At 44.1% G+C, this 57,671-nt stretch carries 53 protein-coding genes, 1 tRNA gene, 1 pseudogene and 1 other annotated feature (1 of these 56 running past the window's edge); of the genes and pseudogenes, 23 read left to right on the top strand and 32 right to left on the bottom strand.

Annotated features, from left to right (window positions below; translation table 11 throughout):
• Positions 1–178: 178 nt before the first annotated feature.
• From K2Q13_RS03180 to K2Q13_RS03195, 4 genes are read right to left on the bottom strand one after another with little or no spacing between them, the layout of a single operon-like run.
• Positions 179–1,228: an HlyD family efflux transporter periplasmic adaptor subunit gene (locus K2Q13_RS03180; protein ID WP_292919215.1), complete on the bottom strand. Its 1,050-nt coding sequence runs from the start codon at positions 1,226–1,228 to the stop codon at positions 179–181.
• Positions 1,212–3,407, bottom strand: a complete 2,196-nt coding sequence (locus tag K2Q13_RS03185; protein ID WP_292919216.1) for a TolC family protein — start codon at positions 3,405–3,407, stop codon at positions 1,212–1,214. The genes K2Q13_RS03180 and K2Q13_RS03185 overlap by 17 nt, the downstream gene beginning before the upstream one ends.
• Entirely contained in the window at positions 3,380–4,705 is a 1,326-nt protein-coding gene (locus tag K2Q13_RS03190) for a glycosyltransferase (RefSeq protein WP_292919217.1), read from the bottom strand. The genes K2Q13_RS03185 and K2Q13_RS03190 overlap by 28 nt, the downstream gene beginning before the upstream one ends.
• A gap of 3 nt (positions 4,706–4,708) precedes the next feature.
• The gene (locus K2Q13_RS03195; protein ID WP_292919218.1) at positions 4,709–6,097 is read right to left on the bottom strand and encodes a GGDEF domain-containing protein; all 1,389 of its coding nucleotides are present in this window, start codon (positions 6,095–6,097) and stop codon (positions 4,709–4,711) included.
• A 531-nt stretch (positions 6,098–6,628) separates the two neighbouring features.
• Here K2Q13_RS03195 and K2Q13_RS03200 point away from each other — a divergent pair.
• From K2Q13_RS03200 to K2Q13_RS03210, 3 genes are all read left to right on the top strand, one after another.
• Positions 6,629–6,997 carry a hypothetical protein gene (locus K2Q13_RS03200; RefSeq protein WP_292919219.1) on the top strand — a complete coding sequence of 123 codons (369 nt, stop codon included), beginning with the start codon at positions 6,629–6,631 and terminating at the stop codon, positions 6,995–6,997.
• Positions 6,998–7,141: 144 nt separating this feature from the next.
• On the top strand, positions 7,142–7,915 hold the full coding sequence (locus K2Q13_RS03205; protein ID WP_292919220.1) for a complement resistance protein TraT: 774 nt from the start codon (positions 7,142–7,144) through the stop codon (positions 7,913–7,915).
• A 129-nt stretch (positions 7,916–8,044) separates the two neighbouring features.
• Positions 8,045–8,392 carry a hypothetical protein gene (locus K2Q13_RS03210; protein ID WP_292919221.1) on the top strand — a complete coding sequence of 116 codons (348 nt, stop codon included), beginning with the start codon at positions 8,045–8,047 and terminating at the stop codon, positions 8,390–8,392.
• 3 nt (positions 8,393–8,395) lie between these two features.
• Here K2Q13_RS03210 and queC read toward each other — a convergent pair whose 3' ends face one another.
• From queC to K2Q13_RS03275, 13 genes are all read right to left on the bottom strand, one after another.
• Positions 8,396–9,070, bottom strand: coding sequence for a 7-cyano-7-deazaguanine synthase QueC (gene queC / locus K2Q13_RS03215; protein WP_292919222.1), 675 nt, complete (start codon positions 9,068–9,070; stop codon positions 8,396–8,398).
• Positions 9,071–9,089: 19 nt separating this feature from the next.
• Positions 9,090–9,749, bottom strand: coding sequence for a 7-carboxy-7-deazaguanine synthase QueE (gene queE, locus K2Q13_RS03220; protein ID WP_292919223.1), 660 nt, complete (start codon positions 9,747–9,749; stop codon positions 9,090–9,092).
• 90 nt (positions 9,750–9,839) lie between these two features.
• The gene (gene ybgF, locus K2Q13_RS03225) at positions 9,840–10,739 is read right to left on the bottom strand and encodes a tol-pal system protein YbgF (RefSeq protein ID WP_292919224.1); all 900 of its coding nucleotides are present in this window, start codon (positions 10,737–10,739) and stop codon (positions 9,840–9,842) included.
• 2 nt (positions 10,740–10,741) lie between these two features.
• Positions 10,742–11,260: a peptidoglycan-associated lipoprotein Pal gene (gene pal / locus K2Q13_RS03230; RefSeq protein WP_292919225.1), complete on the bottom strand. Its 519-nt coding sequence runs from the start codon at positions 11,258–11,260 to the stop codon at positions 10,742–10,744.
• 33 nt (positions 11,261–11,293) lie between these two features.
• A complete protein-coding gene (tolB, locus tag K2Q13_RS03235) occupies positions 11,294–12,568 on the bottom strand; it encodes a Tol-Pal system beta propeller repeat protein TolB (RefSeq protein WP_292919226.1) in 1,275 nt (424 codons plus the stop codon).
• Positions 12,569–12,640: 72 nt separating this feature from the next.
• The gene (locus tag K2Q13_RS03240; RefSeq protein ID WP_292919227.1) at positions 12,641–13,552 is read right to left on the bottom strand and encodes an energy transducer TonB; all 912 of its coding nucleotides are present in this window, start codon (positions 13,550–13,552) and stop codon (positions 12,641–12,643) included.
• 10 nt (positions 13,553–13,562) lie between these two features.
• Positions 13,563–13,976 (bottom strand): protein TolR, encoded by a 414-nt coding sequence (gene tolR / locus K2Q13_RS03245; protein WP_292919228.1) that lies wholly within the window; start codon positions 13,974–13,976, stop codon positions 13,563–13,565.
• Between the two features lie 19 nt (positions 13,977–13,995).
• Positions 13,996–14,676, bottom strand: a complete 681-nt coding sequence (gene tolQ, locus K2Q13_RS03250; protein ID WP_292919229.1) for a protein TolQ — start codon at positions 14,674–14,676, stop codon at positions 13,996–13,998.
• Positions 14,673–15,083: a tol-pal system-associated acyl-CoA thioesterase gene (gene ybgC / locus K2Q13_RS03255; RefSeq protein WP_292919230.1), complete on the bottom strand. Its 411-nt coding sequence runs from the start codon at positions 15,081–15,083 to the stop codon at positions 14,673–14,675. Before ybgC ends, tolQ begins: the two co-directional genes overlap by 4 nt.
• 21 nt (positions 15,084–15,104) lie before the next feature.
• The gene (cysM, locus tag K2Q13_RS03260) at positions 15,105–16,010 is read right to left on the bottom strand and encodes a cysteine synthase CysM (RefSeq protein ID WP_292919231.1); all 906 of its coding nucleotides are present in this window, start codon (positions 16,008–16,010) and stop codon (positions 15,105–15,107) included.
• Between the two features lie 126 nt (positions 16,011–16,136).
• A complete protein-coding gene (locus tag K2Q13_RS03265) occupies positions 16,137–16,424 on the bottom strand; it encodes a ComEA family DNA-binding protein (protein ID WP_292919232.1) in 288 nt (95 codons plus the stop codon).
• 196 nt (positions 16,425–16,620) lie between these two features.
• Positions 16,621–18,273 (bottom strand): hypothetical protein, encoded by a 1,653-nt coding sequence (locus K2Q13_RS03270; RefSeq protein WP_292919233.1) that lies wholly within the window; start codon positions 18,271–18,273, stop codon positions 16,621–16,623.
• Positions 18,274–18,305: 32 nt separating this feature from the next.
• Positions 18,306–19,445, bottom strand: a complete 1,140-nt coding sequence (locus tag K2Q13_RS03275) for a Do family serine endopeptidase (RefSeq protein ID WP_292919234.1) — start codon at positions 19,443–19,445, stop codon at positions 18,306–18,308.
• An 80-nt stretch (positions 19,446–19,525) separates the two neighbouring features.
• Between K2Q13_RS03275 and K2Q13_RS03280 the strand changes: the two genes are divergently transcribed.
• Positions 19,526–20,272: a Nif3-like dinuclear metal center hexameric protein gene (locus K2Q13_RS03280; protein ID WP_292919235.1), complete on the top strand. Its 747-nt coding sequence runs from the start codon at positions 19,526–19,528 to the stop codon at positions 20,270–20,272.
• Between the two features lie 219 nt (positions 20,273–20,491).
• Positions 20,492–21,694, top strand: a complete 1,203-nt coding sequence (locus tag K2Q13_RS03285; RefSeq protein WP_292919236.1) for a murein transglycosylase A — start codon at positions 20,492–20,494, stop codon at positions 21,692–21,694.
• A 47-nt stretch (positions 21,695–21,741) separates the two neighbouring features.
• Here K2Q13_RS03285 and K2Q13_RS03290 read toward each other — a convergent pair whose 3' ends face one another.
• Together K2Q13_RS03290 and K2Q13_RS03295 are read right to left on the bottom strand one after the other, a co-directional pair.
• Positions 21,742–22,464, bottom strand: a complete 723-nt coding sequence (locus tag K2Q13_RS03290; RefSeq protein WP_292919237.1) for a DsbC family protein — start codon at positions 22,462–22,464, stop codon at positions 21,742–21,744.
• A gap of 24 nt (positions 22,465–22,488) precedes the next feature.
• Positions 22,489–23,658, bottom strand: a complete 1,170-nt coding sequence (locus K2Q13_RS03295; RefSeq protein WP_292919238.1) for a UbiH/UbiF family hydroxylase — start codon at positions 23,656–23,658, stop codon at positions 22,489–22,491.
• Between the two features lie 260 nt (positions 23,659–23,918).
• Between K2Q13_RS03295 and K2Q13_RS03300 the strand changes: the two genes are divergently transcribed.
• The 4 genes from K2Q13_RS03300 to K2Q13_RS03315 all read left to right on the top strand — a co-directional run bounded on the left by K2Q13_RS03300 (position 23,919) and on the right by K2Q13_RS03315 (position 26,747).
• Positions 23,919–23,994: transfer RNA gene (locus K2Q13_RS03300), tRNA-Met, on the top strand.
• A gap of 390 nt (positions 23,995–24,384) precedes the next feature.
• Positions 24,385–25,362 (top strand): cysteine synthase A, encoded by a 978-nt coding sequence (gene cysK, locus K2Q13_RS03305; protein WP_292919239.1) that lies wholly within the window; start codon positions 24,385–24,387, stop codon positions 25,360–25,362.
• A gap of 89 nt (positions 25,363–25,451) precedes the next feature.
• On the top strand, positions 25,452–26,312 hold the full coding sequence (gene epsC / locus K2Q13_RS03310; protein WP_292919328.1) for a serine O-acetyltransferase EpsC: 861 nt from the start codon (positions 25,452–25,454) through the stop codon (positions 26,310–26,312).
• A gap of 27 nt (positions 26,313–26,339) precedes the next feature.
• Positions 26,340–26,747: a heme-binding protein gene (locus K2Q13_RS03315; protein ID WP_292919240.1), complete on the top strand. Its 408-nt coding sequence runs from the start codon at positions 26,340–26,342 to the stop codon at positions 26,745–26,747.
• Positions 26,748–26,846: 99 nt separating this feature from the next.
• On the opposite strand, the gene K2Q13_RS03320 is transcribed toward K2Q13_RS03315, so the two are convergent.
• Both K2Q13_RS03320 and K2Q13_RS03325 read right to left on the bottom strand, forming a co-directional pair.
• The gene (locus tag K2Q13_RS03320; RefSeq protein WP_292919241.1) at positions 26,847–27,347 is read right to left on the bottom strand and encodes a DUF2165 domain-containing protein; all 501 of its coding nucleotides are present in this window, start codon (positions 27,345–27,347) and stop codon (positions 26,847–26,849) included.
• Between the two features lie 87 nt (positions 27,348–27,434).
• Positions 27,435–28,295, bottom strand: coding sequence for a Tim44-like domain-containing protein (locus K2Q13_RS03325; RefSeq protein ID WP_292919242.1), 861 nt, complete (start codon positions 28,293–28,295; stop codon positions 27,435–27,437).
• A 129-nt stretch (positions 28,296–28,424) separates the two neighbouring features.
• Here K2Q13_RS03325 and K2Q13_RS03330 point away from each other — a divergent pair.
• Positions 28,425–29,644, top strand: a pseudogene (locus K2Q13_RS03330) (IS3 family transposase).
• Positions 28,703–28,819: a sequence feature (AL1L pseudoknot), on the top strand. It overlaps the preceding pseudogene by 117 nt.
• Positions 29,645–29,736: 92 nt before the next feature.
• Here K2Q13_RS03330 and K2Q13_RS03335 read toward each other — a convergent pair.
• The 3 genes from K2Q13_RS03335 to cysB all read right to left on the bottom strand — a co-directional run bounded on the left by K2Q13_RS03335 (position 29,737) and on the right by cysB (position 31,855).
• Positions 29,737–30,165: a DUF3293 domain-containing protein gene (locus K2Q13_RS03335; protein ID WP_292919243.1), complete on the bottom strand. Its 429-nt coding sequence runs from the start codon at positions 30,163–30,165 to the stop codon at positions 29,737–29,739.
• 53 nt (positions 30,166–30,218) lie between these two features.
• Positions 30,219–30,788, bottom strand: a complete 570-nt coding sequence (locus K2Q13_RS03340) for a c-type cytochrome (protein WP_292919244.1) — start codon at positions 30,786–30,788, stop codon at positions 30,219–30,221.
• Between the two features lie 83 nt (positions 30,789–30,871).
• Positions 30,872–31,855 carry an HTH-type transcriptional regulator CysB gene (cysB, locus tag K2Q13_RS03345; protein ID WP_292919245.1) on the bottom strand — a complete coding sequence of 328 codons (984 nt, stop codon included), beginning with the start codon at positions 31,853–31,855 and terminating at the stop codon, positions 30,872–30,874.
• Positions 31,856–32,237: 382 nt separating this feature from the next.
• Here cysB and K2Q13_RS03350 point away from each other — a divergent pair, with 382 nt between their 5' ends.
• From K2Q13_RS03350 to K2Q13_RS03395, 10 genes are all read left to right on the top strand, one after another.
• Complete coding sequence (locus tag K2Q13_RS03350; protein WP_292919246.1) at positions 32,238–32,465, top strand: hypothetical protein; 228 nt, start codon at positions 32,238–32,240, stop codon at positions 32,463–32,465.
• Positions 32,466–32,509: 44 nt separating this feature from the next.
• A complete protein-coding gene (locus K2Q13_RS03355) occupies positions 32,510–34,252 on the top strand; it encodes a nitrite/sulfite reductase (protein ID WP_292919247.1) in 1,743 nt (580 codons plus the stop codon).
• Between the two features lie 5 nt (positions 34,253–34,257).
• Complete coding sequence (locus K2Q13_RS03360) at positions 34,258–34,791, top strand: DUF934 domain-containing protein (protein WP_292919248.1); 534 nt, start codon at positions 34,258–34,260, stop codon at positions 34,789–34,791.
• Positions 34,784–35,482 (top strand): phosphoadenylyl-sulfate reductase, encoded by a 699-nt coding sequence (locus K2Q13_RS03365; RefSeq protein ID WP_292919249.1) that lies wholly within the window; start codon positions 34,784–34,786, stop codon positions 35,480–35,482. Before K2Q13_RS03360 ends, K2Q13_RS03365 begins: the two co-directional genes overlap by 8 nt.
• A gap of 258 nt (positions 35,483–35,740) precedes the next feature.
• A complete protein-coding gene (locus K2Q13_RS03370; RefSeq protein WP_292919250.1) occupies positions 35,741–36,181 on the top strand; it encodes a response regulator in 441 nt (146 codons plus the stop codon).
• Between the two features lie 89 nt (positions 36,182–36,270).
• The gene (locus tag K2Q13_RS03375; protein ID WP_292919251.1) at positions 36,271–39,810 is read left to right on the top strand and encodes an FAD-dependent oxidoreductase; all 3,540 of its coding nucleotides are present in this window, start codon (positions 36,271–36,273) and stop codon (positions 39,808–39,810) included.
• 6 nt (positions 39,811–39,816) lie between these two features.
• Positions 39,817–40,203: an Hpt domain-containing protein gene (locus K2Q13_RS03380; RefSeq protein ID WP_292919252.1), complete on the top strand. Its 387-nt coding sequence runs from the start codon at positions 39,817–39,819 to the stop codon at positions 40,201–40,203.
• Positions 40,204–40,502: 299 nt separating this feature from the next.
• A complete protein-coding gene (locus K2Q13_RS03385) occupies positions 40,503–41,630 on the top strand; it encodes a Re/Si-specific NAD(P)(+) transhydrogenase subunit alpha (protein WP_292919253.1) in 1,128 nt (375 codons plus the stop codon).
• Between the two features lie 79 nt (positions 41,631–41,709).
• Complete coding sequence (locus K2Q13_RS03390) at positions 41,710–42,018, top strand: NAD(P) transhydrogenase subunit alpha (RefSeq protein ID WP_292919254.1); 309 nt, start codon at positions 41,710–41,712, stop codon at positions 42,016–42,018.
• Complete coding sequence (locus K2Q13_RS03395; protein ID WP_292919255.1) at positions 42,019–43,398, top strand: NAD(P)(+) transhydrogenase (Re/Si-specific) subunit beta; 1,380 nt, start codon at positions 42,019–42,021, stop codon at positions 43,396–43,398. It begins immediately after the preceding gene.
• Between the two features lie 101 nt (positions 43,399–43,499).
• Here the strand turns inward: K2Q13_RS03395 and K2Q13_RS03400 are convergent, their stop codons facing one another.
• Together K2Q13_RS03400 and K2Q13_RS03405 are read right to left on the bottom strand one after the other, a co-directional pair.
• Positions 43,500–45,011: an EAL domain-containing protein gene (locus tag K2Q13_RS03400; protein WP_292919256.1), complete on the bottom strand. Its 1,512-nt coding sequence runs from the start codon at positions 45,009–45,011 to the stop codon at positions 43,500–43,502.
• Positions 45,012–45,073: 62 nt separating this feature from the next.
• A complete protein-coding gene (locus K2Q13_RS03405; RefSeq protein WP_292919257.1) occupies positions 45,074–46,123 on the bottom strand; it encodes a phosphoglycerate mutase in 1,050 nt (349 codons plus the stop codon).
• 216 nt (positions 46,124–46,339) lie between these two features.
• Here K2Q13_RS03405 and icd point away from each other — a divergent pair, with 216 nt between their 5' ends.
• A complete protein-coding gene (gene icd / locus K2Q13_RS03410; protein WP_292919258.1) occupies positions 46,340–47,590 on the top strand; it encodes an NADP-dependent isocitrate dehydrogenase in 1,251 nt (416 codons plus the stop codon).
• Between the two features lie 153 nt (positions 47,591–47,743).
• Here the strand turns inward: icd and K2Q13_RS03415 are convergent, their stop codons facing one another.
• Positions 47,744–47,947 (bottom strand): cold-shock protein, encoded by a 204-nt coding sequence (locus K2Q13_RS03415; RefSeq protein ID WP_292919259.1) that lies wholly within the window; start codon positions 47,945–47,947, stop codon positions 47,744–47,746.
• Between the two features lie 289 nt (positions 47,948–48,236).
• Here K2Q13_RS03415 and clpS point away from each other — a divergent pair, with 289 nt between their 5' ends.
• Both clpS and clpA read left to right on the top strand, forming a co-directional pair.
• Positions 48,237–48,545 carry an ATP-dependent Clp protease adapter ClpS gene (gene clpS / locus K2Q13_RS03420; RefSeq protein ID WP_292919260.1) on the top strand — a complete coding sequence of 103 codons (309 nt, stop codon included), beginning with the start codon at positions 48,237–48,239 and terminating at the stop codon, positions 48,543–48,545.
• Position 48,546: 1 nt separating this feature from the next.
• Positions 48,547–50,802: an ATP-dependent Clp protease ATP-binding subunit ClpA gene (gene clpA / locus K2Q13_RS03425; protein WP_292919261.1), complete on the top strand. Its 2,256-nt coding sequence runs from the start codon at positions 48,547–48,549 to the stop codon at positions 50,800–50,802.
• A gap of 120 nt (positions 50,803–50,922) precedes the next feature.
• Here the strand turns inward: clpA and K2Q13_RS03430 are convergent, their stop codons facing one another.
• The 5 genes from K2Q13_RS03430 to K2Q13_RS03450 form a co-directional block, all read right to left on the bottom strand.
• Positions 50,923–54,105: a CusA/CzcA family heavy metal efflux RND transporter gene (locus K2Q13_RS03430; RefSeq protein ID WP_292919262.1), complete on the bottom strand. Its 3,183-nt coding sequence runs from the start codon at positions 54,103–54,105 to the stop codon at positions 50,923–50,925.
• A gap of 28 nt (positions 54,106–54,133) precedes the next feature.
• The gene (locus tag K2Q13_RS03435) at positions 54,134–55,633 is read right to left on the bottom strand and encodes an efflux RND transporter periplasmic adaptor subunit (protein ID WP_292919263.1); all 1,500 of its coding nucleotides are present in this window, start codon (positions 55,631–55,633) and stop codon (positions 54,134–54,136) included.
• Between the two features lie 3 nt (positions 55,634–55,636).
• On the bottom strand, positions 55,637–57,061 hold the full coding sequence (locus K2Q13_RS03440) for a TolC family protein (protein ID WP_292919264.1): 1,425 nt from the start codon (positions 57,059–57,061) through the stop codon (positions 55,637–55,639).
• Positions 57,062–57,182: 121 nt separating this feature from the next.
• Complete coding sequence (locus K2Q13_RS03445) at positions 57,183–57,557, bottom strand: hypothetical protein (RefSeq protein ID WP_292919265.1); 375 nt, start codon at positions 57,555–57,557, stop codon at positions 57,183–57,185.
• A 109-nt stretch (positions 57,558–57,666) separates the two neighbouring features.
• Positions 57,667–57,671, bottom strand: the 3' end of a protein-coding gene (locus K2Q13_RS03450) for a Maf family nucleotide pyrophosphatase (protein ID WP_292919266.1). It continues 595 nt past the right edge of the window; the window shows 5 of its 600 coding nt (coding positions 596–600); its start codon lies off the right edge, out of view; the stop codon is at positions 57,667–57,669.

Here is a 57,671-nt window from a genome sequence, read left to right on the forward strand (position 1 = left end):
ATCAGCAATGGCGGGGTTGCGCGTATTCGTCATGCCGGATCAGGCGCAGTGCTGGAGTTGTTGAACGGGAAATTGTCCGCTTAGATGGCAGGAAGAAAGATTTATATTTGGCTGTGGTTTACAGGTTGTTGAAAAACTAACTGCATCGGCTACTTCGAGAACGTTTTTCAACAACTTCTTAATAGAAATAAATTGTTACCGGCATTCCATTGATTAGCCGATTGTTAGGAGTCTCAATAAATTCCAAATGCGCCAGTATCGCTGTGCGGACTGGTTCGAGCGGATTAACTTCTTCTGTCAGTGTTTTTTGCGTGACACCCGGAACGGAAATTATCTTTGCTTTTGTTTTTTCTTTGTTGGGAAATTTCACAATTACAATTTGGCCTTCTACCGCGTAGTCTTGGTATTTGGGTGGAATAAAGGCATCAACATATACTTTCTCAGGGAAAATAATTTCAAGCAATGCTTGTCCACGGCCCAAATATTCTCCAGGCTGCACAAATATCTCGGTAACTATTCCATTTCCTGTGGGTGCAACAAGGCTTAGCTGTTGTATCTGGTCTTGAATTTTCTCAAACTCAAGTTGCATTTGGCTAATCTGATTTGAAACTCTACGCATTTCAGCTGACTGATTCTGCTCTTTATTTTCTGCTTTCTCAAGGGCTACTATATTTTCAAGTGTTCTCTGATACTGATTCTTAGCTGAAGCAATTTCGGCTTGAGTAGCCGCGCCCTGCTTAAACAGTGTTTCATAATGCTGCAGGCGTCTGTGTGCAAATATCTTATGTTCTTGGGCGTAATTCATTAATTGTGCCGAATTTGACGTCGACTGATTGGCTTGTGTTGATATATTTTGCTTTTCTTTATTTAGCGCATCAATTTCAATCTTTAACCGACCATGGCTATCAAGTAATGGTATGTTGGTCAGTTCAGCCAATTGATCGCCTTCCGAAACTGTTTGTAATGGTTCGACAAATATTTGTTGAACATAGCCATCAACAGCGGTACGGACTGGAATATTGGCGACTCTAATGCGCCCGTTTGCTTCAATTGCAATTGTTTCCCACATAATTATTCCCAACAAATAAATGATCGGGAGACTAGAGATCGCGACAATCAAATACCAACGCCAAGGTCTGCCAGGGCGCTTTGCTTCACTATAGTGAACGCGTAATCCTCGATCGATATCCGGGGCTTTATTTTCAGGTTGATTAAAGCGGATTTTCATGAAGGTAATTTTCCCAGTCTAGCCATGATTGAATAATGAGACCACCAAAGTTTGCGCTTTGTAGTTGATCCTGAAGTTGCTGCATTGCACTGACAAAATTACGCTGCGGCTTATGTGCATAGCTGTTTTCGGGACCTAATTCCTTCTCTAAGCTTTGCGCAAGACTAAACACGAGCATTGGATGTTGTTGCATAGCCGATTTAAGCGTCGTGACAATGCCCTGTATGTTCATCGAATAGTACATAACTGTAATTTCTTTGACTTCGATCGTGCTTAGTTCACAGAGAATGCATAAACCAAAGGATGACTCCTTGGTTAAGTAACGTGGGTGAATACTGATACCTACAGTCCATGGAGAGATCGCTGCTACCTGCCGAATTGTTTCGACAAACTCCTCCAACCTTGCTCTTCCAGCCAGCTCCGATTCCAGTTGATCCGGCTCAATATCAAGATGCAACCTGTCGAAATTAATGCCTGCTAGTTTACGGATAATTTGCAGTAAATTATCGCGATACTCGGGTAAAATCCAGTCTGGATCACCTAAAAGTAATTCAATCTTTTTTTTGTGACGACGAGCCTCATGCAAAAAGTTTTGCAGACGCTTTGGGTTTTCTGCAACTTGTGAAATTTGCTGTGCATCCAGAGAAACAAGAAAACGATTAAATGATTGGGTTTCTTTTTCTTCCCATAATCCAGTTTGTGTCATTAATTGCTCAGAATTCCAGACATAAGCAGCAAGTGGGCCAGAAAAAGATTGTGTGTTCACGGGTGAAACATGTTCAGTTCGTTGTTTTGACGTTGCTTTATCTCCACGCATTAGAAATTGTTTTGCTTGATGCAGCGGGTCGATCAATGAAGTGATGTCAGTTTCCGGGTAACTATCTTCTGCGGGCATGTTCGGTAATAAAATAAATTGGCGCAAGCGGATATGCAGCTTCCAGTGCTCGGATTCTGCTTCGATATTTTCTATCGCGATACGATAATAGGCATTCAGTGCTTGTAGGTATTGTTCAATCACATCTCCATCCAGTACTTGCAGGCGAAGATATCTTTCGCGCATTAATTCTTGCGCGGCTTCAAGGCGGGTACGCTGAAAATTGATTTGTTGATCCAATTGCTGGAAGCTACTCAGTAGTGCATGAAAATCGTGTTGCAACTCCTGATCCCGTCGTGTGTAATCCGCGCGCAAGCTGATCAATTGACTATTTAATCGAGACTGTTCATTTTTCCGGTAACTGACAATTTCGAGTGGCATTCTGAAATTAAAACCAACCGCTCCGCCATATCCCCATTGCATCCCCTCAGGTGGTGATGGATGAGGAATTGCCGGCCCTCCAAAACCAGTGACTGAAACATCAGATTCTATTCCCTGCCAATTTTGAGTATCCCGAATATTTTGCAGATTATCTATTTGCGTCTGTAATATTCTCAGATCAAGCTGATCGACTTCGTTAGAGACGGTATTTGCAATTTTGCCTAACGTCGGTTTAACGGGTGTAAAAGGCATTACCGCTGAATTAGTTAAATGCGCCAATCGCATTAATGCCTGATTGCTGTTATTGTAAAATTCAACTTGTGTTCGTTGCGCCCGCTCAAAAGCGGAAAGAAACTCGAAGTAATCTGACTTAAACAATAGACCTGCTTCTTGTCGCTTGCGTAGCAAATCTTCAACGCCTTCATTACGCAAATGCAGATAGGTATCTGTCAACGACAGGACTTTTCGTGCGCTCCAATAGGCTGCGTAGTTTTCTTCTAAAAAAAGTGCTGCCAGCCGACGGCTCCAGTCTAAGCGAATAGTTTCAATTCTCACTTGTGTCGCTGCGTCTTCAATAGCACGTTGCTGTCGTTCAGCACTGCCCAGCAAAGGGTAGCGCAACCCAATACGCGCAAGAGGATCAAAAAAATGCCCAAATGGCTCTCGTGCAAAAGGGCTTTTTTGGAAACCACCGGAAACACCCCCAAATACTTCCAGGCCCTTGAGTGCCTCTTGAGCCAGTAAGTTAGATCGCTGCGCTTCTAAATCAGCTTGTGCTTTCAATATCGATGCCGCTTGATCAAGATGCGAGTAAAATTCAGACAGCGTTCTTGGTTCAGCAAACGCACTTGAATTGAGCATTATCAGTAAGGCTAATAGGTATAAGGAACGCACTGTTACTGCTTCCCCTTCTGGAGCACCCATAGCGGTGCCATCGCCGAATCCAAGTGACCTTTATTGATAATCTGATTCAGGATAGCAAGCGCGCTCCAGACACGGGATATAAATTGAAATATCGGATAAATCGGAAGGATAAAAATAGCATTGCAGTCCTCCTTTCTTCTGTCTGTGATGAATATCAGATAGAGAATGTACTGAATGGTAATGAGGCAAAAATAGAATGCATAAACCAATGTCATGCTAAGTAAAAAAGCATATAGCGGAAGCTTCACAGCGATATAAATCGTATATAACACAATTGAGAAAGGCATGACAATCTGAAATAAGATGCCGTACCAAAGCAGGAAAATGAGATTCTTCCATCCCATCATGGAAGCTGAAATACCATACTTGTGCTTATTCGAGTATATGTACCAAAGATCGCCATCCCATCTTAAGCGTTGTTTAAGAAAATCTATTAAACTTTCGGGTACGTCGGTATGTGAAACGGCCCCTGGTTCAAATTCAATTTGCAGATGTGGATAGCGCTTGTAATATTGTTTGATACGAAGTGTCAAATCCAGATCCTCTGCAGTTCCAGTATTCCACCCCCCTACTTGTTGTAGGAAGGACTTTCTGAAAATACCGAATGCTCCAGGTACGTTATTGATAACTCCCAGCTTCGCAAAGCCTAATTTTCCCACCTGCATCGTCAACATATACTCTAAATTCTGCAATCGTGTCATGATTGTTTTTCTAGCGTTACGTACTCGCATCGGCCCTGTGACGGCCACCATATCAGGGTTCCTAAAATGCGCTGCGGCATAGTGAATCATCTGATTATCAAATGATGTGTCACCATCCAGTGCAAGAAAAATCTCCCCTTGAGCTCGGCTTAGCCCTGCATTGAGTGAAGAAACTCTGCCTCCGCGCTGAAACTTCGGAATAATCACCAGCGAGCGTTTAGGATATTGCGAAACTAAAGGCGCGAGTTCCACTAGAGCATGATAAGTGGCTTGATTTTTTTTCACTCCGTCCACCATTGCAATTATTTCTATGTGCCCGGGATAGATTTGTTCCAATAGTGATATCACCGTGCTTTGAACAGCTTTCCCTTCGGCATAGCAGGTGATCGCACAGGTCACACGGGGAAAGTAATGAAGCGTCAAAGGTGCCTCTATAGCATTCTTAATCAGATAGCGAAATGCGCTCATCCAATTGATGAAATAAAGCGGCAGCTCAAAAAACAACACAAATGGAATCAGCATGAATACATACTGAAAATCCTGATAGCGTGACAAGGTAGCCTGAAACAAATACCAAGCCTGATTCAGACTTTCCATAAATTACAGTAACTCACCATATAGACGGGCAAGCAGCAGCTCAGCGTTTTCCTTGCTGGATAGTTTTTGCGAGGAAATACTAATAAAGCGAAAATCCAATTTATGTTCGCTTTGTTCCAATAATAATTTCATGCTGCCTTCTATGCGCTTATGGAAACCGAATAATCCTTGTTCGTCAGTATTCGGCAGGAGCAGCCAAAGCATGTTTTCCGCTGTTCGGGTAGAAAGGTCAGGGGTGCGTAATAAGCTTCTCAATTGCTGCGCAAAGGATTCAAGCATTTGCAGTAATCGTGCATGATTAAAAAGCTCGACTAATTCTGGTAAGTTGGCAAAATAAATTCCAAATAAACTGAAATTAACGTTTGGATAACGTCGTGACGTTACCATCATCCAATCAAGATCGTGGATAAACAACTCGCGGGAAATGAAGTTGAGCTGATCAAAACCTGAAGATAAATCAAAAACTTCTCCACGAAAAGCGATTGTTCTTCCTTTGTCGCTTAAGCGCCAATTACGTATCTCATTTTGAATAAGTTCACTAGATTCCATCTCCTTCTCGCACATAGCGCAGCGAACCTGCACCTCGCCTTCAACGAATGACTGGCTACATGAATTGCACCGATAGTTTTCGATTGGCCTATCATAATCGCTGCCGATATGACGTAGCTGGGTATGGCATTTGGGGCAGATTAATGTGCCGCTATGCAGAAATTTTTCCTGCACATCAACACATCCGCAAGTGAAGCAATGTAGCGATGCTTGCATCTCTATGTCTATAGAAAGACAATTTGGACAAACATCAACAAAACTCAAATGAGAAGATCGACAATCGGTGCATTCCCGCTGACGATCAATCAACAGGATAGGATCGATTATTTTACTATTTGCAAGATTTCGCAGCCACTCAAAACTATCCGATTTATCTAGGCTTAGCGCTTCGAGTAATGGATAGCGATAGAAACGCGCGTGTTGCCAATCATGATATGGTTGAAGTACAAAGTCCGGCCGCAACCAGAAATATTTAATCAGTCGTCCTTGATGAGTGATATAGGTTTCATTACTCTTCAGGGATTTCAGCAAATTATCAAACTGATTTATTTCTTCTCGTAAATCTGTGGGCTGTGGTAGCTGTCCGTCGAGCATAAAGTCGTCGTACGGAAAAGCTGAATCGGTAATAAAACACAAAGATGCAAAAAATTCACTATCCTTACGCACTTTTCCAAGGATGGTGGAAATGTAATGCTTATCCTTTCCTTGGATGATAAAAGCTGATGGGATAATTCTTTCCTTCTCCCAAACTGAAAAATCACTAAAATGTGAAATATTAAAGAGATTTTTGTATTCACTTGATAAATCAATTTCTTCTTGGTCTTGGGAGAAAACAATAAGCATGTCTGGCTTCCAATGATTCTTGAATTGCAAAATTAACTATCAATTAGGATAGTAAGGTGAACTACTTTAAAGCAAGTAAGAAATAAATTACGCCATTATGTGTGGTTTTATACAATTGTGTTTAATATTCTCATGCAACTATGTTGAATAATTGGAATATTGGATTATAGCTTATCATTCTTTTAATTTGAAATTCCCGTTTCAATTTGTTTGCGTTTGGCAAGCAAGCCGTGTAGAAATACAACAGCGCATGGCTAAGCCAGAAGAAATTATCCCTGGTAACTATCTGGAATGATAAAAGAACAGTTGGGGCGGCTTAATGCATGGCGTCCATCTATTCTGCACTCAACGTGAACTTTCAATGAATGCAATCCGGGTTAGATTTATTTCGGGCGCGCGACGAAATTTTAGTGTCAATTGAAAAAGAAATGTTGCCAAAAAGTTACTGTACTGTTTAATTATTTAAAAATTTACGACGAGCACTCTAATTTGGTAATATTGTTTGACTTATCGAGAATCAGGGGGTATACGATGCGTACAAAACAATTCAGTATGATTTTTTATACAGTGCTGCTAGTGGCATTCATGAATAGCACAGTGTCAGCTAGACAGGATCTCAGTGAAATTCAAAGACAATTCAATGCGGAAACTATTAATAAACGCTTTAGTGTTCCAAGCGATGCCGCTCTAACATCTGCGCTCAAAGAGGCGACTCAGAAAGGCATGCCAACGAGGGGGCAAAGGTTTGCGCCAGGTTGCGTTGGTCTAGGATGTGGGGGTTCTGCTGCTATTGGTCTGGGCAACTTTGGTTACGGCAGTTATTTTGGAGGCTATGCTCGTCCATATTATGGCGGTTTATATGGCGCAAATAGTTATCTGCCTTTTTATTCGGGTTGGTGATACTCAAAGTTTAGTGGGGTTACTTCGAGTATGAGCCTTTAATAGTGGTTAATCTATCTCCTCAATTAAATTGGATTGGTGGATAATTTGCTATGGTCACTTACAAGTGTTTTTTCATTTAATTACTAGAGAAGGGGAGATGAAATGGGGGGGTACGCCAGCAAGAATACTTGGATATTGGCAGGAATCGTGATTTTTTCTTTGGTTCTAAGTGGGTGCGCGGCAGTTCATACATCCATTGCCAAGAAGGATTTGGATGTTCAAACTAAAATGAGTGATACCATTTTTCTTGACCCTGTTGAGCCGAGTCAGAGAACAGTTTATCTGAATGTTCGTAATACCTCCGACAAAACCAATTTTGATATTACAGCTACGGTGGCCAGGGCGCTGGAGGGTAGAGGTTATCTCATTACTAATAATCCCAGAGAAGCGCATTACTGGCTGCAGGTTAATATTCTAAGCGTTGACAAAGCCAGTCCTACCGCTGCTGAAGCTGCTTTGAGAGCAGGTTATGGAGGCATGGGAAGCGCAGCGCTGGGTGCTGCTGTGGGAACGGCCACTGGTGCGGCGATTGATGGTTGGAGTGGGGCGGGTATAGGTGGATTAGCTGGCGCAGCTGCTTTCGGTCTTGCCAGTACGCTTGCAGATGCTGCGGTGAAAGATGTGACTTATATGGCCATTACAGATGTTGAAATAGCAGAGCGAGTCGAGGAAGGTGTCATTGTTCGTGAAGATAGGCAACAAGATGCGAAGCAGGGGGTAGGCGGTGCAAGAAGGCAATCTTCGACAAAAGTCAGTGAAATGAATAAATATCGTACTCGTGTAGTCAGCACGGCGAACAAAGCAAATTTGCAGTATGAAGAAGCTGCGGTTGAATTGACCAATGGCCTAGCTCGCTCCATTTCAGGGTTGTTCTAAATGTAGTAGCAAATTGCTTGTTTCCCCCAGTGCTATTACAAGTATTGGGGAAGAGATAGCAATATTGTTTGTTCTGAAAAGCTTTCAATTTACAAAGCGCAATATTCTTAGAAATTTAAGGGGATCGTGATGAAAATGAAAATTCAATTTGTTGTATTACTGCTGATAACTTTATTGTTTATTGCTTCAATCGCATATGCCCAAAATAAAAACTCTTCAGCGGATAATCGAAATGCCATCGATCAAATGACTAAAGAATTGGGGCTTAATGAAACTCAGCGAGGTGAGGTTGAGACCATTCTTAATACAGAACAAAAGAAAGTTGAGGCCGTTTTCAATGAAGAAAGAAAGAAATTACAGTTAATTCAGGAAGAGACTCGATCAAACTTGCAAGCGGTTTTAACGCCTGAGCAAATGCAAAAGCTTGAAAATAAAATGCGTCAGGATGGCAGTAAAAATAATGCTCAGAAAAAATAGTGCTTAGATTCTATAAATGGTTGGATCGATTATATTCGCTGTCTTAAACCCTGCCTTGCGAATCCGACAGGAATCACAGACACCGCAGGCCCGTCCCGCTTCGTCTGCCTGATAGCAAGAAACGGTGAAGCTATAATCAACACCTAAAGCAAGTCCAAGTTGAATTATCTCTTGCTTGGACAAAGGCATGAGCGGCGTGTGGATGGTGAGCTGTTTGCCTTCAATACCCGCTTTAGTCGCTAGGTTAGCCATTTTTTCGAAAGCCTGAATGTATTCCAGCCGGCAATCTGGATAGCCGGAATAATCAACTGTGTTAACACCAATAAAAATGTCCTGGCAATCCAATGTTTCCGCCCAGGCTAATGCCAGTGACAACATGATGGTATTTCTGGCTGGAACATAAGTAACCGGAATATTAATATTTTTTCCAGAGGCAGGCACCTCAATAGATAGATCCGTTAGCGCAGACCCACCAAATGCGGTCAGATTGATCTTGATTATCTTGTGTGCATGGGAACCCAATGATTGTGCGACCTTTTGCGCGGCATTTAACTCTGCGTAATGTCGTTGGCCATAATCGATACTCAATGCATGACACTCAAAACTTTGGTCGCGGGCAATGGCTAATGTGGTTGCGGAATCCAATCCTCCGGACAATAATACAACTGCTTTCTTCATAGCTTGATTGGTATTGGCTTCATCGTCCCGGTCCTTCGCCCCAAAGCAATTTATGCATTTGCAGCTGCATTCTGACAGGTAATTCATCGCGCAATATCCAAGAGGCCAATGTTGCGGGGCTCAGGCTATCATAAACCGGTGAAAATAAGATTGGGCATAACTGCGATAGCTGCTTATGATGAATAATTTCAATGGCCCATTGATAGTCTGTTTCATCACACAGTACAAATTTTATTTCATCTTTTTGTGTCAGATAGATTAGATTCTCCCAGTTGTTTTTTAAGACTTCACCAGAACCTGGTGTTTTAATGTCCATTACTTTGCAGATGCGCAGATCTACTTGCGACAAATCTAAGGCGCCGCTGGTTTCGAGCGATACCGAATACTTTGCATCGCAGAGTGCAGTGAGCAGAACTAAACAAGCTTTTTGAGCTAGCGGTTCTCCGCCTGTAACGGTGACATAATTCGTTTTGTAATGCGTGATTCTATCCAAGATGTCTGCAATAGAAATATTTTCACCGCCAGTAAACGCATAGGCGGTGTCACAATAGCCGCAACGCAAGGGGCAGCCTGTAAGACGTACGAAAACCGTAGGTAGTCCAACGCGACTGGTTTCACCTTGTAACGAGAAGAAAATTTCACTGACACGCAAGGTTGTTGTTTCTAACGCTTGCATCATTACTAGTTACCTGAAGGAAAAAAACGGACTCTACTACTTTGTGGCGAATGCAGCAAACAGCAATTGAGGAATGATGTTTAAATTTTGGATTTACTTGATGTTCGATAAGCGTTGTTTGGCTTTTCCTGCGGCTTCACTGTGCGGATAACTTGCCAGCAAATTCTCCAAGGTTTTTCTGCCTGTATTGCGGTCACCCATTTCAAACTGGCTGGTAGCGATATTTAGCAATGCATCCGGTACCTTATTACTATCAGGGTACTTGCTGATCAATCTTTTTTGCGCATCAATGGCTAATTGATAATCGCGCAATGCGTAGCGCGCATTGCCAATCCAGTAAGCAGCACCGGGCGCTAAACTGGATTGCGGATAATTTTCCAGAAAGCTTTCAAATTGTGCGATAGCGTTCGTATATTCGCCATTTCTGAACGAATCATACGCTTCCTTATAAGCACCATTTTCTGCTGGACCAGGTGGCGCTAATTCATTGGCTGACAAAGGCTCGGAATCCATAGCTCGAGATAAATCCACTTTTTCAGCTGGGAATGATTCAGGAGTTATATTATTATTAACCGGTGGAGCGGTTGCATGTTCGTCAGGTGGCGGTGCTGCCATACTACGAGGAGAGTTCTGGGGTTCAGAATGAGACGAAGGCGCTCGGCTGCCAGGCTGCTCGATCTGGCGGAGTCGATTATCAAGATCGATATAAAAATCTCGTTGTCGTTTTTGTAACAATGCATTATCGTTACTGAGCATTTCTATTTGACCATTTAATTTTCCCAGCTCAAGTCCAAGTGTTTCAACCTGGGTGTAAAGCTCTACCAATGCCTGACTATTTAGAGCTTGATCCATCTTGGCAATACGCGCTTCCATTTCCTTAACCTGTTTGCGCAATGCGTCAATTTGTTCGCGTGCTTCGCTATCACCAAAGAATGATGCATAACTGACATTGCAATTCAGCAATAACAATAGAAAGAAAGCGCGTGTCAGCATGGTTATTCGCCTCGGTAAAGAATGTCAGTGCGACGGTTCTGACTCCAAGCTGATTCACCGTGACCCATTGCGCGCGGTTTTTCCTCTCCCAGGCTAACCGACTCAATCTGTACGTCTTGCGCACCTGACAATATCATCATATTTTTAACGCTATCGGCGCGGCGCTGACCCAAAGCCAAATTATATTCACGGCTGCCACGATCGTCCGTATTTCCTTGCAGGATTACGCTGGCAGCAGGGTTGTCACGCAGAAATCTGGCATGTGATAGAACCAACTCTCTATATTCACTTGCCACTGTATAACTATCATAATCATAAAAAACGCTACGTTGTGACAGAATGCTGTTGGGGTCATTCAGTTGGTTGAAATAACTGGGTCTTCCGGAGTCGGATCCCATCAAATCACTTCCGCTTAAACCATTGCCCGCACCTGAAGTAAGATCATCAACATCAGGTTGTGTGGTTTGACTGGCGCATGCGGATAACAGAACGATCAATGCAATGCTTAATAACTTTCTCATTTATTGCTCCTTTAAAATTAAAAAACTAAGACATTACTTCCATTTTGGTAAAGGACCCCAGGCCGGTTCTCGGATATCACCCGTTTGTACTGACAGTTGCTGCCGTGTCTGCCCATCTCTGGAAACAGCGGATAATATACCATGCCCGTTTATTTCAGTCGCATACAAGATCATTTTGCCATTGGGTGCAAAACTAGGTGATTCGTCAAATTTGGAATTGGTTAGAATCTCTACTTGACGTGAACCGATCTCTTGAACAGCTACATTAAACTGATTGTTGTTGCGATGAATAAAAGTAAAGCTTTTGCTATCCTGACTATAATCGGGACTGACGTTATAGTTACCTTCAAATGTAAGACGTTCAGCATTGCTAGACTCTGTGGTGGTTACCGGCATGCGGTAAATTTGTGGGCTACCGCCACGATCAGAAGTAAATATGATGTATCGTCCATCTGGAGAAAAGTTCGGTTCTGTATCAATACTGGAACTTCTACTCAATCTTTGCAAACCGCTGCCATCGGTATTGACCAGAAATATTTGTGATCCACCTTGTCCAGTCAACACAACGGCCAGCCTTTTTCCATCCGGAGACCAGGCTGGCGCACTATTGCTGCCTTTAAAGCTAGCAACTGCTCTGCGTTCACGGGTTGATAGTGTCTGAACGTATACAACCGGTTTTTTGTTTTCAAAAGATACATAAGCCAATTGGTTTCCATCCGGAGACCATGCGGGAGAAATAATCGGTTCCGTATATTCGATGATGGATTGTGCATTATAACCATCGGCATCAGCAACTTGTAATGCGTATTTATTGCCACGTTTCAGAACATAGGCGATACGGGTACTAAATACCCCCACATCACCAGTTAGCGCTTCGTAGATAACATCCGCGATGCGGTGCGCTGCAGCGCGTAATTGTGTGGTTGGAACGGTAATAGCCAGACCGGTTAATTGTGATTTCTTAGCAATATCCATTACCCGAAACTGAATTTCCACCTGATCGCTGGACAAATGCGTAACGCGACCGATGACCAGAGCATTGACTCCCCGATTTGCCCAATCGGCATAGACTACTTCCACTGGTGCATGGGGTGATGAGCCAGCGGGATCAATTAATCTGAACAATCCTGTGCGTTGCAAATCGGCACTGATAACAGGGGTGATGCTTTGCTGCAGCCTATTTTCCTCAGCAAAAGGAACGATAGTAATCGGAATGCGGGATGCGCCACCGCCAAAAATTTCGATATTTAGTTGTGCGTGGAGCGATGGGATGATTAGCCATAGAAATAAAAATAGCAAACCACGCATTGATTTAGAGCAGTAAATTGACATAAGCATTAAGTTTTAGGAAGCGTTAAATTTTTTTACTGATTATAACAATCATTCACGATAATGCACTGTAATATTCAGATTGCGGAATTCATGAAACAGCGCAGGATCGGGAGGCAGTGGTAGTGGTTTTGACAAAAAGATTGCACGTTCGACGGCATTGTCAAAAACAGCATGTCCGCTACTTTTGCTCAATCTAACGTCGAGAATGTCGCCACCAGGAAGCAATGTAACGCTGAATTCAGCGATAGGGTTGCCCGGTAAATCAGGCGGCATTACGATTCTGCTTCTGATCTTGGCCAGGATCAGAGCTTTATATTTCGAGATTTCATTCGTTACCAAATTCCTTGCTGCTGCTTGTTGCGCAGCACGTTGCGCTTCAGCTTCTCGCTGTGCTTTTGCTGCTTGTTCTCGCTGTCGTTGTGCGGCCAGTTCTTTTTGTTTTTCCAATTCCTTTTGTTTTTCTAACTCTTTTTGTTTCTCTAATTCTTTCTTTTTCTCAAGCTCTTTTTGTTTTTCTAGTTCTTTTAATTTCTCTTGTTCTTTTTTCTTTTGCTGCTCTAGGTCCGGTTTGATTTCTTTAATGGGTTCTGGTTTCTGTTGCATCGCAATATCTGGTTTTTTGACAGGCGGCGTCACAGCCGCTTGCCGCGGTGCTGGCTTAGCAGGCTCAGGTTTGACTGATTCTGGTTTTTGCGGCTCTGGCTCGGGTTTTGGTTTTAAGGGCTCTGGTGCGGGTTTGGTTTGTTGTTTTGGTGGTGGTTGGGTTTTGACTGGTTCCTGAATGGGCTTGGGCAACTCTGTCCAGATTTCAACCATCATGCCTTCGGGTGGATGATCTTTCCAATTTAAACCAAAAATCAATAACGCAATAAACACGAGATGCACCAATCCAGCTAGCACGCCTGCCAATAGTATTCTCGGTTCAGAATAGGATGAATTGCGTAAGGCGGTTACACTCATTACAAATAATTCATTTTTGTTGCGCCAGCAAACCTACTTTCTGCACCTGATTCTGCTGCAGAACATCCATCACCTTGATGACTTCTTCATAACGCACATTTTTGTCAGCGGCAATTACGACCGGTTGTTCAGCGTTTTGTGCTTGTTTCTGTTTTATGGCTTCAATCAGTTGATTCTGGTTAACACTCTGTTCTGTTGAAGATATGGCACGATCACGCAGGGAAAGACTGCCATCCGCTTGTATGATTACTTCCAGAGGCACAGCCGGTGTTGCCAGCGATTTACCAATTTGCGGTAACTCAATCTGTCCGTGGTTGATCATGGGCGCTGTGACCATAAAAATGATGAGCAATACCAGCATCACATCAATGTATGGTACTACATTGATCTCATTCATTAATCGACGTTTGGCACGACGCGCCATAGAATCCTCTTATATCAGTTTATCCGGCTGCTCGCCGTTGCAATACATTGGACAATTCTTCCATGAAACTCTCGAACCGGGTTGCCAGCTGATCGGTGCTGCTGGCATAGCGATTATATGCAACCACTGCTGGGATGGCCGCAAATAATCCCATTGCTGTTGCAATTAAAGCTTCCGCGATTCCTGGAGCGACATGCGCGATGGTAGCTTGGGTAACGCTGGCGAGACTGCGGAAAGAATTCATAATGCCCCACACGGTGCCTAACAAGCCGATGTAAGGACTGACTGAACCAACGGTGGCCAGAAATGATAAGTGCGATTCCAGATAATCCATTTCCCGTTGATAAGTAGCACGCATGGCTCTGCGAGTGCTTTCCATTACCGCGTCAAGATCAGATCCGGTAGCGTGCTTGTTAAATTCACCAAAACCGGCGGCAAAGATCCGTTCCAGACTTCCGGAGTCATAGCGTGCGCTCGTTATTCGCTGATGCAGCGCATTCAAATCGACTCCGCGCCAGAAAATATCTTCAAAATCATCCGTTTTCCTTATCTCATTGCGGATAACAAAGTGTTTACGAAAAATAAACCACCAGGAAAAAAACGAAATCAATACCAGAACCAGCATTACCAGTTGTACCAGTACACTGGCGCTAGCGATCAGATAAAGAAATGACATATCTTGTGTTACTGTTGTGCTCATGCGGGTTTCCCAATTTTTTCACGAAGAGATGCAGGAATACTCACAGGTCTGAGTTTTACTGTATCGACACATACCACATGAACTGTGGCGTTTACTAATTTGATATGACTGCACAAAACTTCCTGAGATAGCGTAATGCGACTTCTGCCAACTTCCTGAACGGCTACTGTTATATTCAGCAAATCATCCAATGTCGCTGGTTTGAAATACTCGACCTCAATTGAACGAATCATGAACAAGACTTTAGAGGTTGCAATCAATGTATTGGCATTAAATCCAAGTTCTCTAAGCCATTCATAGCGTGCCCGCTCCATGAAATTCAGGTAGGTTGAATGATATACCACTCCACCCGCATCTGTATCCTGATAATAAACACGAACCGGCAGTGAAAAGTAATTGAATAACATACTAACGAATGACACTAAGCCTTATTCTGATCGTACATCATTAGCAGGGAAAACCCCGGTCGATAAGTAACGATCTCCCCGGTCACACGCGATGAAAACTATGGTTGCGTTTTCAACGCGATCGGATACTTTAAGTGCTGCCGCCAGAGCGCCACCCGATGAAATGCCTGCAAAAATCCCTTCTTCACGCGCTAATCTGCGTGTCATATCTTCGGCCTCAGGCTGGTTCACATAAATCATTTCATCGATCCGTTTCGCATCGAAAATTTTTGGCAAGTATGCTGGAGACCATTTGCGGATACCGGGTATTTGTGCGCCATCCTCTGGCTGTACACCGATTATTTTAATCGGTGTTTGCTGCTCCCTGAAAAATTTTGAACAACCCATGATTGTACCTGTTGTCCCCATGCTGCTGACAAAATGGGTAATTTTTCCTTGTGTATCGCGCCAGATTTCCGGTGCCGTGCCTTCATAATGCGCCCGTGGATTATCCGGATTTGCAAATTGATCCAAAATGATGCCTTGGCCTTCGTCGCGCATTTTTTCCGCCACATCCCGCGCTTGTTCCATGCTGCCGGATTTCGGTGTCAGAATAATCTTTGCGCCGTATGCGCTCATGGATTGCCGTCGTTCAATGCTCAAATTTTCCGGCATGATCAATATCATGCGATAACCCATCATGGCGGCAGCCATCGCCAATGCAATTCCGGTATTGCCACTGGTAGCTTCAATCAGTGTATCGCCTGGTTTAATTTCTCCGCGTTGTTGCGCATGTGAAATCATCGACAATGCTGGCCGGTCTTTGACCGATCCAGCAGGATTATTGCCTTCGAGCTTTATAAGAATGGTGTTGGAAGTTGTTCCGGGTAAATGCTTGAGTCTGACTAAGGGCGTATTACCAACAAAATTTTCAATCGTTTTGTGCATGATGCAAACTTTACCATAGATGTATCAATTATCGCATAAGCTAACGGTATTGAAACAAAGTAATCACGCAAATAAAAACCCTCTCTGAATTATCTTCAGAGAGGGTAAATTAATCCACTACAAAAACTACTCCTGTTTGGCCGGAGCTTCTGTGGCTTTCTCACCTTCGACGGTAATTGCATCGCGAAGTTGTTTGATAGTTCCTTGACCAATACCGCTTACTTTCGCTAAATCATCAACGGAAGCAAAGGTGCCGCTTTTTTCGCGATGCTCAATGATCGCTTTTGCTTTAGCAGGACCAATTCCTTGTAAAGATTCAAGCTCAGTTTGTGAAGCCGTATTGATATTGACCGCTGCGAGTGCAGTGCCGGTAAACAAGAATACCAGAGCCATCAGTAGAAACCATTTCTGCATAATATCTCCTTTATCAAAACAAATACTGATGCACACAACAAAACAAGCGCTTCAGTTTTTGTGGATTAAAAAATACCTGAATACATATATTGCTATGCACGCAGGTCAAAGTGATATCGGATTTTGTAGAAATTAATTTAGGGGGCATATTGATTAATGAATATTAATCAATATGCTATTGGATAATATTTATTAATCAAGCGTTACGAAAGCGTGAATGTTTGACAATCAAAATCGTAGCCAGTGGCAAAACAAAACCAATGATCGTGACGGTAATCAATAACTGCCCCAGTTCGCTATAATCTGCCGGAATGGTGATTTGGCCGGAAACAGTATCTTTCACTTCACGTTTCACTTCGTAAATCTGGTTGAGATACTTGGTTCCGAGTTGCGAAGCTGATAGTGCCAGATTGGTGAATGATGCCATTACGGCAAAAAAAGTGGCTTTAAGTTTTTCCGGTGCGGAATTGGCAATCCAAGCCAGCATTGGGATCATGGCAATCTGGCCGAGGGGCGATTCCAGTGCGGTATCAATCAATGCAATGAAACGGGCATCGACCACTCCGCCGGTCATAGCGGCTGTCCATTGATGCAGGCCAAAATACATACCTATGATCGGTAGTGAAAGAAATGTTCCTACGATAGTGAGAAAGCCAATGATATAGGCGATCGAGCGCTCAGCCATAAAACGGCGGAAAATGAACATGCCGAATAGCGTTAATGTGGCTCCCACCAATGACAAAACGGCAAGAAATTGCTGATCAAAGCCTAGTTCGTCAATCATCCACCAGGTAGAACCGGCACCGGGCCCAGGAATGGCGCGAAATATGAATATCAACACAGCCGTGCCCACTAGCACGTTGCGGGCCTCGGGCTCAAGCTCGCCGGTTAATCGCCACATCAAAAATATGACAATTACCATGGAGATGACAAAAATGAACTCCTCGCTGCCGGGCATGCGGCTCAGGCCAACGCTCAAGGATATGATTGTAAAAGCTAATCCACCGCCCAATATCCACCAGTTTACTTCCGGTGCTTCCGAGTGCATATTCAGTAACCTATCGACTTCCTGACGGCTGTGTCCCAACGCGAGAAAATGCTTGCGTTCGCGTCGACGTAACCAGGATGCAAAAACAACGCCAAAGATTGAAATCAGCGGAATAATCAAGGCGAGTTCATACACCAATAAATACACGGCTTCTTTTTCCACTTCTGGTAGTGATCCAGCGTCGCGGAGTACAAAAACATTGACAACGGATACCAGTACACCGCCGCCGATAATGGCGACTCGTCCCAAGGTTTGCATCGTGACATGCATCAGCTTGCGTTTCTCTAAATTCAGCTTATTGCCATTTTCATCGACACGCGGCACTGCTTCAACGGTCATGGCATCGGCAACCACATCCTGTAAAACATAACCGATCGGAGCCAGCAAGGCTGATGTTACAAACCAGGCTTCAACAGGAGCCATAGCGGTCATGGTCTCAGTATGTCCAAGCAAGCCAATCATGATCAACAGACTTAACATGATTAAACTGGCACCTAAATATACCAGCAAGCTCTTCCAGCGCCAGATAAGATCAACCAAATGCCCCATCGGCATTTTGAGTGCCCACGGCAACATCATCCAGAATCCTAGCATGGCTAGAAATTCGGCGGAAAGCCCAAGTTTTTCCTTGACGTAGAACGTGCCAACAATACTTGTCAGACCCGAGATGCCGGCGGCGACGTATACCATTAACGGTGGTAAATAAGACAACCGCATTTCACGTCCAAGGGCAAGAATATTGGCGCTAAACCATTGTGATATTACGGATAGAAAGCCGTTTTCCGGTAATAGATTCTTCATAAGTTTGATATGGTTATAATTGCTAAATGTCATTACTTTTGTTTGGGTCTTACACCGATTTGTACTGGGAAAGATTTTTCTTGTTTATTGCGAATGACTGTAACAGTTACCGTTGTCCCAGGTGGTAATGCGGCTACGTGATTGAGCATTTCCGATGAGTTTTTAAGTGATTTGTCCTCGATTGCAATCAGTATATCGCCTGGCTTCATTCCTGCTTTATCAGCCGGGCCGTCTTTGAGAGTACTGGCTATCAAGGCTCCCGATGGATTTTCCAGATTGAATGATTCTGCCAGCTCTTCTGTCATATCTTGCATGCTGACCCCTAACCAGCCACGGATTACACCACCAGACTGGATAATTTGTTCCATAATCTGCTTGGCAATATGTATCGGAATCGCAAAGCCGATGCCGAGCGAGCCGCCACTGCGGGAATAAATTGCAGTGTTAATTCCAATTAGGTTTCCTGCGGTGTCGGTCAATGCTCCACCAGAGTTGCCAGGATTAATTGCTGCGTCGGTTTGAATGAAATCTTCAAAGGTGTTAATTCCCACTCGACTCCTGCTCAGTGCACCAACAATTCCCATGGTAACACTTTGACCCACGGCAAAGGGATTGCCCACAGCGAGCACGACATCACCTACTTTAACCTGTTGTGATTGGCCAAATGCTATGGCAGGCAAATCTTTTAAGTTAATTTTTAGTACCGCCAAGTCTGTTTCAGGGTCGGAACCAATCAAGCGAGCTTTAGTTTTTCTGCCATCAACCAGCGCAACTTCAACTTCGTCTGCGGTTTCGACGACATGGTGATTAGTCAATATATAACCATTAGGACTGACAATAACTCCCGAACCCAGGCTTGAAGTACGTCTTGGTTTGGATTCCAACTGGTCACCGAAGAATCTGCGAAACGTAGGGTCGTTCAGCAAAGGATGGATAGGCTCCTTGACTTCTTTACTGGTAAAAATATTGACGACAGATGGCATGGCAATTTCGGCTGCTTTGGCATAGCTATCCGGTCTTTCTGATGTAACCGCAGGCGCAACTTCTCTTATGGTTACAATTTCTCCTCGTGGTTTCCAAGAGAGTAAATCCGGTCGCAGTGTAGATACGACAAAAAAAATAGCCAGCAATACTGTTGCGGTTTGTGCAAAAATCAACCAAAGTCTGTACATCAAAGTGTATTACCCCACAATAAAATAGTCGTAGCGATGAATATATTGCGATGCAATATAAGAAACCAAGGAGGAAATCAATGAATCGAGATAAGCTGGAAAATCATCTGAATCAATTATTGGATATACCCCGCTTTCAAGATTATTGCCCAAATGGCCTGCAAGTGGAAGGGCGCAGCGATATTCATATGGTTATTAGTGGTGTAACCGCTTCGCTTGATTTGCTGCAGGCGGCGCTGGCAGCTAAAGCAGACGCGGTTTTGGTTCATCACGGTTATTTCTGGCGTGGTGAAGATATGCGAATTACTGGTATAAAAAATCGCCGTATCGCTTTGTTAATGAATCATCAGATCAATTTATTTGCCTATCATTTGCCGCTAGATGCACATCCGCAATTTGGCAATAATGCACAATTGGGTCAGAAATTAGGGTTTGTTGAAAACGGCCGTTTCGGCGGGCAGGATATCATGATGCAGGGAGAACTCAAAGAAACCATGAGCTTGTCTGCGTTAGGTCACCAAATATCGCGAACCTTATTGCGTACGCCAATGATAATCGGTGATCTTGATAAAACCATACAGCGTATTGCCTGGTGCACCGGTTCTGCACAGAATTATTTTGACGCGGCGATTCTGCAAGGCGTTGACGCTTATTTAACAGGTGAGATTTCAGAACAGAATGTTCATGTTGCACGTGAATCGGGTGTTGCATTTATCGCCGCGGGGCATCATGCGACAGAACGCTATGGTGTACAAGCACTGGGCAATTACATTGCGCAGGAATTTGGAATACAACATCAATTTATTGATGTTGAAAATCCGGTGTAATGGGTGAAATTGACATCGAAATCATGTTGCGATAATTCTAATGCTGGTTTTTATTCATCTTTGTTTTTATCTTCTTTCGTTTTTTTTCCTGAAAACATGGTCCACCAGATAATAAAAAGAAATAAACCCATTGCCACAACTGCTTCGACTATTAGTAACCACATAATTTAAGAGTGCTATCACATAATTGAATTGAGCTACTACTTTAACCAAAATCAGATGAAAAACCAATTAAGTTTTATCGTTATTACTTCTTTTCTATGGCTTGTTGCCTGCACTACCGGAAGTATCAGTCCAACACCGCCACCGGCACAGTCTGATGAAGTTATAGCACCGTCTTCGCCTGAGAAGCCGCTGGCAAAGTCTATCCATAAGCGCGCGCAATGGTCTGCATTGACCGATTGGAATGGCGATGATCTACTTCCGGCATGGCAGGCTTTTTTGCAAAGTTGTAGAGTTTTAAGTAAACAACCCATTTGGCAGGAAAATTGCAGAATTGCCGCGTCACTGCAACATCCCAGCAATTCAACGTTAAAAAACTTTTTTGAAGCTTATTTCATTCCTTATCAAGTTATTAATGTCGATAATACTGAGGAAGGTTTGGTTACTGGTTACTATGAACCCTTGCTGAGAGGGAGTCGGGCATCCTCAAAACATTATCGTTTTCCAGTTTATGCCGCTCCTGATGAATTGTTAACCATCGAATTAGGCGAAGCCTATCCGGAGCTTAAAGATCTACGTTTGCGAGGGCGTTTGAATGGTCGCAAAGTGGTGCCCTACTACAGCAGAGCGGATATTATGAATAATCCGAAATTACTGAATGGATACGAGCTGTTATGGGTGGAAGACGAAGTTGAATTGTTTTTCCTACATGTGCAAGGCTCCGGGCGAATAGTGTTTGATAACGGCGAAGTGATGAAAATAGGTTTTGCCGATCAAAACGGATTTCCGTATAACTCGATTGGTAAGCTTCTGGTGCAACGTGGTGAACTGCCTCTGGAACAAGCATCCATGCAAGGTATTAAGCAATGGGGGCGACAAAACCCTAGTAAGCTGGCAGAGTTGTTACAGCAAAATGCGCGCTACGTATTTTTCCGCGAATTGCCATCCGATTTGTCAGGCCCCATCGGTGCTATGGGCGTGCCATTGACTGCTGGTAGAAGTATCGCTATTGATCCGCTATCAATTCCGCAGGGAGTGCCAGTGTTTCTGGCAACCACTTGGCCTAATACGAATAAGCCTTTGAACCGACTCATGGTGGCGCAAGACGTTGGTGGTGCGATAAAAGGTGGAGTGCGCGCGGATTTCTTTTGGGGATTTGGCCATGAAGCCGGAAATCAGGCAGGAAAAATGAAGCAGGCGGGGAAAATGTGGATACTAATGCCGAAGGAATATCAGCCAGTTACGCTTACGCAGCAATAAAAAAGCTTGCTGCAATTTATCAGCAAGCTTTTTTAGTTTCTTAGGTTTTATTTGTCCTTGCTCATGCTTTCCAGCTTTTCCTCAATGGCTGCAGCAGGAATCATCCCTCCAACAACCGAGCCATCAGCAAAAATTAGCGTCGGGGTGCCGGAAACTTTATTCTCACGGCCTGACTTTACCAAAGCTTCCAGCGGTGTTTCGCAGTCTTTTTCCGTTGGTGCGGTTCCTTTTAGCATAAAATCTTCCCACGCCTTGATTTGATTTTCAGCGCACCAGATTTTTTTTGATAACTCCATTGAGCCGTTAAGCACCGGGTAAAGCAGGTTATAAACGGTGATATTTGTGATGTTGATTAATTCTTTCTCCAATTGTTTGCAGTAAGGGCAATTGGGATCCGTATAAACTGCCACTTTGCGTTTTCCATCGCCCTTGACTGCTTTGATGGCATGTTGCAGAGGCAGGGAATCGAATGGCACGCGCCGCGCAGCCTTGATTTCTTGGATGCGCTCATTGGTCATGCTAGCCCGGGTTTTGGTATCGATAACATGACCGAAAAAGAGATAATTTGCTTTGTCATCGGAATAAAAGAGTTCGTCTCCTATAACGACTTCGTATAGACCTGAAAAAGGTGTTTTCTTTATACTGTCAATTTTCTGGCCTTCGAAATGGGGTTGAACAGCCTCCTTAACAGCTTCTTCATTGGCCCAGAGTGTTCCGGAAAAAAAACTTAATGATAGGATGAAAATGAAAAGCTTTAAGTGTGTAGCCATGACAACTCCAGTTTAAAAAGAAATTTAGTTCAAAGCGTGCCGTATCAATCGATTTTTAATCAATGGTAAGTGATTGGTTATTTCAAGCCCTAAATTGCGTATGCGGGCTAATGTCGGATTGGGATTGTTGAATAATTTCTGTAAGCCATCCGTGACCCATTCCAGAGCCAGAATATCTTCCTTGCGTGCCAGTTCGTAACACCGCAATAACATATAATTGCCACAATCTGTCAGCGCGTTTTGCGTGCTCAGTATAGCCGCAAGTTCCTGTGTGTCACGCAATCCAAGATTGACACCCTGACCAGCCAGCGGATGAATGCCATGCGCAGCATCACCGATTAGCACCAAGCGAGGCTTAACCAATTTTTTTACATGTACATAATTCAATGGAAAACCTACTGGCGGCGAAATCAGCTGCATTGTGCCCAGCGCATGTGAAGAAGCTTCTTCTACTTGCTGACAGAGTTTCTCCGCGGGCAAGTTGCGTAAAAAAACTGCGTGATCTTCAGTGGTAGACCAAACCATGGATATGCGCTTTCCTGGTAGCGGGAGTAACGCCAGTACACCATCCCGCCTGAACCATTGATGGGCAATCTGACGATGAGATAGTTCCGTGCTGAAATTGGCTACTACGCCAATTTGATGGTAAGCATGCCGCGATACCTCAATCTCAGCCTGTTTACGTACCCAAGAATTTACGCCATCTGCACCTATTATTAGTGCAGTTTCAAGTCGGGTGCCGTCTGACAGCTGCACATCGACATGCGTGTCATGCCAAGTGATTGCGGTACATTTTGCTGGGCAGAATATTTGTATATTTTCTTTTGAAGAACTGAGTGTTTGCCAGACAGCTGTTTGCAACTGACGGTTTTCAGCAATAAATGCCAATTCGGGTAAACCAATCTCGTACGCACTGAAATTAACATGTGCAGTATTGTCATCGCCAAATACTGCCATCTCATAAACTGGCGCTACCCGCTCAGCTTCTATCAGCTGCCATGCGCCCAGTTTTTGCAGGAAAGCAGCACTGCCCGGGCTAATCGCATACACCCGGCTATCCCAGCTCTCATCTTGAGGTGCCGGCGCGGATTCATGTGGTTCTATCAAGGCTATTTTTAGACCACTATCTTTAAGCGCAGCCACCAAGCTTGCACCGACGAGTCCGCCGCCGATTACTATGATATCGAATTTCATGAAATTGATTATACAGCTGCTTTGGTATGGACAGGTAACACAAAGTTAATCATCGTTGAAAGCAAATTCTTGGTTGTCCAGATCAACGGGCAGTCGTGTATTTTCAACAGATAAACCAAAGCTACTGATTTACCTCTAAAGTATCGGTAAACATTACACAATACCCTGAGAACACGCATAAACCCTTGTCATGTCACATTTTTGATCTTGACAAGCCATCCCCTCAAAGGCAAAATGCGACCCTTGTGTTTTAAGCGCGTGGCGAATTAGCTCAGTGGTTAGAGCAGCGGAATCATAATCCGTTGGTCCGGGGTTCAAATCCCTGATTCGCCACCATTCTTATGGGCAAGGATCGGTTTTAATGGCTAATCTTTTTAGAGTTGTCACGAGGGATGGAGAGGATAGCTTTTTCTCCGTTGCTATCAGCTAAGGCACTTCTTTTTTCTTCTGTTTTCTTATTCCTATACAGTACAACTTAGCCTTCGATAAATTTACGAATACTATGACTCAATAGTCTGCCGCAAGTTGTGTACTTTCGGCTTCGGAATGAATGCGCTATAGTGAATACTTTGGTTCAGATGTTACGCTAGATTCGAAATTGCAGAGTTATACATTATTTTCAGAGTCGATTAATTCTGTGTGTCAACGATTAGTTCAGTGTTTGATTTAATCAGCTCATAGCGTGAGTTCGGTCTGCGGTCCGTATCAAATTCATAAAGGGCAATCATGGCAAATTGGTTTAAAGACAACTCATTATCCATTGGACAAACTCCGTTAGTGCGGTTTAATCGGGTTGTTGATGGTGCGTCGGCAATCGTGTTGGGAAAAATTGAAGGGCGTAATCCGGCGTATTCGGTTAAGTGTCGCATTGGTGTGGCGATGATTGACGATGCCGAACGTAGAGGATTATTGGGACCTGGGAAAGAAATCATTGAAGCTACCAGCGGCAATACGGGAATTGCGTTGGCTTTCGTGGCAGCCGCGCGAGGCATTCCGTTGACTTTGACGATGCCGGAAACGATGAGCGTGGAACGGCGTAAGTTGTTGGTTGCATTGGGTGCCAAGCTGGAATTAACCGAAGGCGCGCGTGGTATGAATGGAGCTTTGGCGAAGGCGGAAGAAATTGTTGCTTCTGATCCGGGGCGCTATGTGTTGTTGCAACAATTCAAGAACCCAGCCAACCCGGAAATTCATGAAAAAACTACCGGACCAGAAATATGGAACGATACGGATGGTGCTGTTGATATTTTTGTAGCAGGCGTGGGTACAGGTGGCACGATTACTGGTGTTTCTCGCTATATCAAAAAAACGAGGGGTAAAGCCATTACTTCGGTGGCGGTTGAGCCCACCGCGAGTCCAGTATTGTCACAAAAGCGTGCTGGAGTTTCATTGGCACCCGGGCCACATAAAATTCAAGGTATTGGTGCTGGTTTTGTGCCTGATAATCTGGATCTTTCACTGGTGGATGAAATCGAGCAAGTTACCAATGAAGAGGCGATTCTATTTGCACGGCGCTTAGCGCGCGAGGAGGGTATTTTAGCTGGTATTTCCTGCGGTGCGGCTGTGGCGGCGGCAGTACGTCATGCTAAGCTTCCGCAGAATGCGGGGAAAACCATTGTAGTGATATTGCCTGATTCCGCTGAGCGTTACTTAAGCAGTATATTGTTCGAAGGTATGTTTAATGAACAAGGTTTGACAGCATAGTGAACACTATCAAGAGAACGCGCGATCTTTTGTTGCGCAGCACACATCTGGATGTAGACAGTATCGTTGCCGAATTGCGTGCATTACGCATGGCTTCATTAGAGAGCCGTAACCGGCATGATCGCCCGCCTAGGTTGCCGTCGCGTAGGATTTTAGCCAGTGTTGCGGAGGGTTTGAGTGCGGCTATGTTTCCTAATCGATTAGGCTCATCTGAATTGGCTGATGAAGGTATCGATCATTATGTCGGACATACGCTGAATATGACATTGCGTGAATTGATGGTGCAAATTCAGCATGAGTTGCACTATAACTCTGGTTTGGAAGTTCTTGGCGATGAAGATCGTGCACAATCGGTAGCAATTACGCAGGCGTTTGCAAAATATTTGCCGAAGGTCCGGTGTTTGTTGGAAACTGATATTAAGGCAGCGTATGAGGGCGATCCGGCGGCACGGAATGTGGACGAGGTATTGGTTTGTTATCCGGGTATTATGGCGATTACGCATTACCGGCTAGCGCATGTTTTGCACGGATTAGGGGTGCCTCTGATTGCGCGTATGATTTCTGAGATTGCGCATTCTGTGACTGGTATCGAAATTCACCCAGGCGCGCAGATCGGTGGCAGTTTCTTTATCGATCATGGTACCGGTGTGGTGATTGGAGAAACTGCAATCATTGGACAGAATGTGCGCTTATACCAGGCGGTTACACTGGGCGCCAAACGTTTCCCGGTGGACGAGAATGGTACGCTGGTGAAAGGTAACTTGCGTCATCCCATTGTGGAAGATGACGTGGTGATCTATGCTGGAGCAACGATTCTGGGACGCATTACCATAGGACGAGGATCGACGATCGGCGGTAATGTATGGCTGACGCGAAGCGTGCCGCCGGGCAGTAATATTTCTCAGGCACAGATGCGTCAGGAGGTGTTTGAGGGCGGTGCCGGGATTTAATCAATTGTTGATACCTTTAGGAATCACATGACTGCTGATAAAGTAATTCTCACGCTGGACGATGCCAAGAAAATAGCGATAGGTTCAGAGCTGGAAGCAATACGGAATGAATGGCCGGTTGTCATTGCTATTGTCGATGATGGTGGTCATTTGCTTTACTTGCAACGTTTGGATCATGCGCAGTATGGCAGTATCGATGTGGCGATTGAAAAAGCGCGTGCTGCAATTGCCTTTCGCCGTCCGACCAAGATATGGGAAGAAAATATTGCGGAAGGGCGATTGCGTTACCTGAATTTGCCCGGCACCTTGCCGATTGAAGGCGGACTGCCGATCATTGTTAATGATCAATTTGTCGGTGCAATCGGAGTCAGTGGCGTGAGATCTTTCCAGGATGCACAGATAGCTCAGGCTGGAATTGATGCGTTGTTGTCTTGATTTTCATGCGGAGAATTAGCAGAAGATCTCACGTGTGTTGATGTGGATATGAATTTGCATTACTTTTTTAGAGAAGAAATGGGCAGTTTGTAACAATCTTTAACTATGACTATGCTTATCTTCGTCTACCTGGATCAAGTAGATGAGGGTGATGACAGTAATCATCACTAAACGAAATGCAGCTTGCTGACTATTGGCGATTTCTGATTGCCACATTAAAAACCACTCCCCACCAATGGTCATAAATCCGGTGAACCACAGTAAGAAACCGAGAGTGAGGCCGAGTATTGCCAAGCTTTTTGCTTGATTGAAAGATGATGGATTTCTGATGTTCTGGCATAAGCGCAAGCCACCCAGCCAACATAGCCCAGCAATCAGAATTTCAGTAACAATGATCAGGCCATACGCCGCATGATGTAGAGAAGGAGATTCGATGGCCCGCCAGCGGCCCTGATTATCAGGAAAAGTCGTATCCATCAACAGAACATGTGCAGTGATGGAGAAATTTGAGTTGTAATCGGTGAGGTTATTGAATGCTACCAGCGATGTGTACAACGCAAAAGCCAATACCACCACAGTTTTTGACAATCGCGCGTACATGATAATACGTTTATGCTTTGGATATTTGTTAACCCCGGCCAGCGCTATTCAAACAGCGATAGGCCAGCCGGGATAGGATGCAACAAATTAGGAGGCTTGCTGAATGCCGGCTAATAACCATGTCGCATCTGGATCCTTGAGGTCTTTCTGCACATGCCAGATTTCATCAAATGCTTCTGGTTCGCCATCAGGTAAGTCTTTCAGTTGACCGGTAAAGCGGACGCTTGCGATGGCCATGTCATCAGTTGTTTCAACTTCTAACAAATTGGCGTCAATGAACATGACTTCCGTTTTTTGTTGCGCGTCGCCCCGTTCATTGACCTGTGCGCTAATTTCCGCCAGCATCTCAGGCGTTGTGTAGTCACGAATTTCATTGATATCACCATGGTCGTGAGCGGCCTGTAAGCGCATAAACGAAGCTTTTGCATTGCGTAAAAAGGGCTCCACTTTAAAATCTGCGGGAATATTAGGCTGCCGATAAGCTGCTTGACTGCCTGCAGTTGTGGTTCCGGCAGGGGGCGTGAACGCCGGGGTATTGAAGTTGTCGCGTGTATTGGTATTCATGCCCGAGTATTGCATGGAAGGCGATTGTTCAGCCTTGGGTTTGCGCAGCATACGAATGATGAAAAACACAGCGCCTACGAGTAATAGCATGGTTACGATATCCATCATGTTGATGTTTTCAAACGCGCCTCCCATAAAGAGTGCGGCCAATAAACCACCGGCGGCCAAGCCGGCTAATGCGCCACCCCACTTACTGCCGCCCGCAGCGGCTGCAGGTGCCGCGGCAGGTGCTTGTTGAGGAGCGGGTGCGGCTTGTTGCTGATTAACGGATTGACGCTGTTTGCCGAAACTTTTGCCACCGCCCATGCGTTTTGCTTCCGCATCAAAAGCAAGTAAGCCAAAACTGAAGATAGCTAAAGTCAGAAAGGTGAGTGTTCGCTTCATAATAATCTTCCAACTGTATTGTAAAGCGCTGAGTATAGCATCGGGTTTGTGTTGCCAGCTACATTGAATTTTTAGCTGAGTGAATGCTCCGGATTTTCCGGAGATAAAATGATTTGAGAGGAGGAAGAGATGAAGAATCAAATCAGTTATTCACCGGAAGTACGTGAACGAGCGGTAAGATTGGTATTTGAACACCAAAAGGAGTATGAATCGCAATGGTCGGCGATCAAATCGATCGCATCAAAGATTGGCTGTACAGCGGAGACATTGCGCACTTGGGTAAGACGAGCAGAGACTGATCAGGGAATTCGGGGCGGCATGTCGACTGCGGATCGTGAGCGACTCAAGGAATTGGAACGGGAGAATCGGGAATTAAAGCGAGCCAACGAGATATTACGTAAGGCATCGGCATATTTCGCGCAGGCGGAGTTCGGCCGCTGACCGAAATGATGGTGGTATTTGTCGATAAAAACAAAGAGAAATACGGGGGCGAGCCAATCTGTAGACAAATACAGATTTCCCCGTCGAGTTATTACGAACACAAAGGGCGCGAGCGAGATCCGGATCGATTGCCCGATCGCATCAAGCGGGATATGAGGCTGGAACTCGATATACACCGGGTATGGAAAGGCAACTTCCGGGTTTATGGTGCTCGCAAAGTATGGCGGCAGTTGTTGCGAGAAGGCATTGGCGTTGCTCGCTGCACAGTCGAGCGGTTGATGAAGAAGCTTGGGATGCAAGGTGTTCGGCGTGGCACGAAGTGTTGGACAACCATTGCAGATGACTTACTTGCCCGCCCAACAGATAAGGTTAGTCGGCAATTTGTGGCAACCCGGCCAAATCAATTGTGGGTTGCAGACATTACCTTTGTTGCAACGTGGACGGGATTTGTTTATGTGGCTTTTATCACCGATGTTTTTGCCAGGTATATTGTTGGTTGGCGAGTCAGTCGGTCATTGCATACCGATATGGTGCTCGATGCATTGGAGCAGGCATTGTGGGCACGGCGGGAAATCAAGGGATTAATTCATCATAGCGATCACGGTTGCTAATATTTGTCGATTCGCTACACGGAACGCCTGGCAGAAGCCAATATTGAAGCTTCTGTTGGCAGTGTCGGAGATTCTTATGACAATTCGCTGGCCGAAACAATTAACGAATTATACAAGACTGAGGTCATAAGGCATCGTGGTCCCTGGTGCAATATTGATGATGTGGAATTTGCTAGTTTGGAATGGGTGGACTGGTTCAATAATCATAGATTACCGGAGCCGATTGGAAATATTCCACCAGCAGAATTTGAAATGGAATGTTATCGCCAATTAAAGGCGTCAGCTGATGCAGCTTGACTCAAACCAAACAGCCTCCGGAAAATCCGGGGCGATTCAGAGTAAATTCTGAGTACGGTCTTTTTGTTGCAAAAAACACAGAATCTGATTTTCTAGCGTAATAACATTAGGCGAGGAATTGCCTCACTATTAATCCATACAATCGCATTCTGATTAAATTGCTGTCCGATTGAACGGGCGGTATTGAGATCCAACCCAGGAACAAAAAGGCTTTTCTCAGACGGCCATTTGCCAAATGGATCTACATTCAGGCTTTCAATCATCGCGTAAGCATGGTGATTCAAATAATTCCTGAGTAATTCGTGTGCAATTAGGTTCATTTCATTGCTTACGAGTCGGCTGCATGGATTGTATGCACTGATTATCGTAGCGAAGGATTGTTTAAATGTCTCAAGAAATTTGGTGAGTGGTTTTGAATGCTGGTCGATACGCAGGACCAATGCATCTGAGCCGGTCCCAACCTGATAGTGCGTGTTATGGTAGCTGGCGGTAAGGCTTTTAGCCACCAATGATCGGATCAAAGTCGTTGGCTTCAATAGCAGCGTGCATAACGCTGCATGAATCTGAGAGTTTGTTAATGATCACCGTGATCTTGATCGTGACTATGGCCATGATTATGGCCGTGATCTTGCGCAGCTTTCATGAGATCTTGGTGTTGTTCAGGTGTCATGTGACTTAACTTTAGAACAAAGGCCACCATTCCCCAAATAGCCTGATCATCATGGCTTAAGCCCCAGGCTGGCATGGCGGTCATTTTTAATCCGTTCTTTATTACCCAAAAATGTGATCTGGCGAGCTCCAATTGTTTGACTGGATCGTTGATAGGTTCGCGTTGATGGAATATGGGTGGCTGAGGATACAAACCGATTGAGAGCTCTGTCGGTTTGATACCGGGTGCCAAGTGGCAATCTATGCACATGGCGCTATAGTCTACGGCGCCTTGAGCAATTAGTTCTGTATCTTCCAGTGAAGGTACTGTCAAGTTCTTGGCGCGTGCCTCAATGGAACTTTCGCGTACCCATTCGATGATCTTCTCAGTGATGCCCCAGTGTTTTTCTGTGGCAGCCATATTGTAAGCGCCTGATCCAATAGCAATAATGGTCAGTATGAGTGATGCTAATAAAAGACTAAGAATTGTTTTCATCTTATGACCTTATAAAAATATCCTGTGCTTAGTTTCAACGTACAACAATCCCTTTTTCATAGTACTTTTAATTTTAGTGGGAATCAATTTGCATTGTGTGAATTTGTAGTTATAGATGTTGCAGAATTTTCTATGCCATCACTCGTGTTGTTTTTCAGTGTGGCTTTAATACTTGCATGATTTAGATGCGGTGCAAACATTTCGATAAAATCGAATATATAGCCGCGCAAATAACTATGGCGACTTATGCCGATACGCGTTGTGCTGGATTCAAATAGGTGGCTGGCATCAATAGACCTTAGGTTCTTGTCACGCTTGGCGTCAAAAGCCATATTAGCTAGAATGCCAACGCCCAATCCCAATTCCACGTAAGTTTTGATTACGTCTGAGTCGATTGCTGTCAATACTACGTTAGGCTCCAGTCCATGGTTTGCAAAGGCCTGATTAATTTTTGAGCGCCCAGTGAAAGCGAAGTCATAAGTAATAATGGGATATTGATTGATTGCTTCCAACGTAAGTTTTTTTGTTTTCAAGAGTGGATGCTTGGGTAGTACAATGACACATCGATTCCATTCATAGCATGGCAGCATGACAAGTTCATGGAATTGCTCAATGGCTTCCGTAGCGATTGCGACATCCGCTTCGCCGGAAGTTACTAAAGCTGAGATCTGCATCGGACTGCCTTGGCGCAGGATAAGTTTAACTTTTGGATAGCGCGTGGTAAAACGCTTGATTACAACCGGTAGCGCGTAGCGAGCCTGAGTATGAGTAGTTGCGATAGTGAGAGTGCCGCTTGCTTCATTGGTAAATTCCTGCGCAATTTTTTTCAGATTGTCAGCGTCGCGTAGCATTCGAGTGGCGGTTTGAATTACCAATTGTCCGGGAGGGGTGATTTTTACAATGCGCTTGCCATTGCGCAAAAAAATATCGACTCCGAGTTCGTGTTCAAGCATCTGGATTTGTTTGCTGATGGCTGGTTGGGAGGTGTGCAGATTTTTGGCCGCTTTGGACAAATTCATATCCTGACGAGCGGTTTCACACAAATAGCGAAGTTGTTGAAGTTTCATGGACCCGCCTAGTAATAATAAATGGTTATATACATCTAATATAATATTATTTTGATTTGTAAAAATGTATTGTTATCATAATAAACGACTAGAAAAGGAAATTGGAAGGCAGTTACTAAATCTATTCTGTCAGGTTCTCTGATCAACTTTGCTCACACTGCTTAATCAGCTGCTGTTAACACGCGAAAGACGATTATCGTTAGTTTTTGGTAGAATAACGAATTTGCTATTCTGTGTGTTGGTTGTGCGTATATCAACGACACCGGAATGCTGAAAGGTCACTGATCGATACGGTCAGGCTTGAAAAAAATCAAACAGGTGGTGAGTTGCTTATTTGTGAGCAGATTTTGGCAATTTCCATTAATGAAACAAGGATTGATTGATGAGTACGAATGTAGAGAATAAACCTAAACAAGTGAGCTGGTTTAATGGTTGTGGCGGACGGATTGGTATAGTGGTGGGTGAAAGCGGTGAGCATGCTTATATTGGCGTGGCGTTGAAGCATGATGAAGACGATGACGTGGACCATATTATGAAGTATGGTGCCAAATTTCCATTGGATGCGGCATTGTTGCTGCCAGTATCTAAGCATTATTCCCAAGAATCCTAAAGGCCTTTTGGGTATCTTCGAACAAATAAGCGAGGAAATTAAATATGTATCGCTATGATGAATATGATCAACGAATAGTGGATGAACGTGTCAAGCAGTACCGTGACCAGGTGCGTCGGCGCTTATCAGGGGAATTGACCGAGGAGGAGTTTCTCCCTTTGCGGCTGCAGAACGGGCTATACATGCAAATTCATGCCTACATGCTGCGGATTGCAGTGCCGTATGGCCTGATATCTTCTAAGCAAATGCGCATGTTTGCTCATATTGCACGTAAATATGACCGTGGCTATGGTCATTTCACAACACGTCAAAATATTCAGTTTAACTGGCTTAAATTGGAAGATACACCGGATATTCTGGCGGATTTGGCATCTGTGGAAATGCACGCCATTCAAACCTCTGGGAATTGTGTGCGTAATATTACGTCGGATGAGTTTGCTGGCGTGGCGCAGGATGAGATGGTTGACCCACGTCCGTATGCAGAGATTTTGCGTCAATGGAGCACTTTCCATCCGGAATTTGCGTATCTGCCACGAAAATTTAAGATCGCCATCAGCGGTGGAAAAGAGGATCGTGCTGCTATTTATGCGCATGACATTGGACTGGCGGTGACAAAGAATGCACAAGGAGAAGTCGGCTTCCGTGTATTGGTGGGCGGTGGATTGGGGCGAACACCGATCATTGGTAGTGAAATTTGTGAGTTTGTACCATGGCAGCACATTCTGACCTATGTCGAATCTATTTTGCGCGTGTACAACCAATATGGTCGCCGCGATAACAAATATAAAGCACGCATCAAGATACTGGTGAAAGCGCTTGGAGTTGATGAATTCAGGCGTAAGGTGGAGGCCGATTGGGTTGACCTCAAGGATGGTCATGGCACACTTACCTCTGATGAAGTCAATCGTGTCACCTCTTTCTTTGTTGATCCATCTTATGAAACACTAACCGATCATGATCCAAGATTAAACGAATTCAAAGCGGACAGCCGTTCATTCTCGAACTGGTTATCGTGCAACGTTAAACCTCATCGCATTCCCGGCTACGCGATAGTTGTTTTGTCGTTGAAGAAACCTGGTGAGGCTCCTGGCGATGCTACGGCTCGGCAAATGGAAGCGGTTGCAGATTTAGCGGATCGGTATAGCTTTGGTGAGTTACGTATTACGCACAAGCAAAATCTGGTATTGGCGGATGTCAGGCAGAAAGATTTGATCCGCTTATGGCAAGAATCAACCGAGCATGAATTGACCACACCCAATATTGGCATGTTGACCGATATTATTAGTTGTCCCGGCGCGGAATTTTGCACGCTTGCCAATGCTCGCTCGATACCGTTGGCGAAGGTAATTTCCGAATGCTTTGAAGATCTGGACTATCAACATGATATTGGTGAGGTTACGTTGAATATTTCGGGGTGTGTGAATGCTTGCGGGCAGCACCATATTGGCAATATTGGTATCACGGGTGTGGAAAAGAAAGATCACGATGAGTGGTATCAAGTTTCGATTGGTGGTGCGGAAGGCAATGACAGTTCGATTAGCAAAATTATTGGCCCGTCATTTACTTTTAATCAGGTACCGGAAGTTATCGAACGTTTGATTCATGTATATTTGCGCGAACGTACAGAAACTGAGCGCTTCATCGATACGGTGCGTCGTATTGGTCATGCGCCGTTTAAAGAGCATGTATACGCTACTGACTTTGTAGCTCAGGAAGAGAAAGTTGCTGACAAGCATAGCGTAGAGCCTGCGCAGTACGAAATTCCCTTTTATTCACCAAGGTTTTAATTGAGATGATCATAAAAAATAAAACTATCGTTGCGGACGATTGGACGGTCTTACGGTTAAAGGAACAAGATACAGCTGAGAGCGCGATAGTTGTGCCAGGGAAAGTCATTGTTCCGCTAAAAGTATGGCAAGCTCAGCGCGAAACGTTACAGCAGCGCAAAGACATTGGTGTTTGGCTGGCTAGTGATGAGTGCCCGGAAGATTTAAAGGATGATGTACACAGGTTTACTGTGATTGCAGTTGATTTTTCGAAATTTTCAGATGGTCGGGGGTATTCCATTGCTTATAATCTGCGCGCGCGGTTCGGTTATAAGGGAGAATTGCGGGCGATCGGTGATGTGCTGCGCGATCAATTGTTTTACATGCAGCGTGTCGGTTTTGATGCTTTTGCGCCTCGTCCGGATCGAAAAATAGAAGATGCAATAAAGGGGCTCAGTGATTTCTCTGAGGTTTATCAGACTTCTTTTGATCCAGCCTTACCATTATTCCAGCGCACGCAACGCAAAGGGAATTCGACTGCAGGCACGTTCAATGAGTAACTTGCAGCATAGAGTTGATCAGGTTGTTGCGGTTCTGACTGAAATCGTGCGTGATTATGCACCTGTAGCATTTGCTAATAGCCTGGGTGCTGAAGATATGGTGCTTACGGACATCATCGATCGACATCATATCGAGATCGAAATGTTTAGTCTGGATACTGGGCGTTTGCCGCAGGAAACTTATGATTTGATGCAAACTGTGCAAGAGCGCTACAAAACTAAGTTGCGTATTTATTTTCCCAATGTGAAGCAGGTTGAAGCATACGTTGCAGAGCATGGTGTCAATGGCTTTTATCAAAGCGTTGATTTACGTAAAAATTGCTGCTACATCCGTAAAGTGGAACCATTGCGTCGTGCCTTGCAGGGTAAGCGAGCATGGGTCACCGGAATTAGGCGTGAGCAGGCATCAACTCGTGCAAACCTGAAAGTGTCCACTTACGATATGGACAATCGCATGCAAAAGGTTAATCCATTGCTGGAATGGACTAATGCGGAAGTTTGGGAGTATCTTAAACACTATGAAGTGCCTTATAACAAACTGCATGACAAATTTTATCCCAGTATCGGCTGCGCTCCCTGTACGCGCGCTATTACACCGGGAGAAGATATACGCTCCGGGCGCTGGTGGTGGGAAACTCCGGAAACCAAGGAATGCGGATTGCATGCCGACAAGGTAATCCAATCAAAATAGCTGCGATTATTAGTAACGCCCTATCTGTTTTTGTCAGAGCAATCTATCTAGGATTTGCACAAATTATTATTTGTTGAGAAAAAGCGAATGAGTCATCACGCCTATCTGGCTAATCTTGAGGGGATTCCATACCTGGTCGTGGCGATTACAAGATAGATCTGGTAGATTTTCTCTATTCCTGATCTACGCATATAAAACACATTATGTTGTTGATACAATGGGAACTGTTAGGAAAATAATAAATCGAGTCAACGCAATATGAATATAATCAATCATTCAGATCTGAAACTAAATGGATGCACTATTCTGGTGGTGGAGGATAATGAATTGAATCAACAGGTGGCCCAAGGGCTACTCGAATATAATGGGGCTGTTGTATCTATTGCAGGTAACGGACAAGAAGCGCTGGATAAGTTGAGTAAGGAAAATTTTGATTGTGTATTGATGGATATTCAGATGCCTGTTATGGATGGTTTAGAGGCTACTAAGATGATTCGGGCTAATCCGCAGTGGTCCAATATGCCGATTATCGCGGTAACGGCCCATGCAGATCAGCGCTATAAGGATTCATGTCGGAGCGTTGGTATGAATGACTTTTTAATCAAGCCAATTGATCCAGAACAGCTAGTCAGAATCATATTAAAGTGGCTGCTATCAGAACGAGCGGTTATGAACGGTTGTGGAAATTCAAAGTTTTGAATTTAGGCGGACAATATTGCTGCAGATCATGATGGCTTATTTTCCCATTGTAATAAAATAATTAATAAATATACGGAATTATGACAAAAATGGATGCAACGTTTCACACTCGACAGGAAACAATGGCTACTTTATCAAATTTTAACTTTGACTTCACAATCGCTGATCTTTATCGTCGCGATGGCTTGGTTAGATTGGATGAGGTATTTCTGGAGTTTCTTCGCACCGGTGATGAGGCATTATATGAAAAACTGGTACATGCGCGTGTGCATCCTGATGATTTGTTACCCAAAGACGAGTCTGCATTGTTAATTGAGATTGCGCCTTGGTTGGAAGACTTTGTTGCTCGGTTGTTTAACATTGAGAATGAAGTGCAACAATTAGCAGCACAACATCATGAACTAGCTCCACTGTATTTTTGCAAGCGGCAATTTGTACAACGCCGAGCCAGGGGGAAAGTTAGTGATGAAGAATTGGCTGGCATTGATGGATTGACTCTTGAAAAGGAACTTGCTGCAGAATTTGGTGAAGCTTTCTCTGAATTGGTTTTTGCTACTAAAGTAACGCAGTGGATGGATGCGGAGGCGGATAATGAATCCCAGTTGAACAAAGCGCTTCACTATGCTGCTTGGGCACTACGAACACCGGCTGGACAGCAACGTACGCAGCAAGGTATTTTATTTAAGTCACCTGCCAAATTGGATTTTCAGCATCTGTTGTCGCTAGAAACGGATGAGTCGGCAGGGTATCCGGTGCATCGGCTTGGTCATTTGCGTGAACGCAATGGTTTTGCGTTGACCGATAATGGAACGGATCTGATGGGGGCACTTGATGAAGCTAATTACTGCATCTGGTGTCATGAGCAAGGTAAGGATTCATGCTCTAAGGGTTTGATGCAGAAATCTAAATCACCGGATGAGCCTCCTGCTTTCAAACGCAGTGAGTTGGGCGCACTGCTCGCGGGTTGTCCGCTGGAAGAGCGCATTTCCGAATTTCATAAACTCAAAACACAAGGCGTCGCAGTAGGCAGTTTGGCCATGATCGCACTGGATAATCCGATGTGTGCCGGAACTGGTCATCGCATTTGTAATGATTGCATGAAATCATGTATTTATCAGAAGCAAGAGCCGGTTGATATCCCTCAGGCTGAGACACGAACGCTGAAAGACGTGCTGGCATTGCCATGGGGATTTGAAATTTATAGTTTACTGACACGCTGGAATCCTTTGAACTTACATAGACCGGTGCCGAAGTCGCCATCCGGCCGCAAGGTGCTGGTAGTCGGCATGGGGCCGGCCGGATATACGCTGGCGCATCATTTAATGAATGAAGGCCACACGGTGGTGGGCATTGACGGGCTTAAGATTGAATTTTTGCCGGAAGAGATATCAGGGGTGAATTTAAAGGGTGAACGGGTGCCATTTCAGGCGATCCGGCTGGCTAGTACGCTAGAAGAAAACTTGGAGCAGCGTATGCCGGGTGGTTTTGGTGGGGTGGCAGAATATGGAATTACTGTGCGTTGGAATAAAAACTTTCTCAAATTGATTCGGTTGTTGCTGGAACGCAGAGAAGAATTTGCATTGTTTGGAGGTGTGCGTTTTGGCGGCACGTTGACTGCCGATGATGCATTTGCTATGGGATTTGACCATATTGCTCTAGCTGCAGGGGCTGGACGACCCACTGTGCTGGATATGCCGAACGGGTTAGCGCGTGGGGTGCGTGCCGCATCGGATTTCTTGATGGGCTTGCAACTTACGGGTGCTGCGCAGAACGATTCGATTGCGAACATGCAATTACGTTTGCCTGTGGTGGTTATTGGTGGTGGGTTGACGGCCATTGATACAGCAACTGAAGCGCTGGCATATTATCCAGTTCAGGTGGAAAAATTTCTGCAGCGCTATGAAATAATGGCAGTAGTGCAAGGTGAAGCTGCGATTCGTGAAGCGTGGGACGATGAGGAGCAAGAAATTGCTGACGAGCTTCTTAATCATGCACGAGCCATTCGGGCAGAACGTCGGGATGCAGAAAAGGAGGGGCGTGCACCGCGTATCATCAATCTGCTGCAAGCTTGGGGCGGAGCGACGATAGCTTATCGGAAGCGCTTGATTGATAGTCCTTCTTATACGTTGAATCATGAAGAAGTGGAAAAGGCGCTGGAAGAAGGCATCTGGTTTGCTGAAGGAATGACGCCAGAGCGCGTTAATGTAGATCAATGGGGACACACGCAATCGGTGCAATTTGGGGTGCAGAAACGGGATGAAACTGGACAATGGCAAAATGCGTGCAATGTAGAGTTGCCAGCACGTGCATTGTTGGTTGCTGCTGGTACCCAGCCTAATACAGTGCTGGCCCGGGAAGATGAAAAACTATTCAAACTCAACGGCCGTTATTTTGCTGCCTGCGATGAGGAAGGGAATCCAGTGCAACCTGTTTATGGTAACCCCAAACCAGAAACATCGATGGTGTTGCTCAGTCGTTATCGGGATGGCCAGGATGGCCGCTTTATCAGTTTTTTTGGTGATTTGCATCCATCCTATTCTGGGAATGTAGTGAAGGCGATGTCGAGTGCTAAGCAGGGTTATCCCGTGGTGCATCGGGTATTGGAGCGGGTTAAGCCAAAGTTGAATCAGTCGATACAGCAGTTTTTTGCAGGCTTGAATAATCAGCTACGTCCAACGGTTTATAAAATAGAGAGGCTTGCTCCCAATATCATTGAAGTGGTTGTGCATGCTCCAATGGCAGCAGAGCATTTTCAGCCGGGTCAATTTTATCGCTTTCAGAATTATGCAACGCTGGCAACAATTGCCGGGAATACTAGGCTGGCGATGGAGGGTTTGGCGCTGACAGGTGCATCGGTGGATAGCGAACGCGGATTGGTTTCACTCGTTGTTTTGGAAATGGGTGGATCTTCTAATTTGTGTGCGATGCTGAAACCGGGCGAGCCGGTTGTGCTGATGGGGCCTACCGGAACACCGACAGAAATCCCGGAGGATAAGACTGTGGTGTTAGTGGGTGGTGGTTTAGGCAATGCGGTGTTGTTTTCTATTGGGGCGGCCGCGCGTGCGGCCGGGTCGAAGGTGTTATATTTTGCTGGTTATAAGAAATTGGTCGATCGATATAAAGTGGCTGAAATCGAGGCCGCAGCAGACATTGTCGTATGGTGCTGCGATGAATCGCCAGGTTTTACAGCTACGCGCCCTCAGGATAAAAGTTATGTAGGAAATATCGTGCAAGCAATGGTGGCTTATGCCAGTGGTGAATTAGGTGTGCAACCGGTGGCGCTGACTGAAGCCGATCATATTATTGCAATCGGCTCAGATCGCATGATGGCTGCTGTCGGACTAGCTCGTCATAACCAGTTGAAGCCTTACTTGAAAGCAGATCATTTTGCAATTGGCTCGATTAACTCGCCAATGCAGTGCATGATGAAAGAGATTTGCGCGCAATGCCTGCAACCGCATCAGGATCCGGAAACAGGAAAAATTACGTATGTGTTTTCTTGCTTCAATCAAGATCAACCTTTGGATCAAGTGGATTTCTCGGGATTGAATACACGTCTGCGCCAAAATACTGTGCAAGAAAAACTAACAAATCGATGGGTTGATCGTTGTTTAAAAAACGGAGTCTGAGCTGTAGTGATTAATGAAGCAGAAGAAGGATCGTTACCGGATGCGCCATTGCCGGTTGATATCGCAAAAATGCGTCTGATGTTTCATGACAATTCTGTGCTAGTACGAAAGTTTTGTCTTAAATTTATTGAGGTTGCCAATGACACGCTTTCGGAAATGGAAGTGGCACAGACTGAAAAGGATCTGCCAGCACTGAGTTGTTTAGGTCATAAATTAAAATCTTCAGCAAGAACAATCGGCGCCTTAAGTTTCGCTGATTTATGCGAGGCGCTTGAGGAAGCGAGCGCCAATAATAATTGGTCCGATGCGGAAGCATTGCTGGCAAAGATTCCACTTTTGTTGAAGCAGATTACACAACAACTAGAACATGAATTTAGTGAATTGAGCGAATAAGGCGCTAGGCAGAAACCTTTCTGGTCATTTTTCTTCGACGATTCAAATTTTTTTATCGAGAACTTGATAAGAAGCATAGTAATTGGATATTCATCCATACATCTTGATCCTTTTATTGGGTGTGAGCTTAATCGCTACAAGAAATTGTCTGTATAACCTAAGATCACGCCATATCAAGTTTTTCCTGATCCATTTAATGCATTACGCGCAAATTGATTTATAATCCACTATTCATTAAAAATTTAAACTCAATATTAGTTTTATCTGCAAACAGATAGGTAAGAAAAGGGAGATTATCAATGCATATAGGCATACCAGCAGAGATTCGCGGTGGAGAAACGCGTGTGGCAGCCACACCGGAGACCGTGAAAAAATATACTGCCAAGGGTGTTCATAAGGTTTCAGTCCAGCTAGGTGCCGGTGCTGGTGCCAGTATTCCGGACTCAGCCTATCAAGAGGCGGGCGCAACGATAGTGACTGATGTGGCTGAATTGTATGCGCAATCGCAAATTGTACTCAAAGTGCGTGGCCCGGAGTCCAGTGAATTAGCGATGATGCGAAAGGATGCGGTATTGTTGGGGTTGTTGTCGCCGCATCAAAAGGATGGTGTGGATGCACTAGCACAGCATGGATTGACTGCATTTGCGATGGAGAAATTGCCGCGGATTTCTCGTGCGCAAAATATGGATGTTTTGTCGTCACAAGCAAACATTGCGGGCTACAAAGCGGTGATTGTGGCAGCAAATGTCTATCAAAAATTCTTTCCTATGCTGATGACGGCAGCTGGTACTGTGAAAGCGGCACGAGTTCTAATCCTGGGTGCAGGTGTTGCTGGATTGCAGGCCATTGCAACTGCCAAGAGATTGGGTGCAGTGGTTGAAGCTTTCGATGTGCGACCAGCAGTTAAGGAGCAGGTAGAGAGTCTGGGTGCCAAGTTTGTGGAAGTGCCACTCAGTGATGAAGAAAAAGCCAAAGCTGAAACAGCGGGCGGGTATGCGGCGGAAATGTCGGATGATTATAAGCGGCGGCAAGGAGACTTGGTCCATGAGCGCGCGGTTTTGGCAGATATCATTATTACAACCGCGTTAATTCCGGGTCGCCCAGCGCCCGTTTTGGTCAAAGAGGAAACCGTGCAGGCGATGAAGCCAGGTTCTGTCATTGTCGACATGGCAGTTGAAGCAGGTGGTAATTGCCCATTATCCGAATTAAATAAGAATGTGTTTAAACATGGTGTGCATCTGATTGGAATTGCGAATCTTCCTGGTTTGGTGGCGGCCGACGCTAGTGCATTATATGCACGGAATCTGATGAATTTTCTTAACTTGATGCTTGATCAGGAAAATGATGCATTGAAAATAGACCGCTCAGATGAAGTTATTGCGGGAACATTGCTATGTGCAGGTGGGGAAGTCATCGGAAAGTCATAATCTCAACGATAACTAAGAAAGACGCTTTATCAGTTGCTGCATAGAGAAAGTACAGTTAACGAATTTTAAAGGAGTAAATATGATTGGTGAAATTGATCCGGTTATTATCAATCTAACGGTTTTTGTGCTGGCAGTTTTTGTTGGCTATCATGTTGTGTGGAATGTTACACCGGCTTTGCATACCCCTCTGATGTCAGTGACTAACGCTATTTCCGGTATTATTCTTGTTGGCGCAATGTTGGCTGCGGGGCCAACGGAGACCGACTGGGGCGTTTGGTTAGGTGCTGCTGCAGTTACGCTGGCAGCAATCAATGTTTTTGGTGGGTTTCTGGTGAGTCAACGGATGCTGGAAATGTTCAAGAGAAAAGATAAAAAAGGAAACGCGTAAATGTCAGCCAATATGGTAGCACTTGCATATTTAGTTGCTTCAGTATTTTTTATACTTGCACTAAAAGGCCTAAGCTCGCCTGAATCAGCACGTCGTGGAAATTTGTTCGGTATGGTGGGCATGGCGATTGCGGTTGCCACAACTTTGACACTTACGCAGAACTGGCTTTTGATTTTGGGATGTATTGCGGTTGGAGGTACTATCGGCGCGATTGTGGCACAACGTGTGCAGATGACTGCAATGCCTGAATTGGTTGCCTTTATGCACTCACTGGTTGGTCTGGCGGCAGTATTTATTGCAATTGCAGCGATCAATAATCCGGTTTCTTTCGGGTTGCCTGCGATTTTGCCGGCAGGTAGTAAACTGGAATTGTTCTTGGGTACTTTTATCGGCGCAATGACTTGGTCGGGTTCAGTTATTGCATTTCTGAAGTTGTCTGGCCGCATGAGCGGCACACCTATTGTTTTCAGTGGCCAGCATATGCTTAATTTATTGCTGGCCATTGCCATGGTTGGATTTGGTTTGTGGTTCTTTTTTAGTGAGACGACGAACTGGACCGCGTTTATTGCTATGACTACAATTGCCTTCGTATTAGGATTTCTGATCATTATTCCTATTGGTGGCGCTGATATGCCGGTCGTGATATCGATGCTTAACTCATACTCTGGTTGGGCTGCAGCAGGCATTGGTTTTTCGTTAGGTAATCCGATGTTGATTATTGCCGGATCTTTGGTAGGTAGTTCAGGCGCTATTCTTTCTTATATCATGTGTAAAGCTATGAATCGGCCATTTTTATCTGTTATATTGGGCGGTTTTGGCAGCGATGGCGGAGCAATTGTAGCTACGGATGGTACCCAGAAAACTCATCGTAGCGGAAGTGCAGAAGATGCAGCTTTCTTGATGGGTAATGCAGATAGTGTGATCATCATCCCTGGATATGGCTTGGCAGTTGCAAGGGCGCAGCACGCAGTCAAAGAATTGGCTGAGGTATTGCACAAAAAAGGAGTTAATGTTCGCTTTGCTATTCATCCGGTAGCCGGGCGTATGCCTGGACACATGAATGTATTATTGGCGGAAGCTGAAATTCCTTATGAGCAAGTCCAGGAAATGGAGGAAATAAATAGCGACTTTTCAAATACAGATGTCGTTTTGGTGTTAGGTGCAAATGATGTAGTAAACCCGGCAGCAAACGTTCCAGGCAGCCCCATCTATGGTATGCCGATATTAGATGCGCATAAGGCACGTACGGTTATGGTTGTAAAGCGCAGTATGGCGGTGGGTTATGCTGGTCTTGATAATGATCTGTTCTATATGGATAAAACTATGATGATATTCGGAGATGCTAAGAAAGTCGTTGAGCATATGGTCAAGGCATTGTGATATGATATCCTGAAAAGCATTGACTATTTCTGGAATTGGAGAACAATTGCCTGAGCGGTTGTTCTCTGTCTAATATATTGAACGGCATTCATGATCTGGGACTAAGTTTCAAGATCATTAAAGGGATGAGGTTTTGCAATACCAAATCCTTGCGCATAATCGATGCCAATTTCTTGTAATTTCGCTATGATATCATCCGTTTCGACTAATTCAGCAATCGTTTTTACATTAGCATCTTGAGCGAGCTGATTGATAGCTATTATTTTGGCTAAATCTTCTTCGTCGCGAAGTATATTGCAAACAATGCTGCCATCGATTTTCAGGTAGTCCACTTTTATTTTACTTTGTAGATTTAATGACTCAGAATTATCGCTAAAGCTACAGAGTGAAACCAGGCAGCCTAATTCATGAATTTTTTGTGTGAAGATATGTGTGTCTGCCGTACTGTCTTCTGCATCTGAAACTTCAATTTCAAAACAAAGACTAGAAGCGGTGACCTTGGTTTTTTGTAACTGATCTTGAATAAAACTAGGGAAGGCTACATCTTTTAAAGTATCTTTGGCTAAATTAAGGTGAAATACCGAATTGGTTTTTGGATGAACCGATAGCCACTGAACGATATGGTTGATGATCCATCGATCCAGCTTGGGCATCATTTGGAATTGATCGACTAGGGGTAAGAACGAACCTGGAGGCATCAAGCTATTTTCTTCTTCGTGCATACGAATCAGAATTTCATAATGCGAGGAGGATGTATCAGCAGATTTGATAGGGATTATTTTCTGGCAATAAAGATTAAACTCTTCTCCGTCAATTGCTTGAGCAATGCGTGCAGCAGTAATTCCTGATTTAGATGTTGATGGTTGATTATTTTGTTGAAGTTTTATGTCGTTATTGGTTGATGCTTCAATAGATTTTTTTAACTCTGGTTTTATTTTATTTTCATCTTTATTATTTTTTGAGGGTATACGGCTTTTTTCTTGTGCGCGAGGGGTGTGCAGTGTATAGAAGCCAATAGTTTTTCCTTTATTATCAATATGAGGAAGATATTGCTCTGTGAAAATATAGGGAAAGCCTTTGATAGATTTAAGGATTCGTTCGTTATGTACAGTTTTTCCTGTTAAGATTTTTTCAATATTATTCTGGATATCAGAAAAGAATTCTGCGTTTGAGAATTCTTTTAGAGAATGCCCATCAATCTGATCCGGATTTAACCCAAACCATCGGCGGAAAATTCGATTATGGTACCGACAGCGGAGCTCAGTATTAAAATAGGCCAACATAACAGGGAAATTTTCATCGATAAATTGTGATTTTATCTTATTTTCTGACGATGTTTTTTCAGCCCAAAGCCTATGTTTAATCTCATTTCCGAGTCTTTCCTTAGTAACATTGAGTTGATTACTGAGGCTTCTGGAATTTTTCTCGGCTTGCGCTAACTGAATAATTACTATTAGTATTGTAAAGAGTAAAGAAAACCATAATGCAGTTAGCCAATGGGGCGGGAGTTCATTGGTAATATATGCATCTGCTATGATGATAAGCAATAGAATCAACGAAATAAAAATAGTCAAATAGGGCTTGACGTTATTTAATAATGAGTACTTTGGCACGATAATTCCTTATTCTTGAGAGCTTAAATTAAGATGCGTTGTTGCTATTTATAGAGTATTTTTTAGTTAATTTTTCTACTATGAGCGAGGAGTGGTTTACTAAATAGCCAGAATTTCCATAGATCAGAGCGTGTTATTACAAAATGATGTGAAGCGATCTCATTCGATGTTGTTATGGTGAGTTGTCTAACTTTTCCGTTTTTAATTGCTGTGTATAAGGGTAAAAACCAATTGTGTTCCATATTTCTGAGAGTTTCTCGCCATCTATAAGCATTCTTGTATATTGCTGGACTACGCAGCGAATCCAATACTACAAGATGATTTCCTGATATTTTAGTTTGGAGCCATTTGTTAACATCTGTAGGTAGATTTGAATAATTGATATTACTAGCAGCCAGTGCTAGTGATTGAGAAAAATCATTATTACTCCATGCATGTGTGTAAGGAGAATGTATTGATTGAAGTATGTTTCCTCCTCCCCAAGGCCAAATGCTATTAATGATCAATTCGCCGCGAGATTCACGAGCTTGGTTAACCGGGTGCTCATGCAGAAGCATTTGCGCTTCATTAAAGATTTTATGCCAGATGCTGCTGTCTTTTCCTGTCGGCAAGAAATTATTGATGTTTTTGCATGTGACATGACTGAGTGTGTGGGTCTGCATTTCAGGTGCTTTGGGTATTCGAATGTACCAACGATGTGGCTGGAAAGCTGAAAAAATAAAATCCTGGTTACCGAGACTATGATTCAAGTCTTGTATTAATCGCTCCGCTTCTTCTGGAGAGATTTCGAAAGATTGACTATCTGCTAGCATGATATGGTTTTGTTCAATGCGGAGATGAACAGGATCGGCACGCATCCAGAAATCTTTACTTGTTTTTGCCAAAAAGGGGGCATCAACGTGTAACATCAGTGGTGCAATAGGCCAATTCCCATGTTGTTGCTGCAAATTAAACTGTTTACATAGCCAGATTTCCATTTCAAGGGATGAATTTGTCCTAGAGATACATTTAGATAGTAGTGTTTCTAGGGAATGCATTAATAAACCATCATAGATTTCTGGTTGCGAAGTATCAGACCAAAATAGATTGGGAATTAGAAGGTTAATATTCATTGTGAGGGAATGAAACACTCCAAAAAGGTTTTGTAAAGCAAGTGACCATGTTGCTGCTGATCAAATGCTAGGTAATACTATATGTATGGATAGGGTTGCTTGCCATCATGGAAAGGTATTGTGTTTACACGTATAATGCATAGAAAGACCAAGTTTATTTTAAATTGGCAGAATTTTTCTTGCAAATTGCATTTGTTTTGAATATTTGGAGATGTCATGTATCAGCATATAAAGGTGCCTAGTAAGGGTGAGCGGATTAAGGTTAATGATGATTATTCATTAAAAGTGCCTGACAATCCAATAATTCCTTTTATTGAAGGTGATGGGATTGGTGTTGATATCACTCCAGTGATGCGTAGTGTTGTTGATTCAGCCGTTGAGAAAGCTTATGGTGATCAACGAAAAATTTCGTGGATGGAAATTTATGCGGGTGAGAAATCAACGCAAGTTTATGGACCAGATGTATGGTTACCAGAAGAGACATTGCAGGCTGCCAAAGAGTTTGTGGTTTCAATTAAAGGCCCGTTAACAACTCCGGTTGGTGGTGGAATTCGCTCAATTAATGTTGCTTTACGGCAGCAACTAGACTTATATGTTTGTTTGAGACCTGTACGCTATTTCAGTGGTGTTCCGAGTCCATTAAAGAATCCAGAAAAAACAGACATGATTATTTTTCGTGAGAATTCTGAGGATATCTATGCGGGTATAGAATGGGAAGCAGAGTCAGAATCTGTAACAAAAGTGATTAATTTTTTGGTTAAAGATATGGGGGTGACGAATATACGTTTTCCTCAATCTTCTGGTATCGGTATTAAACCGGTCTCAAAAGAGGGAACGGAGCGTTTTATTCGGAGGGCTATTCAATATGCCATTGATAATAAACGAGATTCTATTTCTTTGGTGCATAAAGGTAATATTATGAAGTTTACTGAGGGTGCATTTAAAAAGTGGGGATATGCATTGGCAGCTAATGAATTCGGAGCGGAATTGTTGGATGGTGGGCCTTGGATGAAATTACCTTCGACACTGGGTGGAATTATTATCAAAGATGTAATTGCTGATGCTTTTCTTCAGCAAATCTTACTTCGTCCAGAAGAGTATGATGTTGTTGCAACTTTGAATTTAAATGGGGATTATATATCCGATGCTTTGGCTGCGCAGGTGGGTGGAATAGGGATAGCGCCTGGCGCTAATCTCAGCGATGTGGTGGCGGTTTTTGAAGCAACACATGGCACAGCGCCTAAGTATGCTGGTAAAGATCAAGTAAACCCTGGTTCAATAATATTATCGGCAGAAATGATGCTGCGACATATTGGATGGGGCGAAGCAGCCGACAAAATTATTAAATCTATGGAAAAGACTATCCAGGGCGGAATTGTTACTTATGATTTTGCCCGGCAAATGACTAATGCTAAGAGAGTTTCTTGCTCGGCTTTTGGTAATGCGATGATTGATTCCATGAGTTAATTACTCATGGATGTTATTTATCCGGCTATAAAATAAGGAGTGAGTTCGAAAGTAAACCCCTTGCTACGTGTAATACAACAAAGCAAAGGGGCTATTATATAAGAGAAGAGTAAAATAAAATTATTGTTATTGTTTGGCCAGTAGTTATGAAAGTTAAGTGGCCTGGATATTTGAGGCTTGTTTCCCCTTTGGTCCTTGAGTGACATCGAAGCTCACTTTTTGACCTTCCTTAAGGGTTTTAAAACCAGACATAGTGATTGCCGAGAAGTGTGCAAACAAATCCTCGCTACCGTCATCAGGAGTAATAAAACCAAAACCTTTAGAATCATTGAACCATTTTACTGTACCTGTTGCCATTTCTACTTCCTATATAAAAACTGGGCCGGAAACCCTGATACTATTTGAAATCTAAGATTATTTATGGATAAAATTGATCCGTAAATAATCTTAAAGTCAAACGCCATTTGCTGTTTTACGCAAATCCTAGGTTAAAGTCAAGCGGTTACGCCATTTTTGTGGTTCAGGGAAAGGTAATTGTCTCAAGATACTTGAAATTTCTGTCGTAATCGTTAAATATGCCTCTAGCGTAGAGAAGTCTTTTGTACTATATTTTATGATTAGAAATTTATCAGTTTAGGAAATATTCATGACGGAGAGCAAGTCTGGAACCGTTAAACTTTCACAAGAGAAGGTTAAGCACAAGTCACCTCCTTTTTATAAAATTTTACTATTAAATGATGACTTCACTCCAATGGAGTTTGTGGTTGAGGTGCTAAAGTTGTTTTTTTCCATGAGCCAAGAACAAGCGACATTAATAATGTTAAAGGTGCATACAGAAGGAGTAGGCGTGTGCGGTATATACCCTGGCGATATTGCAAGTACTAAGGTCAAGCAAGTAGTTGAATTTAGCAGAAAGAATCAGCACCCGCTTAAGTGTGTAATGGAGAAAAACTGAAATGATCGCACCAGATTTAGAAGTTAGTTTGCATATGGCATTCGTAGAGTCGAGGCAGAAGCGCTATGAATTTATTACGGTAGAACATTTGTTGTTGGCGATGCTAGATAATGCAAGCGCAGCTGAAGTATTAAATGCCTGTTTGGTGGATATAGAAGATTTGCGAGCAGTATTGTTAGATCATATAACACGTCATACTCCTGTGATTAAAGGTGATGAGGAAGTTGATACGCAGCCTACACTTGGTTTTCAGCGTGTTATTCAACGTGCCATATTGCATGTTCAGTCATCTGGGAAAAAGGAGGTAACAGGTGCTAATGTATTGGTATCGATATTTGGAGAAAAAGATTCTCATGCGGTCTATTTCTTGCATCAAAGAGGAGTGACTCGTTTGGATGTAGTTAATTACATCTCACACAATATTAAGAAAATGTCGCATGAGAATGATGCTAAAACTGCAAGTGAAAGCGATGCTGAACATGAATCAAGCTCTGCTGGGTTACTTGAGAATTACACGGTAAATCTAAATCACTTGGCACGAATAAATAAAATTGATCCTTTGGTGGGTCGTGAAAAAGAAATCGAACGTGTAATACAAATCTTATGCAGGCGCCGTAAAAATAACCCACTGCTAGTTGGAGAAGCCGGTGTTGGGAAAACGGCGATTGCAGAAGGCTTAGCGAAGCGAATTGTTGAGGAAAATGTACCTGAATTACTTTTGAAGCATCAGATTTATTCACTCGATATGGGGGCTTTATTAGCGGGTACAAAATATCGGGGAGATTTTGAGCAGCGTTTAAAAACTTTACTAAAACAATTAACTGATAATCCCGCAGCTATTTTATTTATTGATGAGATTCATACGCTTATTGGTGCTGGTGCTGCCTCTGGCGGAGTTATGGATGCTTCAAATTTACTGAAACCGGTTCTGAATACTGGACAGTTGCGATGTATTGGCGCGACAACTTTTAGTGAGTATCGTGGAATTTTTGAGAAAGACCATGCATTGTCACGACGTTTTCAGCAGATAGAAGTTAACGAGCCAAGTGTGGATGAGACGGTGGCTATTTTACGAGGCTTAAAATCTCGTTATGAGCAACACCATAAGGTTAAGTATACTAGCAGTGCTCTGGTTTCAGCTGCAGAGTTATCAGAACGGTATATTAATGATAGGCATTTACCAGATAAAGCAATAGATGTGCTTGATGAAGCTGGCGCTGCACAGCGATTATTGCCGAAATCGAAGAAACGCAAGGTTATTGGTAAAGGAGAGATTGAGAGTGTGGTCGCAAGAATCGCAAGAATTCCATCTCAGAACATTTCTACTAACGACCGTAGTAAATTAAAAACCTTGGGGCGTGATATGAAAGCGGTCGTTTTTGGTCAAGACAATGCGATTAATGCATTGACAGCAGCTATTAAAATGTCAAGAAGCGGATTGGGTAATCCAAGAAAACCGGTTGGTTCTTTTCTTTTCACAGGTCCGACAGGTGTTGGGAAAACTGAAGTGGCAAGGCAATTGGCATATGCTTTAGGCGTTCACCTGCATCGTTTTGATATGTCCGAATATATGGAACGTCACGCAGTATCCCGGCTGATTGGTGCGCCGCCTGGTTATATAGGGTATGACCAGGGTGGGTTATTAACTGAGGCTGTGATCAAACATCCCTATTCGGTTTTATTATTGGACGAGATCGAGAAAGCACATTCAGATATTTTTAATATTCTTCTGCAAGTTATGGATTATGGTACATTGACTGACAATAATGGGCGTAAAGCGGATTTACGTAATGTCATTATTATCATGACTACAAATGCAGGTGCGGAAGCGCTTACGAAAACATCAATTGGCTTCACAAAATCAAATTCTGCTGGCGATGAATTAATTGATATCAAGAGATTATTTACTCCTGAATTTCGTAATAGACTGGATGCGGTTATTTCTTTTGCTTCATTAGATCAGGAAATTATTCAGCGGGTTTCTGATAAGTTTTTGATTCAACTTGAAAATCAGTTGCAAGAGAAAAAAGTCGAAGCAACATTTACCGAAAGATTGCGTAAATATCTTGCGCAGCATGGTTTTGATCCGCTAATGGGTGCGCGACCTATGGAGCGCTTGATCCAAGATACAGTTCGTAGTGCGCTTGCCGACGAATTATTATTCGGACGCTTAGTCAATGGTGGTAAAGTGACGATTGATATGGATAGTGATAGCAAAGTAGTATTGTTATTTGAAGAAGAAACTGCAGTTATTTGATCGGATTGAATTTTCGATTTCATAATACAAGAATAATCTTTGAATTTCTTCTGGGTTTAGTTTCTCGCTGCTGCGATGGGATGCGTCATTGGCGAAATAAAAATCTGGGCAAGGTCAAACCTAAGGTTGTTTCTTATTTATATCCCTTCCATGTACGATCCGGTACAACACCGGTAGCACCAACAGCGTTAACGCAGTCGACGACAGAATGCCGCCGATTACCACCGTTGCCAGAGGGCGCTGAACTTCCGCGCCGGTACCGGTGGCAAGCGCCATAGGTAGGAATCCAATTGATGCTACCAGTGCAGTCATCAATACCGGACGCAATCGGGTCAATGCACCGGTTTGAATCGCGTCATCCAGCCGATATCCTTTTTCTCTTAAACCTCGGATAAACGCCAGCATCACCAAGCCGTTCAGTACCGCCACGCCGGAGAGAGCGATAAATCCTACACCGGCCGAGATGGATAAGGGAATATCACGCAGCCATAAAGCCAATATCCCGCCGGTCAAGGCAAATGGAACTCCAGTGAACATCAGCAATCCATCGCGCATATTGCCGAACATCGTGTACAGTAGAATGAAAATCAAACCAAGCGCGACTGGAATTACGATCTGCAGACGTTGTGCTGCGGATATCATTTGTTCAAATTGACCACCCCAGGTCGTCCAATATCCGGGAGGGATTTGGATCTTTTCGTTGATAAGCTCCTCCGCTTCATTAACAAAAGAACCCAGATCCCGGCCACGAACGTTTGCGGTAACTACGATTCTGCGTTTGCCATTTTCCCTGCTGACCTGATTGGGACCTTGAGTCATTTCGAATTTGGCCACTTCACCCAAGGTGACAAAAACAGGTACAACTGGCTGAGCCGCTTGAGCAGCTTGCGGCATAATGGGTGCCATCGCAACACTTTGCATCGGAACGCTGATGGGCAGCCGCTTCAAGGATTCAATATCTATCCGCAAATGTTCCGGTAACCTTATCTGCAGATCAAAGCGGCGATCGCCCTCAAAGACCATGCCAGTGCTTCTACCACCTACCGACATTGCCACCACATCCTGTACATCGCGACCATTGAGGCCGTAACGTGCCATTTTCACCCGATCCATTTGGATCGAAAGCACTGGTAAACCGGTAATCTGCTCGGTTCGTACATCCGCCGCGCCGGGAACGGTTCCAAGCAGCTTCTCAATGCTTTCACCCAAAGCCAGCAGGGTATCCATGTCATCACCGAATACTTTCACTGCAACATCGGCGCGCACCCCAGATAGTAGCTCATTAAAACGCATCTGGATCGGCTGGGTAAATTCGTAATTATTTCCCGGAACCTTATGCACCGCCTGTTCCATCGCAGCAATCAGCTCTGCCTTGGTTCGATGCTCCCCGGTCCATTCAGATTGTGGTTTCAAGATGATGAAAGTGTCTGCAACGCTTGGAGGCATCGGATCAGTCGCTATTTCAGCCGTGCCAATTTTGGAAAATACCCGTTCGACTTCAGGAAATTTTTTGATGACCACTTCCAGTTCATTCTGCATTTCGACTGCAGTGGTCAAGCTGGTGCCTGGAATACGGATGGCATGCAATGCAATATCACCTTCATTCAAACTGGGAATAAATTCGCTACCAACGCGCGTAGTCAACAATCCCGACAAAATAACAATCACAATTGCTATCGTGACGGTGAGTGCACGGTTATTCATGGTTGTCGTCAATACTGGCACATAGATTCTTTTAGCCCACACCATCACACGGCTTTCTTTTTCCTGTACCTTGCCGGTCAAAAAGAATGCAATGGCCGCCGGAACAAATGTGATCGAAAGAATCATAGCGCCAATCAATGCTGTCACTACCGTCAACGCCATCGGATGAAACATTTTTCCTTCCACTCCGGTCAACGCAAAAATTGGTAAGTAAACAATAATGATAATCAACTCACCGTAAATCAATACCTTCCGAGCTTCCTTAGAAGCGTCAAAAACCAGCTCGAGCCGTTCGGTAAGCGTAAGCTCTCTTTTCAGGCGCATCTGTTCTTGCGCCAATCTTCGGATGCTATTTTCGACAATAACGATCGCGCCATCCACGATAATGCCAAAATCAATCGCTCCCAAGCTCATCAGATTGGCACTGACGTGGTTGGTCGCCATGCCAGTGAAGGTAAACAACATCGACAATGGAATGACAAATGCTGCAATCAGTGCTGCACGCAAGTTACCCAGAAAAAGCAGCAATACTACAATTACCAATGCAGCGCCTTCGAGCAGATTTTTTGCCACAGTATGAATAGTTTTATCCACTAGTATGGTGCGGTCATAGACGGGGGTAGTAAAAACACCTTCTGGCAGATTGCGATTGATCTCTTCCAGTTTCTTGGCTGTGGCTTGAGAAACGTTACGGCTGTTTTCTCCAATCAGCATATGCACCGTTCCTAACACAACTTCCTTGCCATTCTGAGTAGCAGCACCGTTGCGCAGTTCTTTGCCGATCAGAGTGTCCGCCACATCCTTTATTCGAATAGGTGTTCCTTGCCGAGAACTCAAAATAATATTGCCAATTTCATCCAAGTCAGCGATTTGTCCCGGTACGCGAACCAGATACTGTTCTCCGCTTCTTTCGATATAGCCCGCGCCGACGTTCAGATTGTTACGCTCCAGAGCGGTCATCAAGTCGGTCAATGTCAAACCAAAAGAAATCATTTTTTCCGGGTACGGCACCACATGAAATTGTTTAACATAACCACCCACGGTATTGATTTCTGTGACTCCTTTCACCATCCTCAATTGCGGCCGAATCACCCAATCCTGGATTTCCCGCAAATCAGTCGAGGTATAGTCTGAACCATCCGGTTTCTTAGCGCCTTCCTTGGCATTCACAGTCCACATGAAAATTTCGCCCAGCCCTGTGGAAATAGGCCCCATCATGGGTTCAATGCCAACAGGCAACCTACCCCTTGCTTCCTGAATGCGCTGACTGACTTGCTGACGCGCAAAATAAACATCAGTGCCATCTTTGAAAATTACCGTAACTTGCGACAGCCCATAACGTGAAATCGAGCGGGTATAGTCCAGATGCGGCAAACCTGCCATGATGGTTTCAATCGGAAACGTGATGCGCTGTTCCGCCTCAATCGGTGAATAACCCGCAGCGGCCGTGTTAATCTGAACCTGTACGTTGGTGATATCGGGTACCGCATCAATCGGCAGTTTCTGGTAACTATAGACACCGATAATTGCCATCATAAAGACCGCCATCAGCACGATGCCGCGTTGATAGATGGATAAATGTAAAATGCGTTCAAACATGGTGGCTCGCCTTGATCAGGTTGTCGGTTTAATGGTCGTGCGTTGCGCCCGCTTTGCCCAGCTCTGCTTTAAGGGCAAAGCTATTGCCTCCGGCGTATTGCTCGCCGTGAGTAAGTCCTTCGAGAACCTCAACCATTTCACCATCACTGCGGCCTAGCTCTAAAGGACGAGCCTCAAAATACTGGCCATAACGGCCGAAAACCACCGACCAGTCGCGGAATGTTTGAATGGCATCAACAGAAACGGCAACAGGTACTTCAATTTCTTCCGCCACCAGCTCAGCATTCACAAACATACCGGGACGCCATTTGCCATCGTTATTATCTAACTCAACCCTGGCTGTTGCTGTGCGCGTTTGTCCGCCGATCAAGGTGGAAATATAAGTCACACTTCCTTCGCTTTCTATGTCGTAAGCCGTTGCCTTTACAGTAACTTTCTGACCAACCCGAATCACGTTAAGATCTTTAGGATAAACCGTAACAGCCGTCCATACTGTCGATACATCCGCGACAGTATAAATTTCTCTGTCTTCACTGAGTGCCTCACCAAGCGCAACGGACTTGGCAATAATGATTCCGGAAATTGGAGCGCGTATTTCATACTTCGCAATGTTTGTTCTTAAGAAGCTAGATTCAGGTTGCACACCTAATGCAAGCAATTTGGTAGCAGCTAACTCTAAGGCAATCTGAGCTTCATGCCATAATTCTTCCGCCAAAAGAAATTCCTGTTGGGCACTGATTTTTTCTTCCCACAACTGTTTCTCTCGCTTATACGTTGTTTTTGCCAGGGTCAGCCGTTTTCTAGCTACAGAATATTGGCTGCGCATGTCGGCTAGCATCGGACTATCGATGACGGCCAACACATCTCCTTTTTTAACCTGCTGGCCATGATGGCCATGCACTGCAGTCACCATGCCGGGAGCCCGCGGCACTACGCGCACGATGTTGTGTTCATTAAATATCACTTCTCCCGGTAATCTGAGTTTGGGCTTGATAGTTGCTGGTCCAGCGGTGAACAGTTCAATTCCCATACTTTTTAGCATGTCATCGCTTATTTCCACCCGTCCTTCCACTTGGCTATGGCTCCAGCGTAAGATTTTGCCGTTGAGCGTAGCGGTAATAGCGAGATCAAATGAATGCGGTTCTTCGACGATTTGATCTCCCAATAGATAGTCCGCTTCCGGAGTAAATTTAAACAACTGCGCCGGTGCACCTAGCCGGGTTAATGTGACAGTTACGGCAGCAGAAGTGGGTGATAGCAATTTATCACTGTTATACAAATAAACCCGGAACTGTGGTGGTACGCCTTTTTCGAAAATAGTCAGCTCCAGACTAAAGTCATGATCTGTAAACAGCTTGCCTCCTTTTGGTCCAGTGGCAGGCTGATTCTTAGTTGATTTTTCATTGGCATGCGTATCCTCCATCTTCATTTCGGCCCCAGTAGGCTTATCCAAGGTTAGAATCAACCCGCCCAATATAATCCCTATGGCAATTACCAACAGGATTGGCATCAATCGCACTTTATCCATAATTTATTCCTTAACCTTTTTTTCTATGCCACGATGAGTCATTACGCTATCGATAGGTGCTGCGATCAAGCGTTCAATGTCATTCATCAATCGCTGATAATTTGCCAATGCTCGCACGTAGAGCAATTGATTCTGAAATAGCACACGTTGCGCGTCCAGCAACTCCAGCAAACCAAATTTGCCCAATTCATAGCCCCTGCGTATCACATGAAAAGCACTCTTGGCGCCAGGTAAAATCTCTTCACGTAATAAGTTAATTTCACTCCAGGCTGCCAGCATTGCTTCGTAAGTCTGCGCCAATTCTGTCTTCAACCTGAGCTTCATCATCGTCTGTTCATCTTCGGCTTTGTCTACACGTTGATAAGCTTCTTTGAGGTTACCCTGATTACGATCGAATAGAGGTAATGGCATCATTATGCTTGCTATGGCCGTATTGCCACCCACCAGAGCATAATTTACGACGCCTGCATTTAGGGTCAGGTTGGGAATGCGCCGGGTTTGTTCAACCTCCAATAAAGCTTTGCGGTGCTCGATATTCTTCATGGCGCGGAGCGCCATTGGATTGTCTAGTACTCTTTTTTCAAGCACTTGAAAGTTTGGTGGCGCAGTCATTATTTCCATATCACCCAAAACTTTATCGAATTGCGGTGAGGAGCTGTTCCATAACAGCGCTAATCGCCTGCGTGCGGATATCAGATCTCGTTGCGCTTGTTCTTGCTCAATACGCGTCGTCGATAGACCTATTTGCACTCGGGTTTCTTCGATGGGCGGTACTTTCCCCGCTTGTACACGACCCGTGACGGTACTGACTACGTTTTGCGCCACTTGATAAGTTTCTACGGCAAGCTTAAGCCGCTCTTGCGCAGCGAGCACTTCTGTGAACACACCAGCAACTTGGGCGATAATTTCGATGCGTTTGGTTTCATAATCCTTTGCTGCCAACTCTTCTCCAAGTAAAGCTGCGTTCACTCTGGCGGTACGCTTTCCGCCTAACTCGATTAATTGACCAATGCGTATGGTCGTGACCTGCTGCACAACTTCTTGCACTATCGAATCGGGTGCATTAATGTCACCGCGTAGCTTCTGGATATTTCCAACATTCTCAACATTTACTGACAATTCTGGGTTTCTTAGCAACCCAGCTTGTAGAGTCGCACCTTCCAATGCACGCATTTCTTTGGAGAAAGCTGCCAGCTCTGGATTGCGAAGTAAAGCAAGACTGACCGCATCGTGTAGCGTGAGATTACTCGCCTCATTGATTGAAGAATCAATGGTGTGATTGTTTGTCCGATTGGATGCGTCACTAAAGGTATCAGCACTAGCTTCTATCTGAGATGAAAAAAACAGTAATAGAATATAGCTCAGTAGCATGAATCTTAATTCTGTTGCCACCCAACTGCGTGGGCTAGACAGACTGATTAGTTTCATAGAATTCTCCGGGCATTTGCCCGCGCATGTGTAAAACAGATCATCATGAAATTTGAATTGATCTGCACTTGCGCGGGTGTAGATTAATAAATTTAACCCACAAATACTAAATTTTTTTGATCTAGCTTAAAGAAATGCTTCGAGGAGGGCGTAGGGGTAAATCCGGGATTGTTTCCGGAATAAATGAGGAAATGAATACAGTTATAGTTTCTGCAACGATTAAATCGGGAATGTACGGAAAAGAATTAAAGAAAAACGGTTGGTACTGTCCCGCGGAGTGCAGACATAAATGGGTGGCTGCATCAAGATCAACACCATCCCAGGTTGCATTATTTCGATGCAATTCCAGGTGTGTTGCAGGATCCGCAGATAATGATTGACGAATATGATCCAGTTCATGGGCGAAAACTTCTCCTCTGAAAGATAAGCTCAATCCATTCGTCAGTATGCTGATAATCAGCACAAGAATAACTGGATAAACAGGATATTTCCGCATCGGGGTGTCAATCTACAAATAATGTAAGTCTTGGGTAGTCGCAATCATTTCACATTATCACGCTATTTGCAATTAGGAAGTTTTGTCAATAAATTCAAGTTTTGGGCATTTAAA

Source organism: Nitrosomonas sp. (assembly GCF_019752095.1).
Classification (GTDB): domain Bacteria; phylum Pseudomonadota; class Gammaproteobacteria; order Burkholderiales; family Nitrosomonadaceae; genus Nitrosomonas.

Excerpts from the sequence above, each read along its gene's own strand:
- K2Q13_RS03360 (WP_292919248.1), top strand. The coding sequence starts at position 34,258 with ATGATCATAAAAAATAAAACTATCGTTGCGGACGATTGGACGGTCTTA.
- K2Q13_RS03280 (WP_292919235.1), top strand. The coding sequence starts at position 19,526 with ATGAATCGAGATAAGCTGGAAAATCATCTGAATCAATTATTGGATATA.
- K2Q13_RS03275 (WP_292919234.1), bottom strand. The coding sequence starts at position 19,445 with ATGTACAGACTTTGGTTGATTTTTGCACAAACCGCAACAGTATTGCTG.
- K2Q13_RS03315 (WP_292919240.1), top strand. The coding sequence starts at position 26,340 with ATGACTGCTGATAAAGTAATTCTCACGCTGGACGATGCCAAGAAAATA.
- K2Q13_RS03355 (WP_292919247.1), top strand. The coding sequence starts at position 32,510 with ATGTATCGCTATGATGAATATGATCAACGAATAGTGGATGAACGTGTC.
- queC (WP_292919222.1), bottom strand. The coding sequence starts at position 9,070 with ATGAAGAAAGCAGTTGTATTATTGTCCGGAGGATTGGATTCCGCAACC.
- cysB (WP_292919245.1), bottom strand. The coding sequence starts at position 31,855 with ATGAAACTTCAACAACTTCGCTATTTGTGTGAAACCGCTCGTCAGGAT.
- tolQ (WP_292919229.1), bottom strand. The coding sequence starts at position 14,676 with ATGAGCACAACAGTAACACAAGATATGTCATTTCTTTATCTGATCGCT.
- K2Q13_RS03265 (WP_292919232.1), bottom strand. The coding sequence starts at position 16,424 with ATGCAGAAATGGTTTCTACTGATGGCTCTGGTATTCTTGTTTACCGGC.
- K2Q13_RS03205 (WP_292919220.1), top strand. The coding sequence starts at position 7,142 with ATGGGGGGGTACGCCAGCAAGAATACTTGGATATTGGCAGGAATCGTG.
- queE (WP_292919223.1), bottom strand. The coding sequence starts at position 9,749 with ATGATGCAAGCGTTAGAAACAACAACCTTGCGTGTCAGTGAAATTTTC.
- tolR (WP_292919228.1), bottom strand. The coding sequence starts at position 13,976 with ATGGCGCGTCGTGCCAAACGTCGATTAATGAATGAGATCAATGTAGTA.
- K2Q13_RS03290 (WP_292919237.1), bottom strand. The coding sequence starts at position 22,464 with ATGGCTACACACTTAAAGCTTTTCATTTTCATCCTATCATTAAGTTTT.
- K2Q13_RS03185 (WP_292919216.1), bottom strand. The coding sequence starts at position 3,407 with ATGGGTGCTCCAGAAGGGGAAGCAGTAACAGTGCGTTCCTTATACCTA.
- K2Q13_RS03365 (WP_292919249.1), top strand. The coding sequence starts at position 34,784 with ATGAGTAACTTGCAGCATAGAGTTGATCAGGTTGTTGCGGTTCTGACT.
- K2Q13_RS03435 (WP_292919263.1), bottom strand. The coding sequence starts at position 55,633 with ATGGATAAAGTGCGATTGATGCCAATCCTGTTGGTAATTGCCATAGGG.
- K2Q13_RS03350 (WP_292919246.1), top strand. The coding sequence starts at position 32,238 with ATGAGTACGAATGTAGAGAATAAACCTAAACAAGTGAGCTGGTTTAAT.
- K2Q13_RS03285 (WP_292919236.1), top strand. The coding sequence starts at position 20,492 with ATGAAAAACCAATTAAGTTTTATCGTTATTACTTCTTTTCTATGGCTT.
- clpS (WP_292919260.1), top strand. The coding sequence starts at position 48,237 with ATGACGGAGAGCAAGTCTGGAACCGTTAAACTTTCACAAGAGAAGGTT.
- K2Q13_RS03325 (WP_292919242.1), bottom strand. The coding sequence starts at position 28,295 with ATGAAGCGAACACTCACCTTTCTGACTTTAGCTATCTTCAGTTTTGGC.
- K2Q13_RS03385 (WP_292919253.1), top strand. The coding sequence starts at position 40,503 with ATGCATATAGGCATACCAGCAGAGATTCGCGGTGGAGAAACGCGTGTG.
- K2Q13_RS03370 (WP_292919250.1), top strand. The coding sequence starts at position 35,741 with ATGAATATAATCAATCATTCAGATCTGAAACTAAATGGATGCACTATT.
- icd (WP_292919258.1), top strand. The coding sequence starts at position 46,340 with ATGTATCAGCATATAAAGGTGCCTAGTAAGGGTGAGCGGATTAAGGTT.
- K2Q13_RS03210 (WP_292919221.1), top strand. The coding sequence starts at position 8,045 with ATGAAAATGAAAATTCAATTTGTTGTATTACTGCTGATAACTTTATTG.
- K2Q13_RS03190 (WP_292919217.1), bottom strand. The coding sequence starts at position 4,705 with ATGGAAAGTCTGAATCAGGCTTGGTATTTGTTTCAGGCTACCTTGTCA.
- K2Q13_RS03415 (WP_292919259.1), bottom strand. The coding sequence starts at position 47,947 with ATGGCAACAGGTACAGTAAAATGGTTCAATGATTCTAAAGGTTTTGGT.
- K2Q13_RS03390 (WP_292919254.1), top strand. The coding sequence starts at position 41,710 with ATGATTGGTGAAATTGATCCGGTTATTATCAATCTAACGGTTTTTGTG.
- K2Q13_RS03195 (WP_292919218.1), bottom strand. The coding sequence starts at position 6,097 with ATGCTTATTGTTTTCTCCCAAGACCAAGAAGAAATTGATTTATCAAGT.
- K2Q13_RS03430 (WP_292919262.1), bottom strand. The coding sequence starts at position 54,105 with ATGTTTGAACGCATTTTACATTTATCCATCTATCAACGCGGCATCGTG.
- K2Q13_RS03440 (WP_292919264.1), bottom strand. The coding sequence starts at position 57,061 with ATGAAACTAATCAGTCTGTCTAGCCCACGCAGTTGGGTGGCAACAGAA.
- epsC (WP_292919328.1), top strand. The coding sequence starts at position 25,452 with ATGGCTTCATTAGAGAGCCGTAACCGGCATGATCGCCCGCCTAGGTTG.
- tolB (WP_292919226.1), bottom strand. The coding sequence starts at position 12,568 with ATGCGTGGTTTGCTATTTTTATTTCTATGGCTAATCATCCCATCGCTC.
- cysM (WP_292919231.1), bottom strand. The coding sequence starts at position 16,010 with ATGCACAAAACGATTGAAAATTTTGTTGGTAATACGCCCTTAGTCAGA.
- K2Q13_RS03405 (WP_292919257.1), bottom strand. The coding sequence starts at position 46,123 with ATGAATATTAACCTTCTAATTCCCAATCTATTTTGGTCTGATACTTCG.
- K2Q13_RS03180 (WP_292919215.1), bottom strand. The coding sequence starts at position 1,228 with ATGAAAATCCGCTTTAATCAACCTGAAAATAAAGCCCCGGATATCGAT.
- K2Q13_RS03270 (WP_292919233.1), bottom strand. The coding sequence starts at position 18,273 with ATGAAGAATCTATTACCGGAAAACGGCTTTCTATCCGTAATATCACAA.
- K2Q13_RS03375 (WP_292919251.1), top strand. The coding sequence starts at position 36,271 with ATGGATGCAACGTTTCACACTCGACAGGAAACAATGGCTACTTTATCA.
- clpA (WP_292919261.1), top strand. The coding sequence starts at position 48,547 with ATGATCGCACCAGATTTAGAAGTTAGTTTGCATATGGCATTCGTAGAG.
- K2Q13_RS03395 (WP_292919255.1), top strand. The coding sequence starts at position 42,019 with ATGTCAGCCAATATGGTAGCACTTGCATATTTAGTTGCTTCAGTATTT.
- ybgC (WP_292919230.1), bottom strand. The coding sequence starts at position 15,083 with ATGTTATTCAATTACTTTTCACTGCCGGTTCGTGTTTATTATCAGGAT.
- K2Q13_RS03200 (WP_292919219.1), top strand. The coding sequence starts at position 6,629 with ATGCGTACAAAACAATTCAGTATGATTTTTTATACAGTGCTGCTAGTG.
- ybgF (WP_292919224.1), bottom strand. The coding sequence starts at position 10,739 with ATGCTGACACGCGCTTTCTTTCTATTGTTATTGCTGAATTGCAATGTC.
- K2Q13_RS03340 (WP_292919244.1), bottom strand. The coding sequence starts at position 30,788 with ATGAAAACAATTCTTAGTCTTTTATTAGCATCACTCATACTGACCATT.
- pal (WP_292919225.1), bottom strand. The coding sequence starts at position 11,260 with ATGAGAAAGTTATTAAGCATTGCATTGATCGTTCTGTTATCCGCATGC.
- K2Q13_RS03445 (WP_292919265.1), bottom strand. The coding sequence starts at position 57,557 with ATGCGGAAATATCCTGTTTATCCAGTTATTCTTGTGCTGATTATCAGC.
- K2Q13_RS03295 (WP_292919238.1), bottom strand. The coding sequence starts at position 23,658 with ATGAAATTCGATATCATAGTAATCGGCGGCGGACTCGTCGGTGCAAGC.
- K2Q13_RS03240 (WP_292919227.1), bottom strand. The coding sequence starts at position 13,552 with ATGAGTGTAACCGCCTTACGCAATTCATCCTATTCTGAACCGAGAATA.
- K2Q13_RS03320 (WP_292919241.1), bottom strand. The coding sequence starts at position 27,347 with ATGTACGCGCGATTGTCAAAAACTGTGGTGGTATTGGCTTTTGCGTTG.
- cysK (WP_292919239.1), top strand. The coding sequence starts at position 24,385 with ATGGCAAATTGGTTTAAAGACAACTCATTATCCATTGGACAAACTCCG.